Source organism: Kitasatospora sp. NPDC048715, assembly GCF_043198905.1.
Taxonomy (GTDB): Bacteria; Actinomycetota; Actinomycetes; order Streptomycetales; family Streptomycetaceae; genus Kitasatospora; species Kitasatospora lactacystinica.
Genome location: NZ_JBICVH010000018.1, coordinates 112,587 through 170,257, shown reverse-complemented (window position 1 = coordinate 170,257; position 57,671 = coordinate 112,587). Strand labels below are relative to the sequence as shown.

Below are 57,671 nucleotides of genomic sequence, written 5' to 3'. Positions count from 1 at the left end.
GATCGGCGCCGTCGTCGCCTGGTTCCTGCTGCCGCGCCGCTCGGCCGCCCCCGCCGGCCCGGCCCCCGAACAGCGCGGCCAGGAACGCGAGGCCGCGGCCGCGGAGGCCTGACCAGCGGCCGGGCCCACCGTGACTGAGCGACAATGGCCCTGTCGCCCGGGTGCACCCGGGCGACAGGGCCTCGGTCCGGGGCGGGCCCCCGCCGCGGACCCACCGAGGGACACCCCACGGCGCCAGCGCCGCCGGGGAGAGCGAGGGAGAGACAGCGGGGATGAAGACGGACACGCCGACCGCCGACACCGGGCAGCACTGCGCGGAGGTGCGCCGTGGCCGGCCCCGGAGCGAGGCCGCCGAGCAGGCCATCTTCACGGCCGTCGAGGACCTGATGGCCGGCGGCACCGCGCTGTCCGAGCTCACCATCGAGGGCATCGCCGCCGCCGGCGGCGTCGGCAAGGCCACCATCTACCGGCGCTGGTCCAACAAGGAGGCCCTGCTGGTCGACGTGGTCAGCCGGCTGGAGGAGCCGCTGCCGGAGCCCACCGGCGCCGGCGCCCGGGCCGACCTGATCGCCATGGTCGACCACGTCCGCCGGCGCGGCCTGGCCAAGCGCACCCGCTGGGTGCTCAAGGCCGCCCTCGGCCAGATGCAGACCCTGCCCGAGCTGTACTCCGCGTACCGGGAGCGGGTGATCAAGCCGCGCCGGGAGGTCGGGCTCCGCCTGATCCGCCAGGCCGTCGACGAGGGCGTGATCCGCGACGACCTCGACCTGGAACTGCTCAACGACCTCCTGATGGGGCCGATCCTCTACCGCAGCATCCTGTGGGACGACTCCGACCTGGAGGACCCGGACCTGGCCCGCAAGCTGGTCGACTCCGTGCTCGAAGGCCTCGCACCCCGCTGACCCCGCCCGACCCGCGCCCGAACGTGGCCTCGCTCACCAAACCGGGCCGCGCCGGAACCCGCTCAGCGGGACCGACGTCTGTCCCGGCATAGGCTGAGCCGGACAATCGATCAAACCGGCACCGGTCCGGTGAGTGCCCGCCCGACGACGGGCCGGACACCGGAGCGGCGACGGCACGAGCGACGGGAGCCACTTCATGGCGCAGGCGGACAGGACCGAGCGGATCGCGGCCCCCGGGGGCGACTCCGACGGCCCGGCCCCCGCGGTGCGTCGCGGCGGCTTCCTCGGCCTGCGCCACTGGGGCCGGGACGCCCGCGGCAGCGGCACCTGGCGGCGCGGCCTGGTGGTCGCCGCGCTGGCCGTGCTCACCGCCGCGCTGCTCGCCTTCCACGCCGAGGTGCCCAACAGCGTCGGCAACCTCGGCAGCCTGCTGGAGACCTTCCTGCCCTGGCTGGGCCTGGCCGTCCCGGTGCTGCTGGTACCCGCGCTGCTGCGCCGCTCCGCCACCGCGCTGCTGGCCCTGCTGCTGCCCGTCGTGCTCTGGGTCAACCTGTTCGGCGGGCTGCTGTCCGACAAGAGCGGCGGCAAGGGCGACTGGACGGTGGTCAGCCACAACGTCGCCGCCGCCAACACCGACGTGCCGGGCACCGTCCGCACCCTGGTGGACTCCGGCGCCCAGATCGTCGCCCTGCAGGAGCTGGCCGGCCGGCAGCTGCGCTCGTACGAGACCGGGCTCGCCGGCGCCTACCCGTACCACACCGTGGAGGGCACGGTCGGGCTCTGGTCGAAGTACCCGATCGGGGACATCTCCCCGGTGGACCTGAAGATGGGCTGGATCAGGGCCTTCCGGGCCGAGGTCACCACCCCGCAGGGCCCGGTCGCCGTGTACGTGGCGCACCTGCCCTCGGTGCGGCTGAAGGCCGAGGGCGGCTTCACCGTCAACCAGCGGGACCTCAGCGCGCAGGCGCTCGGCAACGCGATCCAGTCCGAGCCGCTGAAGAAGGTCCTGCTGCTCGGCGACCTCAACGGCACCATGAACGACCGCAGCCTGGCGCCGGTCACCTCGCAGATGCGCTCGGCCCAGGGCGCCGCCGGCGACGGCTTCGGCTTCAGCTGGCCGGCCGCCTTCCCGATGGCCCGGATCGACCAGATCATGAGCAAGGGCGGGCTCACGCCGGTGGACTCCCGCACCCTGTCCCGGGACGGCAGCGACCACCTCGCGGTGGCCGCCACCTACCGGTACTCGGCGTAGCGGTCAGCCGCGCCGCCAGCGGTTGGTGATCGGCAGGCGGCGGTCCCGGCCGAAGTTCTTGGCCGAGACCTTCGGGCCCGGCGGGTACTGGCGCCGCTTGTACTCGGCGCTGTCGACCAGCCGGACCACCCGGTCCACCACGGCCGGGTCGAAGCCGTCCGCCACGATCGAGTCCCGGCCCTCGTCGCCCTCGATGTAGCGGGCCAGCACGCCGTCCAGCAGGTCGTAGTCGGGCAGCGAGTCGGTGTCCACCTGGTCCGGCCGCAGCTCGGCGGACGGCGGCTTGGTGATGGTGTGCTCCGGGATCGGCGGCACCTCGCCGCGCCGCACGGCCTCCTCGTTGCGCCAGCGGGCCAGCCGGAACACCAGTGACTTGTAGACGTCCTTGATGGGTCCGTAGGCGCCCACCGAGTCGCCGTACAGCGTCGAGTAGCCGACCGCCAGCTCGCTCTTGTTGCCGGGCGCGAGCACGATGTGCCCCTCCTGGTTGGAGATCGCCATCAGCAGGGTGCCGCGCAGCCGGGACTGGAGGTTCTCCTCGGCGAGGCCGGTCAGCTCGGTCGCCGCCAGGTAGGCGTCGAACATCGGGGCGATGGAGACGGTCCGCAGGGGCAGTCCGGTGCGGCGGGCCAGCTCGGCCGCGTCGTCCCGGGAGTGCTGGGAGGAGTAGCGGCTGGGCATCGAGACGCCGTGCACGTTCCGCGCGCCCACCGCGTCCACCGCGATCGCGGCCACCAGCGCCGAGTCGATGCCGCCGGAGAGGCCGATCAGCACCGACGAGAAGCCGTTCTTGGTCACGTACGCCCGGGTGCCGGAGACCAGCGCGGCCCAGATCTCGGCCTCGTCGGACCGCCGCGGCGCCACCCCGGCGGTGAGCCTCCCGGCGGGCGCGTCCTGCGGTTCGCCGCCCAGCTCGGTGCGGACCAGGTGCAGCCCGTCGCTCAGCAGCAGTCCGTCGGTGTCGTCCCCCGCGGCGGGCGGCAGGTCGAGGTCCAGCACCAGCAGGTGCTCCTCGAACTGCGGGGAGCGGGCCAGGACTTCGCCGCCCGCGCCGACCACGATCGAGTCGCCGTCGAAGACCAGCTCGTCCTGGCCGCCGACCATGTTGACGTACGCCAGGGTGCAGCCCGCCTCGGCCGCCCGGCGGCGCACCAGCTCCAGCCGCTGGTCGTCCTTGTTCCGCTCGTACGGGGAGCCGTTGATCACCAGCAGCAGCCCGGCGCCGGCCTCGCGGGCCGCGGTGACCCGGCCGCCGTCCTGCCAGATGTCCTCGCAGACGGCCAGCGCGACGTCCACCCCGTGCAGCCGCAGCACCGGCAGCTGGTCGCCGGGGACGAACCAGCGGAACTCGTCGAACACGCCGTAGTTGGGCAGGTGGTGCTTGGCGAACCGGGTCACCACCTCGCCCCGGTGCAGCACCGCGGCGCAGTTCTGCGGGGAGCCGGCCGGACGGTTGAAGCGCGGCGAGGCGTGCTCGGAGCGCCCGAGGTAGCCGACCACCACCGGGACCTCGCCCAGCCCCTCCGCGGCCAGGCGGCCGGCCAGCTCGACCAGCGCGGCGCGGGAGGCCTCGATGAAGGAGTGGCGCAGGGCGAGGTCCTCCACCGGGTACCCGGTGAGGGCCATCTCGGGGAAGGCGACCAGCTGCGCGCCGGCCTCCGCGGCCCGCTTGGTCCAGCGCACCACCTCGTCGCCGTTGCGGGCGAGGTCACCGACCCAGGGGTCGATCTGGCTCAGGGCGAGACGGAGATTGGGCATGCCCCGAGTGTAATCGTCCAACTGACGCGATGTCCTGGGCGGGAGCCTGCGGCGGGGGTCGGCGCTGCCGGGCCGGGCGGGGATCGGCCATGATGGGGGCAACCGCTTTACGAGGTCTTTCCACGGCCTCCGGGGCGTAACACGAGCGTAAAGAGCAGAGGTGAGACTGTCCCCATGGGCAAGCAGCAGCAGTTCGTGCTTCGGACGCTCGAAGAGCGTGACATCCGGTTCGTCCGGCTGTGGTTCACCGACGTGCTCGGGTTCCTGAAGTCGGTCGCGGTGGCGCCGGCCGAGCTGGAGCAGGCCTTCGAGGAGGGCATCGGGTTCGACGGCTCGGCGATCGAGGGCTTCGCCCGGGTGTACGAGTCCGACATGATCGCCAAGCCGGACCCGACCACCTTCCAGATCCTGCCGTGGCGCTCGGAGACCCCGGGCACCGCCCGGATGTTCTGCGACATCCTGATGCCGGACGGATCGCCGTCCTACGCCGACCCCCGGTTCGTGCTCAAGCGCACCCTGGAGAAGGCCTCCGAGCAGGGCTTCACCTTCTACACCCACCCGGAGATCGAGTTCTTCCTGCTGAAGAACCTGCCCGGCGACGGCACCCCGCCGATCCCCGCCGACCACTCCGGCTACTTCGACCACACCCCGCGCGGGGTGGGCCACGACTTCCGCCGACAGGCGATCACCATGCTGGAGTCGATGGGCATCTCGGTCGAGTTCTCGCACCACGAGGGCGCCCCCGGCCAGCAGGAGATCGACCTGCGCTACGCCGACGCGTTGTCCACCGCCGACAACATCATGACCTTCCGGCTGGTCATGAAGGAGGTCGCGCTGGAGCAGGGCGTGCACGCGAGCTTCATGCCCAAGCCGTTCTCCGAGCACCCCGGCAGCGGCATGCACACCCACGTCTCGCTGTTCGAGGGCGACCGCAACGCGTTCCACGAGTCCGGCGCCGAGTACCAGCTGTCCAAGGTTGGCCGGTCCTTCATCGCGGGCCTGCTGAAGCACGCCGCGGAGACCGCCGCCGTCACCAACCAGTGGGTGAACTCCTACAAGCGGATCTGGGGCGGCTCCCAGCGCACCGCCGGGGCCGGCGGCGAGGCGCCGTCCTACATCTGCTGGGGCCACAACAACCGCTCGGCGCTGATCCGGGTGCCGATGTACAAGCCGGGCAAGCAGGGCTCCACCCGGATCGAGGTCCGCTCCCTGGACACCGGCTGCAACCCGTACCTCGCCTACGCCGTCACCCTCGCGGCCGGCCTGAAGGGCATCGAGGAGGGCTACGAGCTCCCGCCCGGCGCCGACGACGACGTGTGGGCGCTGTCCGACTCCGAGCGCCGCGCCCTCGGCATCCAGCCGATGCCGCAGAACCTCGGCGAGGCCATCGACCTGATGCAGCGCAGCGAACTCGTCGCCGAGACCCTCGGCGAGCACGTCTTCGACTTCTTCCTGCGCAACAAGCGCCAGGAGTGGGAGGAGTACCGCTCCGAGGTCACGCCGTTCGAGCTGCGGAAGAACCTCCAGGTGCTGTGAGCGGGTGACGGCCGCTCAAACCCCCGTCGGCCCGCTGTCGCCCAGGAGGGCGGCAGCGGGCCCTCCTATGGAGTGGACCTGCGACGGAATCGCCGCACCGGTGGCGGAATGTGATGCTTATGTGACGGAGGGTTGTGGTTCGACCGGCCTGCTCGTCCGTCCATCCTGAAAGAGGATCACATGATCTCCTCCGTCAGTCGTGCCTCCGCCACCCGTCTGCTCCTCCGCCGGACCTGCGTCGCGGGCGCCGCCGTCGCCGCCGTCGCCGGCCAACTGCTGGCCGCCCCGACCATCGCCGACGCCCGTGGATCGGGCACGCCCTCCGGGCCGGAGGCGGGAGTCCAGCACGCACAGCAAGCCCAGCCCGCACAACGCGCGAAGCAGCGGGCCACCACGATCGCCGAGAACCAACTGCCGTTCACCACCCGCTTCGCGGGCGACTTCCGCGGCTCCATCACCCGGATCAGCAACTCGCTGATGACCTGCGACGAGACCAAGGCGCCGCTCGACCCGGAGCAGCCGCCCTGCCTGGACGCCCGCAAGGGCCTCGGCCCCAGGCCGATCAACAACAAGTACGAGATGAAGTACATCAACATCGACCCGGGCTCGGTCGGCCCGCTCGGTGACGCGATCTACTCCGCCAGCTCCGCCGACCTCGGCCTGATCGACGGCTCCCAGGTCAAGTACGCCCGGCTGTACTGGGGCGGCACCCGCGGCATCGACGACGTCGTGCTGCCGGAGAACCAGATCGACGAGGTGTACCTGAAGGTCCCGGGCGAGCCCGAGTACCGCAACATCGCCAACGACCAGCCCTCCATCGGCTACATCACCACCGACGTGGAGAGCAGCTACCAGGCCTCCGCCGACATCACCGACCTGGTCAGGCAGGCCGGCAACGGCACCTACACCGTCGCCAACATGGACTCGGTGGTGAAGCCGCACAGCTGGGGCGGCTGGACGATCGTGGTCGCCTACGAGAACGAGTGCAAGCCCTTCCGGCACGTCCACCTCTGGGACGGCTTCCGGGTCGAGCTGCCCGACAGCCCGCCGCGCGAGTTCGACCTCACCGGGCTGCAGACCCCGGCCGCCGGCCCGGTGGCGGGCAAGCTCGGCTTCGTGGTCTACGACGGCGACCTCAAGTGGACCGGCGACACCCTCGCCATCAAGTCCACCAACGGCCCCCTGGCACTCTTCTCGGACCTCAACCACGCCTCCAACGACGCGTTCAACTCCACCATCGAGGAGCTCACCCCGGCCGACCAGTTCGTCCGCACCCCGTACAACCGCAACAACTTCGGCTACGACTCCAACCGCTGGGACATCTCGCCGTTCCTGCGCAACGGGGACACCGACATCAAGGTGCTGTTCGACACCGACAAGGACGGCTACGACCTCGGCGTCTTCTACGCCTACGTCAACCTGGACGGCTCCACCGAGGGCTGATCCCCCGTCGCACCACGGCGCCGCTGCCGCCCCACCCGCACCGCGCGGGTCGGCAGCGGCGCCGCCGCGTCCCGGCCCCGGTCGGCGCCGCGCAGCAGCCGCTCGCAGGGGCGCTCCACCCAGCGGTACAGCACACCCGCGGCGGCCAGCGAACCGCCGGCCAGCAGCAGCCAGACACCGAACGTCGCAGCCCCCGGCGCCGGACGGCCCTGGACGGACAGCCAGCAGCGGATGCCGATCTCGTGCACCAGGTACCAGGCGAACGACCACTCGCCGAGCCGGACGGCCGTGCGGCCCGCCAGCGGCCGGGGCGGGCACCCGGCGGCGTCGCGCCGGGCGGCGGCCGCCAGCAGGGCCGCGAACAGCGGCGCGGGGAGCAACTGGGAGGCGCTGTACGGGCCGTACCAGAGGGCGTCCGGGACGGCGGCGTGCCAGGGGACCAGCAGCAGGTGCCAGAGCGCCACGGCGGCGGCCGCCGGCAGGAGCCCCGACCGCGCCGACCGCACCCGGGGGAGCGCGCCGTGCCGCACGGCCAGGCCGGTGACCACGCCGAGGACGAACTGCGGGGTCCTGGTCAGCGGCAGGTAGTCCAGCAGCCAGCCGCGCACCGCCGGGTCGGCGGGCAGCAGGGCGCCGGCCGCCCAGAGCACCGGGCCGAGCGCGGTGCACAGGGCCGCGAGCGGCAGCCAGGCGCGCCGGCGCGGGGCCAGCAGGCGCAGCAGCGGCGGGAACAGCAGGTAGAACCAGGCCTCGGCGCCCAGCGACCAGGAGGCCGGGTTGCCGCCATACACGGTGGGCAGCGCCCACGGGTGCACCAGCGCCAGCGACCAGAGCGCGGCCACCACCGGCAGCACCGCGCCGATCGCCGCGTCCGCACCCAGGGACAGCACGGTGGTCAGCAGGTGCAGCGGCCAGATCCGGGCGAAGCGGCGGCGGGCGAAGGTCAGGCCCCCGGCCGGGGTGGGCGAGGCCCCGTACGTCCAGGCCAGCACGAAGCCGGAGAGCACGAAGAAGAACGTCACACCCGAACGGCCGTACCAGGCGAGCGGGCCGAGCACCGGAAGCGTGCCCACCTTGTGGGAGAGGTGGTAGAGCACCACCAGCAGGGCCGCCCAGAAGCGCAGCCCGGTGAGCGAGGGCAGGCGGGCGGGGCCGGTCGTGGGCATCGGCGCTCCGGGGGAGGGGGCGGGGCCGCGGGCAGTGCTGCGGCGCCCGGCTGAACGAGCGCGGCCGGGACGAGGTCACGCCTACGGCGGTCGAGGGGCCGGCCGTGTCCACCCGGCGGGCGCGTCCGGCGGCGGACACCGGGGGCGCGTAGCCTGCTAGGGCCCTGAGGACGCGGGTGCGAGGACGGACGGAGGGGTCGATGGCGGTCGAGGAGCAGCGGGCCGGGAGCCGGGTCAGCCGGCCGGAGAACCGGCTGGTCCGGCGCGGGTTCACCGACCCGGCGCGGGCGGTGCGGCTGCTGGAGGGCCCCGGGCTGGAGGGCCTGGCCGACGACCCGCTGCTGCTGGACGCGCTCGGCGCCACCGCCGACCCCGACCTCGCGCTGCTCGGCCTGGCCCGGCTGCTGGAGGCCGCCGACGAGGCCGACCGGCACACCCTGCGCGACACCCTCACCACCTCCAAGCCGTTGCGCGACCGGCTGCTCGGCGTGCTCGGCGTCTCCACCGCGCTCGGCGACCACCTGGCCCGGCACCCGCACGACTGGCACGTGCTGGTCACCTTCGAACTGCGCGACATGCACCCCGGCCCGGAGGACTTCCGCCGCGCCCTCGCCGAAGGCGTCCGGGACGACGCCCTCGGCCCCGCCAACGCGCTGCGCGTCGCCTACCGCCGCTGCCTGCTCGCCATCGCCGCCCGCGACCTCACCGGCACCACCGACCTCGCGCAGACCGCCGCCGAACTCGCCGACCTGGCCGGTGCCACCCTCCAGACCGCCCTGGACCTCGCCGCCGAGCAGGACCCGGAGGCCGCCGCGGCCTGCCGGCTCGCCGTGATCGGCATGGGCAAGTGCGGCGGCCGCGAGCTCAACTACGTCTCGGACGTGGACGTGGTCTTCGTCGCCGAGCCGCGCGAGGGCGTGGACGAGCCGGAGGCGATCAGGGCCGCGACCCGGCTGGCCGCCGCCCTCACCCGGCTGTGCGCGGACACCACCGGCGAGGGCACGATCTGGCCGGTGGACGCCAACCTGCGCCCCGAGGGGCGCAACGGCCCGCTGGTGCGCACCCTCGCCAGCCACCTCGCCTACTACCAGCGCTGGGCCAAGACCTGGGAGTTCCAGGCGCTGCTCAAGGCCCGCCCGGTCGCCGGGGACGCGGAACTCGGCGCCGCGTACGTCGAGGCGCTCGCCCCGATGGTCTGGCAGGCCGCCGCCCGGGAGAACTTCGTCGCCGACGTGCAGCAGATGCGCCGCCGGGTGGTCGACTCCATCCCGGCCACCGAGCTGGACCGCCAGCTCAAGCTCGGCCCGGGCGGGCTGCGCGACGTCGAGTTCTCCGTGCAGCTGCTCCAGCTGGTGCACGGCCGCACCGACCCGGCGCTGCGCAGCGGCAACACCCTGGAGGCGCTGGCCGCCCTCTCCCGGGGCGGGTACGTGGGCCGGGCGGACGCCGCCTCGCTGGACGCCGCGTACCGCTTCCTGCGCTCGCTGGAGCACCGCATCCAGCTGTACCGGCTGCGCCGCACCCACCTGATGCCCACCGCCGACGAGGACCTGCGCCGGCTGGCCCGCTCGCTGGCGGCGCTGATCAACGACGACACCCGCGCCGACCCGGTGGCCGCGCTGCAGCGCGAGTGGAAGCGGCACGCGATGGAGGTCCGGCGGCTGCACGAGAAGCTGTTCTACCGGCCGCTGCTGGACGCCGTCGCCGAACTGCCGCAGGGCGCCACCGGGCTGAGCCCGGACGCGGCCCGGGCCCGGCTGGAGGCGCTGGGCTACGCGGATCCGGCGGCCGCGCTGCGGCACCTCAGCGCGCTCGCCTCCGGGGTGAGCCGCAAGGCCGCGATCCAGCGGACCCTGCTGCCGGTGCTGCTCGGCTGGTTCGCAGAGTCCGCCGATCCGGACGCCGGGCTGCTCAACTTCCGCCAGGTCTCCGACGCGCTCGGCCGCACGCCCTGGTACCTGCGGCTGCTGCGGGACGAGAGCGCCGCCGCCGAGCAGCTGGCCCGGGTGCTGTCGGCCGGCCGGCTCGCCCCCGACCTGCTGCTGCGCGCCCCCGAGGCGGTGGCCATGCTGGGCGATCCGCGCGGCCTGGAGCCGCGCGGCCGGGCGGCGCTGCAGTCGGAGGTGCTGGCCGCCGTCGGCCGGGCCGGGTCCACCCACGCCGCGGTGGCCGCCGCCCGCTCGGTGCGCCGCCGGGAGCTGTTCCGCACCGCCGCGGCGGACGTGCTCGGGCGGCTCGGGGAGGACCCCGCCGAGGCGCTGGACACCGCGGGGGAGGCGCTCACCGCGCTCAACGCCGCCACCCTGGGCGGCGCGCTGCGCGCCTGCGTCGCCGGGTGGGAGGCCGAGCACGGGGATCTGCCGACCCGGATCTCGGTGATCGCGATGGGCCGCTTCGGCGGCCACGAACTGGGCTACGGCTCGGACGCGGACGTGCTCTTCGTCCACGAGCCGCTGCTGGGCTCGCTGGAGGAGGAGGCGGCCCGGGCCGCCCAGGCGGTCTGCCACGAGCTGCGCACCCAGCTGGGCGCGCCCTCCACCGAGCCGCCGCTGCTGGTCGACGCCGACCTGCGGCCGGAGGGCCGCAGCGGCCCGCTGGTGCGCACCCTGGCCTCGTACGCGGCCTACTACCGGCGCTGGTCGCACGCCTGGGAGAGCCAGGCGCTGCTGCGGGCCGAGCCGGTGGCCGGGGACGAGGAGCTGGGCGCGCGGTTCCGGCAGCTGATCGACCCGCTGCGCTACCCCGGTGGCGGGGTGCCGGAGCGGGACCTGGTGGAGATCCGCCGGATCAAGGCGCGGATCGAGGCCGAGCGGCTGCCGCGCGGGGCCGACCCGACCACCCACACCAAGATCGGCCGGGGCGGGCTGGCGGACGTCGAGTGGACGGTGCAGCTGCTGCAGCTCCGGCACGGGCACGAGCTGCCGGCCCTGCGCACCACCCGGACCAGGGCGGCTCTGGCGGCCGCCGCGCGGGCCGGGCTGGTCGGGTCGGAGGACGCCGAGGTGCTGGACGCGGCCTGGGTGCTGGCCTCCCGGGTGCGGGCGGCGGTGATGCTGGTGCGCGGCCGGCCCGGGGACAGCTTCCCGGGGGAGGCCCGGGAGCTGGCCGGGGTGGCCCGCTACCTCGGGTACGGCTCCGGGCACAGCGGCGAGCTGCTGGACGACTACCGGCGGATCACCCGGCGGGCCCGGGGGGCGGTGGACCGGCTGTTCTACGGCTCCGGCTGACGGGCACGCGAAAGGGGCCCCGTGCGGGACCCCTTCGACGTTCCGGGCGGCCGGCGTGGCGGGCCGGCGCGGCGCCGCTAGCGGCGTGCGCTGCTGACCGCGGGCTCGCTCCACTGCTCGGGCACGGTGACCGGCTGCTCGGCCGCCGTCTCCCGGGCGGGCACCCTGGGGAGTTTGTAGACCCACTCGTGGTACAGCCAGCGGGCGGCGAGGAAGCCCACCGCCAGGCAGAGCTCGCCGCCGACGGCGTCCATCCAGAAGTGGTTGGCGGTGGAGACGATGACCACCAGGGTGGCGGCGGGGTACAGCAGGCCGAGCACCCGGACCCACGTCCGGCGGGCCAGGAAGAAGATCGCCAGGCCGCACCACATCGACCAGCCGATGTGCATCGAGGGCATGGCCGCGTACTGGTTGGAGACGTGCGCGGCGGGCCCGGAGGCCATCGAGCCCCAGGTCCCGTGGACCTTCACGGTGTCGATGAAGCCGCCGTCGGTCATCAGCCGGGGCGGGGCCAGCGGGAAGAAGTAGAAGCCGACCAGGGCGATCCCGGTGGTCACGAACAGCACGGTGCGGGCCGCGACGTAGCGCCCGGGGTGGCTGCGGTAGAGCCAGACCAGCACGCCGATCGTGATCACGAAGTGCAGTGTCGCGTAGTAGTAGTTCATCCCGGTGATGAGCCACCCGACGCTGTCCACGGCGTGGTTGATCGAGCGCTCGACGGCGATGCCGAGGTGCTGTTCCAGGTCCCAGATCCAGCGCGTGTGCTTCTGGGCTATCGCTTCCTGTTCGGGAACCGCGTTGCGCACGATCGAGTAGATCCAGTAGCTGATCCCGATCAGCGCCAGTTCGAACCAGATCCGCGGTCTGGCCGGCGACCGGCGCTGGGCGCCGATGCGGCCGCGCAGGACGGCGGTACGGGACTGTGCGGCACGGGTGGCTCCATCGGGCAGGCGGCCGGGGAGGGCCTTCGCTGCTTCGGAACCGCCACCACTGGCCGCGTCGGCGCGCCCGGCGTCGCCTCGCTGGATCTCGGTCGGTTCCCCCATGGACGGCAAGTCTGCCAGACCGCTCGTAGCCGTCCGCTCATCCTCTGGAAGTGGATTCTTCACCGGCTGTCCCCCTTGAGGGCTAGGGGCCGGCTCCCACCGGGGTAGGGGGTGCTCTGGGGTTCGGTGCGTACCGGTGGGACGGACATACGTCCCATTGTCACGCCCGTCGCTCCGAGGGAGTAATCGGGGTGGTCGGAGACGGTCGCCCACCTGGAAATTTCCCGGCACGAAACGGTTTCAGCATCTTGCTGAAACATATTGCAGGCCGCTAGCTTCCTGGGAAATCGATCGCCCCTTCCCCTAAGGGAGCCCTCAGTGGCCGATGCCCCGCTCCGTCCCCGACGGAGCACCGCCCGACGAACCACCAGCCGCCGCAGACCGCCGGGCCGCACCGCCGTCCTGCTGGCCGCCGCACTGACCGCCGCCACCCTCGGCGGCGCCCCCGCGGCCCTCGCCGCCGCCCCGCCGGCCCCGCCCTCGGACGCCGCGCTGGCGGCCACCGCAGGGCGGCACGACCTCACCCGCGAACAGTTCTACTTCGTCCTGCCCGACCGCTTCGCCAACGGCGACGCCGCCAACGACGGCGGAGGCATCACCGGCGGGCGGCTGGAGAACGGCTTCGACCCCGCCGACAAGGGCTTCTACCACGGCGGCGACCTCGCCGGGCTGATCCAGCGGCTCGACTACATCCAGGACCTCGGCACCACCGCGATCTGGATGGCCCCGATCTTCAAGAACAAGCCCGTGCAGGGCAGCGGGGCCGACGCCTCGGCCGGGTACCACGGCTACTGGATCACCGACTTCACCCAGGTCGACCCGCACTTCGGCACCAACGAGCAGCTCAAGGAGCTGATAGCCAAGGCGCACGCCCGCGGCATCAAGGTCTTCTTCGACGTCATCACCAACCACACCGCCGACGTCGTCGACTACGCCGAGAAGCAGTACGGCTACCGCTCCGCCGGCGCCTACCCGACGCTCGACGCGGACGGGAACCCGGTGGACGAGACCGCCGTCGCCGACGCGGGCGCCCCCTGGCCGCGGACCACCAAGGACTCCTTCCCCTACACCCCGGTCTTCCGCACCCCGGCCGACGCCGGGGCCAAGACCCCGTCCTGGCTCAACGACCCGGCGCTCTACCACAACCGGGGCGACTCGACCTTCGTCGGCGAGTCCGCCACCGAGGGCGACTTCAGCGGCCTGGACGACCTCGACACCCAGAACCCCAAGGTGGTGAAGGGCTTCGAGAAGGTCTACCAGCAGTGGGTCAAGGACGCCGGCGTGGACGGCTTCCGGATCGACACCGTCAAGCACGTCAACATGGCCTTCTGGCAGCAGTGGGCGCCCGCCCTCAAGGACTTCGCCGCCAAGCAGGGCAACAAGAAGTTCTTCATGTTCGGCGAGGTCTACTCCGGGGACCCGGCGGTCACCTCGCCGTACGTCACCAAGGGCAGGCTCCAGGCCACCCTGGACTTCCCGTTCCAGGGCGCGGCCCGCTCCTACGTCTCCCAGGGCGGCTCGGCACGCGGCCTCGCCGACGTCTACGGCCAGGACTACCGCTACACCGGCGCCGACACCGACGCGTACGAGCTGCCGACCTTCCTCGGCAACCACGACATGGGCCGCTTCGGCTCCTTCCTGCTCGCCGACAACCCGGGCGCCGACGACGCCACGCTGCTGAAGAAGGACCGGCTCGGCAACGAGCTGCAGTTCCTCACCCGCGGCCAGCCCGTCGTCTACTACGGCGACGAGCAGGGCTTCACCGGCGCGGGCGGCGACAAGGACGCCCGGCAGGACCTGTTCGCCTCGAAGACGGCCTCCTACAACGGCGACCGGGTGCTCGGTGGCCCCTCCGGCCCGGCCGACCGCTACGGGCAGGGCGGCGAGCTCTACCAGGGCATCGCCGGGCTGGCCCGGCTGCGCCGCGACAACCCGGCACTGGCCGACGGCGCCCAGGTCGAGCGGTACGCCGCCGACGGCGCGGGCGTGTACGCCTTCTCCCGGATCGACGCCGGGCAGCAGGTCGAGTACCTGGTCGCGGTCAACAACGCCGCCGAGGCGAAGACCGTCACCCTGGACACCTTCTCGGCGGGGACGGGCTTCGACCGGATCTACCCGTCCGCGGGGGACCGGATCACCAGCGGCGCCGACCGCAGGGTGACCGTCACCGTGCCGGCGCTGTCCTCCGTCGTGTTCAAGGCGGGCGCCCGGCTCGCGGCCGTCGGCCCGGCTCCGCAGCTCGCGGTGCGGCCGCCGGCGGACGGTTCGAGCGGACTCGTCACGGTCGGTGCGAAGGTCGATGGCGGTGGCTTCGACCGGGTGAGCTTCGCCGCCCAGATCGGCAACGGGCCCTGGCAGACCCTCGGCACGGCCGACAACGGCGTCTACAAGGTCACCCAGGACCTCGGCGCCGTCGCCCCCGGCACGGTGGTCCGCTACAAGGCCGTCGTGCAGGACTCCGGCGGCCACCTGCGCTCCGCCACCGCGAGCTTCACCACCGGCGCCCCCGCACCGAAGCCGGCGCCCACCGCGGGCTCCCGCCCGTACGCCGTCGTCCACTACAACCGGCCGGACGGCGACTACGACGGCTGGAACCTCTACGCCTGGGGCGACCTCGCCGACGGCGAGGCCACCCCGTGGCCGGCCGGGCACGCCTTCACCGGGCGGGACGCGTACGGCGCCTTCGCCTACGTGCGGCTGAAGCCCGGCGCCTCGGACGTCGGGTTCGTCGTGGAGAAGGACGGCGTCAAGGACGTCGACGCCGACCGGCACCTCGACGTCGGCAGCACCGGGGAGGTGTGGCTCAAGCAGGGCGACCCGGCCGTGCGCACCGCCGACCCCGGCCCGGGCAACACCCAGCCCGCGAACACCGCCGTCATCCACTACAACCGGGCCGACGGCGACTACGAAGGCTGGGGACTGCACGACTGGACCGGCGCGGCCACCCCGACCGACTGGGGCAAGCCGCTGGCGCCGGTGCGCCGCGACGCCTTCGGCGCCGTCTTCGAGGTGCCGCTGGCCCCCGGGGCGACCAGCCTCAGCTACATCCTGCACAAGGGCAACGACAAGGACCTGCCCGCCGACCAGTCGCTGGACCTCGCCGTCAACGGCAAGGAGGTCTGGATCCTCGGCGGCCGCGAGGGCTACCTGCTGCCGCAGAACCCGGCCGCCTCCGCGCAGATCGACCTCACCGGGGCCAAGGCCCAGTGGATCGACGCGAGGACCGTCGTCGTCCCGGCGACCTACGGCGCGGGCGACGAGGCCCTGGCCGGCGGCACCAGCGCCCAGCTGGTGTACGACCCGGCCGGCGGCATCAAGGCCGACAAGGGCGTGCTGACCAAGCCCGGCCAGTGGCTGCGGCTCACCCCGGTCAAGGGCGGGCCGACCGACGCCCAGAAGGCGAAGTACCCGCACCTGGCGGGCTACCGGGCCTTCACCGTGGACGCCCGGGACGCCGCCCGCGTCCCGGCCGCGCTGCGCGGCCAGCTGCTGTTCACCGAACACCTGCCCAGCGGCGCCGTCCTGGCCGCCACCGGGGTGCAGATCCCGGGCGTGCTGGACGACCTGTACGCCGGGCGGACCGGCAAGGTGGACTTCGGGCCGGCCCACTACAACGGCAAGGTGGCGCTGTCGCTGTGGGCGCCGACCGCGCAGGAGGTCTCCGTCCAGGTCTTCGACAGCGCCACCGGGGGCACCCCGAAGACGCTGCCGCTGAAGCTCGACGACGAGACCGGGGTGTGGGAAGTCGTCCGTGACAAGCGCGAGTTGGACGGCAAGTACTACCTGTACCAGGTGAAGGTCTGGGCGCCCTCGACCCAGCAGCTGGTGGTCAACACCGTCACCGACCCGTACTCGGTGGCGCTGTCCACCGACTCCCGGCGCAGCCTGGTCGCCGACCTCGACGCCAAGGAGCTCAAGCCCGCGGGCTGGGACGACCACGCCCGCCCGCAGGCCGTCGCGCCCGCGCAGCAGCAGATCCAGGAGCTGCACGTCCGGGACTTCTCGGTGGAGGACCCCACCGTCCCGGCCGCCGAGCGCGGCACCTACCTGGCGTTCACCGAGTCGAACTCGGCCGGCATGCGGCACCTGCGGGAGCTCGCCGATGCCGGGGTGACCACGATCCACCTGCTGCCGACCTTCGACATCGCCACCGTCCGGGAGAACCGGGCCGACCAGAAGCTGCCGGCCTGCGACCTCAAGTCCCTTCCCCCGGACGGTCCGAAGCAGCAGGAGTGCGTGGCGGCCGTCGCCGCCGACGACGCGTACAACTGGGGCTACGACCCGCTGCACTACAACGTGCCGGAGGGCTCCTACGCCACCGACCCCGGGGGGACGGCGCGCACCGTGCAGTTCCGGCAGATGGTGCAGGCGATGCACGCGGCCGGGCTGCGGGTGGTGCTCGACGTGGTCTACAACCACACCGCGGCCGCGGGCCAGGCCGAGCACTCGGTGCTGGACAAGGTGGTCCCCGGCTACTACCAGCGGCTCGACGCCGACGGCAGGGTGACGACGGACAGCTGCTGCGCCGACACCGCGCCCGAGCACGCCATGATGAACCGGCTGGTGGTCGACTCGGTGACGCTGTGGGCGCGCGAGTACAAGGTGGACGGCTTCCGCTTCGACCTGATGGGCCTGGACCCGAAGTCCACCATGCTGGACGTGCAGTCCGCGCTGCGGAGGATGACGCCGGACTCGGACGGCGTGGACGGGAAGAACGTCTTCCTGTACGGCGAGGGCTGGAACTTCGGCGCGGTCGCCGACAACGCCCGGTTCGAGCAGGCCACCCAGGCCAACATGGCCGGCACCGGCATCGCCACCTTCGACGACCGGATCCGGGACGCCGCCCGCGGCGGCAACTTCATGCTGAACTCCGCCCCGCAGCAGGGCTTCGCCTCGGGCCTGTACACCGACCCGAACGGCTCGGCCGGGAACGGCACCCCGGAGGAGCAGAAGGCCCGGCTGCTGCACGGGATGGACCAGCTGAAGGTCGGACTGACCGGCAACCTGGCCGGCTACTCCTTCACCGACAGCTCCGGAAAGCCCGTCACCGGCGCCCAGGTCGACTACAACGGCGCCCCGACCGGGTACGCGGCGAAGCCCGGCGAGGCGGTGGAGTACGTGGACGCCCACGACAACACCGACCTCTTCGACGCCCTCGCGTACAAGCTGCCGACCGGCACCGCGCCCGCCGACCGGGCCCGGATGCAGGCGCTCGCGCTCTCGCTGACCACGCTCACCCAGGGCGCGGGCTTCGCCCAGGCCGGCAGCGACCTGTTGCGCTCCAAGTCGCTCGACTCCAACTCCTACGACTCGGGGGACTGGTTCAACGCGATCCACTGGGACGCCGCGGACGGCAACGGCTGGGGCCGCGGCCTGCCGATGGCGAAGGACAACCAGGAGCAGTGGACGGCCGCGCGGTCCCTGCTGGCGAACCCGAGGCTGACGGTGGGCGCGGCCGACATCCGGGCGGCCTCGGCGCAGTACCAGGAGTTCCTGCGGATCAAGCGGTCCTCGCCGCTGTTCTCGCTGCCGAGCCTGGCCGCCGTCCAGCAGCGGCTCTCCTACCCGCTCTCCGGCACCGCCGGTGAGACGCCCGGGGTGATCACCCTGCACCTGGACGGCACCGGGCTGCCGGGGGCGGAGAAGGGCATCACGGTGGTCTTCAACGCCACCCCCGCGGCGCAGGCGCAGACCGTGCCGGCCCTGCGGGGCACCGGCCAGGCGCTGCACCCCGTCCAGGCGGGCGGGGCGGACCGGGTGGTGCAGCGGTCCGGCTTCGAGGCCGCGACCGGCACCTTCACCGTGCCGGGCCGAACCGTGGCGGTGTTCGTCCAACACTGATTCGTACACTGCGACAACTCCCGGGCTCCGTACCACTGTTCAGGTGGTGCGGGGCCCGGCTCCGGTTCGGGGACGGCAAGGTTCCGTTCCGGACGCACAATGGCCGAAAACCGTTGATGGCACGGCCGGAACTGTGATGTGCCGGGTCTGCCGGGCGCTGGCGGCCGCTCTCCGCGGGGGGAAGCGGCCCTGAGTGCTGGTCACCGACCGTCGGCAGTGATCGAACTTTGTCCGGGGCATGAAAACCGTGTTCACGAGTTCGTCACGGGGTAACACAACTGACGAACCGTCCTGCATACGGTTTCGGTAATGAATCGGCCAATCCGTGGCATGCATCTGTCATTAACCGCTCGGTAGCTGCCACGATTCCCCCGGCTGTAGACGAGGGGGCCCCACCCCCCGGTGCAGCTGTTCCAGTTCAGGTGCAGCGCGTCCCGACCCTGCAAACGAGTTGTGAGCAACGCATCCGCACTCCCGTCGTACCCGGCGGGGGCCCCCACTGCGCCGCAACCGCGGCCCAGGTTTCTCTCCACCGTGCGCGACCCAGCGCCGGTCGGAAAAGGAGTCCGCATGTCCCGTTACGCTCACGCCCGGAAGGCGGCGGTTGTCATGGCCGCCTCCACCGCGCTGCTGGTCACCGGCATACCGGTGATCGCCCAGGCGGCCACGCCGGACGCGCCGGCCGCCGTCGCGGCCCAGCAGGCGAGCCGCGCCCAGCTGATCTCCGCCGCGAACCAGCAGACCGCCTCCCTCGCCCAGACCCTGGGCCTGAGCGGCACCGAGAAGCTGGTCACCAGGGACGTCATCCAGGACGCGGACGGCACCCGCCACCTGCGGTACGAGCGCACCCTCGACGGACTGCCCGTCCTGGGTGGGGACCTGGTGGTGCACCAGGCGCCCACCGGTGCGACCAAGAGCGTTGACCGGGCCAGCACCGCCTCGCTGAGCGGTGTGAGCACCACGCCGAAGCTGGCCGCGCCGGCCGCGCAGAGCGCCGCGCTCGCCGCCGAGTCGGGCACCGCGGTCGACACCGCGCCGCGCCTGGTGGTCTGGGCCGGGGACAACACCCCCCGGCTGGCCTGGGAGACCGTCGTCTCCTCCACCAAGTCGGACGGCACCCCGAGCAAGATGCACGTCGTCACCGACGCCACCAGCGGCCAGGTCATCCAGCAGTGGGACGGCATCGAGACCGGCTCCGGCAAGGGCGTCTTCGTCGGCAACGTCACCATCGGCACGACCCAGTCGGGCTCGACGTTCCAGATGAAGGACACCACCCGCGGTGGGATGTACACCACCAACCTGAACCACGGGTCCTCGGGCACCGGCACGCTGTACAGCAAGGCGACCGACACCTGGGGCGACGGCACCGTCAACAACGGCGAGTCCGCCGCGGTCGACGCCCACTTCGGCGTCGCGGCCACCTGGGACTACTACAAGAACACCTTCGGCCGCAACGGCATCCGCAACGACGGTGTCGGCGCCTACAGCCGCGTCCACTACGGCAACAACTACGTGAACGCGTTCTGGGACGACTCCTGCTTCTGCATGACGTACGGCGACGGCAGCAACAACACCGCGCCGCTCACCGAGCTGGACGTCGCGGGCCACGAGATGAGCCACGGCGTCACCGCGGCCACCGCCAACCTGACCTACTCCGGCGAGTCCGGCGGCCTCAACGAGGCCACCTCGGACATCTTCGGCACCATGGTCGAGTTCTCCGCCAACATCCCCACCGACAACCCCGATTACCTGATCGGTGAGTTGATCAACATCAACGGCGACGGCACCCCGCTGCGCTACATGGACAAGCCGTCCAAGGACGGTGCCTCGGCCGACTACTGGTCCTCCACCGTCGGCAACAAGGACGTCCACTACTCGTCCGGCGTCGCCAACCACTTCTTCTACCTGCTGTCCGAGGGCAGCGGCGCGAAGGTCATCAACGGCGTCAGCTACGACTCGCCGACCCAGGGCAACATCACGGTCACCGGCATCGGCCGGGACAAGGCCGCGGCCGTCTGGTACCGCGCGCTGACCACCTACATGACCTCCAGCACCAACTACGCCGCGGCGCGCGTCGCGACGGAGAAGGCGGCCACCGACCTGTACGGCGCCGGCAGCGCCGAGCTGACCGCGGTCAGCACCGCCTGGGCGGGCGTCAACGTCGGCACCGCGCCCAGCGGCGGCGTCACCGTCACCAACCCGGGCAACCAGTCCACCGCCGTCGGCGGTGCGGTGAACCTCCAGGTCAGCGCCACCGGTGGCACCGCCCCGCTGACCTACACCGCGACCGGCCTGCCCACCGGCCTGTCGATCTCCTCCTCCGGCGCGATCACCGGTACCGCCTCCACCGCGGGCACCTACAACGTGACCGTCACGGCGAAGGACTCGGCCGGCAAGACCGGCAGCACCAGCTTCACCTGGACCGTCTCCACCGGTGGCGGCAGCTGCACCCCGGCGCAGCTGCTGGGCAACGCGGGCTTCGAGACCGGCACCGCCACCCCGTGGACGGCGTCCAGCGGCGTGGTGGACAACAGCTCCTCCCAGGCGGCCCACGGCGGCTCCTGGAAGGCGTGGATGAACGGCTACGGCTCGACCCACTCGGACTCGCTGTCGCAGACGGTGAGCATCCCGTCGGGCTGCAAGGCGACGCTGAGCTTCTGGCTGCACATCGACACCGCCGAGTCGGGCAGCACCGCGTACGACAAGCTGACCGTGTCGGTCAACGGCACCGCGCTGAAGACCTACTCCAACGTGGACGCCGCGGCCGGCTACCAGCAGCGCACCTTCGACCTGTCGGCCTACGCGGGCCAGACGGTCACCGTGAAGTTCGCCGGGACCGAGGACGCCTCGCTCCAGACCAGCTTCGTGATCGACGACACCTCCGTCCAGACCGGCTGACCCCGGGCCGGCTCCTGACGGGCCGGTGAACCAGGACAGGTGAGGGGCCCGGCGGCTACGGCCGCCGGGCCCTTGTCGTGCCGTCCGGGGTTTCGGCCGAGGTCTTGACGGCCCTCGCGGGCGCCTCTAGGTTCGGCGCTGCAAGTTTCCGGCAAGTTGCAGAAACTTCCTGCAGGCTTCACCTCCGGCTGCCCCACCCCAGCCACCCCCTCAGGAGACGACGTGGTCACCACCGCCCCCACCCTCCCCCGGCCCTCGGCCGGAAGGACCCCCAGGCGCGCCCGCGCGGCCGGTGCGCTCGCCGCCTCGGCGGCGCTCGCGCTCTCGCTCGGCACCTCCCTGGGCGCCCCCGCCGCCCAGGCCGCCCCGCCGGCCAACAACGGCAAGGACGTCACCGCCACCCTCTTCGAGTGGCGCTTCGACTCCGTCGCCCAGGCCTGCACCTCCACCCTCGGCCCCAAGGGCTACGGCTTCGTCGAGGTCTCCCCGCCGCAGGAGCACATCCAGGGCGCGCAGTGGTGGACCTCCTACCAGCCGGTCAGCTACAAGATCGCCGGACGGCTCGGCGACCGCACGTCCTTCAAGAACATGGTCGCCGCCTGCCACACGGCCGGCGTCAAGGTGATCGCCGACGCGGTGGTCAACCACATGTCGGCGGGCTCCGGCACCGGCACCGGCGGTACCGCGTACACCAAGTACACCTACCCCGGCACCTACCAGGACCAGGACTTCCACACCTGCCGCCAGCCGATCACCAACTACCAGGACCGCGGCAACGTCCAGAACTGCGAGCTGGAGAACCTCTCCGACCTGAACACCGGCAGCGCGTACGTCCAGACCACCATCGCGCACTACCTGGACGACCTCGCCTCGCTCGGCGTCGACGGCTACCGGATCGACGCCGCCAAGCACATCGCCGCCGCCGACCTCGCGGCGATCAAGGCCAGGATGGCCAACCCCGCGGCCTACTGGGTCCAGGAGGTCATCTACGGCGCCGGCGAGCCGGTCCAGCCCACCGAGTACACCGGCACCGGCGACGTGGACGAGTTCCGGGTCGGCACGGACCTCAAGCGGATGTTCACCACCGACAAGCTCGCCAACCTCAGCGGCTGGGGCGCCTCCTGGGGCTACCTGCCGAACGGGCAGGCGCGCGCCTTCGTCGACAACTGGGACACCGAGCGCAACGGCTCCACCCTCAACTACACCTACGGCAACACCTACACGCTGGCCAACGTCTTCCTGCTGGCCTCGCCGTACGGCGCCCCCGACATCCACTCCGGCTACTCCTTCGCCAACAAGGACGACGGCCCGCCGAACGGCGGCACCGTCAACGCCTGCTACCAGGACGGCTGGAACTGCACCCACGCCTGGCGGCAGATAGCCAACATGGTCGGCTTCCGCAACGCGGTGGCGGGCACCGGAGTGACCGACTGGTGGTCCAACGGCGGCAACGCGATCGCCTTCGGACGCGGCAACAAGGGCTACGTCGCGATCAACCACGAGGGCGGCGCGATCACCCGGACCTTCCAGACCGGGCTGCCGGCCGGCACCTACTGCGACGTCCAGCACGGCGACCCGCAGTCCGGCGGCGGCTGCACCGGCCCGACGTACCAGGTGGGCGCCAACGGGCAGTTCACCGCGACGGTCGGCGCCGGCGACGCGGTCGCGCTGTACGTCCAGTCCGGCGCGAGCGTCTCCGGCGCCTCCTTCAACGTCAACGCGACCACCTCGGTCGGGCAGAACGTCTACGTGGTCGGCGACGCGGCGGCGCTCGGCGCCTGGGACCCGGCGAAGGCCCTGCCGCTCTCCTCGGCCGGCTACCCGGTCTGGTCGCTGGCGCTGTCGCTGCCGGCCGGCACGTCCTTCCAGTACAAGTACGTCCGCAAGGACGCGAGCGGCGCGGTCACCTGGGAGTCCGGCGCCAACCGGACGGCGACGGTGCCCTCGGGCGGGACCGTCGCGCTGAACGACACCTGGCGGCCGTGAGCCGCTGGCCCAGGCCCGCCCCGGATCCCCGTCGGCCCGTTCCGGCGGGGATCTCCCGCGAGGGCGACCGGGAGGCGGGCGGCGCGGCCGTCCGTCACCCCCGCCCGATGTACGGCATGGCCGTCGCCAGCACGGTGGCGAACTGCACATTGGCCTCCAGCGGCAGCCCGGCCATGTGCCGCACGGTGCGCGCCACGTCGGCCACGTCCATGGTCGGCTCGGGGGCGATCCGGCCGTCCGCCTGACGCACGCCCGCGCCCATCGCCGCCGTCATGTCGGTCGCCGCGTTGCCGATGTCGATCTGCCCGCAGGCGATCCGGTACGGGCGGCCGTCCAGCGACAGCGACTTGGTCAGGCCGGTGACGGCGTGCTTGGTCGCGGTGTAGGCGATCGAGTGCGGGCGCGGGACGTGCGCGGAGATCGAACCGTTGTTGATGATCCGGCCGCCCTGCGGGTCCTGCGCCTTCATCTGCCGGAACGCCGCCCGGGCGCAGAGGAAGGCGCCGGTCAGGTTGAGGTCGACGACGGCCCGCCAGTCCTCGACCGACAGCTCCTCCAGCGGGACGGCCGGGCCGAAGGCGCCGGCGTTGTTGAACAGCAGGTCCACCCGGCCGTGACGCCCGGCGGCCGCGGCGAACAGCGCGTCCACCGCCTCCGGGTCCGTGACGTCGGCCGGCACCACGTCGGCCGGGGCGGCGCAGAGCCGGGCGGTCTCCCGCAGCGGTCCGGGCCGCCGGCCGGCCAGCACCGTCCGCCAGCCGTCCGCGGCCAGCTCGACCGCCACGGCGCGGCCGACGCCGCTCCCGGCTCCGGTGACGACGGCGATCCGCTGGTTCATGGCACCCTCCTCGATGACTGTTCCCGGTCGGCCCTGGGCGTGCCCTGGAGATCGTCGCGGACCGGCGACCCGCCGTCACTGGTCAAAGCCACCAAAATCCGGACGGCTCGGCGGGAGCCCGGCGGCCACCCCCGCCATCCGACCCCCGCCGACCGGGGGGAGTGGTGAAGGCCTTTACCCGATCGCGAACAAACATTGGATTTCCGGTGGCCACCGCGCAACCGGGCCACCCGGGCCCACGTCATAAGATCGCAGGAAGGCGCACCCCCGCGAGGGGCGGCGCGCCATCGCTCCGGGGGACGCACCAGCGCTGTGCCCCCGGTCTGTCCGGCCCCACCGGGGGGCCGCCGCCCGGTCAGACGGACCGGGCGCGACATCGGTCGGAGAGTCCTCACCGTGCTTAGGCAGTCGTCCCGTTCCCGCGCCGTTCTGTCCGGCGCCGCCGTGCTCGCCCTGGCCGCCTCGCTCGCGGCCTGCGGGAGTTCCGGCGGTGGGAAGGGGGACAGCGCCAAGAGCGCCACCCCGGCCGGCGGCAGCAGCTCGGCGGGCAGCCCGAGCGCCGGCGGCACCAGCCCGGCCGCGACCGGCACCGCCACCGCGGCCTCCTCCGGCAAGGTGCTGATGCCCACCGGGCCCGCCGCCGCCCTCAACAAGGTCCGGGACACCGGCGCCGGCCCGATCATGATGACCAAGGTGACCGGCGCCAAGTCCGGCGTCACCGGCCAGGTCTGGGTCTGGCTGCCGCCCGAGTACAACGACCCCAAGTTCGCCAAGACCGGCTTCCCGGTGCTGACCCTGTTCGCGGGCGGCCAGAGCAACGGCTACAACACCTGGACCGACAACCAGCTGCCGATCCAGGAGGAGAACGAGCGGCTGGTCAAGGAGGGCAAGTCCCACCCGTTCATCATGATCATGCCGGTGCAGAACTTCAACAGCGACGAGAAGAACGCGCTGGACTGCTCCGACATCCCGGGCCAGCCCAAGATGGCCACCTGGATGGCCGAGGACCTCCCGGACTTCGTCCGCGCCAACTTCCGCACCGTGAAGGGCCGCGACGGCTGGGGCGTGATGGGCGCCTCCACCGGCGGCTTCTGCAGCGCCAAGCTCGCCCTCCAGTACCCGCAGGTCTACAAGGCCGCGGTGCCGATCGACGGCTACTTCATCCCGGACTCGGGGCTGTGGAAGGGCCACGACGCGGAGCGGGCCGCCAACAACCCGGACGTGCTGGTCGCCCAGGGCAAGGCCGACGTGAGCATGCTGGTCACCGCGGGCGGCGCCAACCCGTACGAGACCAAGGTGGTCAAGACCTGGGTGGACAAGGCGGTCCCGCCGGTGAGCCTCCAGTACCACGAGCAGCCCGGCGGCAAGCACCTGACCTCGGACTTCAAGAAGATGATCCCGGACACCCTGGTGTGGCTCTCCGCCCACCTGGCGGGGCCGGCGGCCGACTGAGGGCCTGCCCTTCGGCTGCCCGTGCTGCCCGCACTGCCCGCGCTGCCTGTGCTGCTGCCCGCACTGCCGCACTGCTCTCACCCGTACCGCCGGTGCCGGGACGCGTTCGCGCTCCCGACGCCGGCGGTCCTGCTTTCCGGCGGCTCCGAGGGGGTTGCGCCGCCCGTCCGCAGGCCCGTGACCTGCGCGTCAATCGGACATTGATTCGCTTCTGATCGACTGCGAGCACCTTGGCTGGGGCGGTCCTCCACCGGCCGCCACCACCCGCCGTGCCCCAAGCCGTGAAGAGAGTGCCATGCCGATCCACCTGGTGCCCCAGCCCGTCCCCACCGTGCCCGCGCAGGGCAAGTCCGGAGCCGCCTCGCTGGGCGCGGACGCGTACGGACGGGTCGCGGCCGACGAGCCGGCCGTCCTGCGGTTCTCCGGGCTCCGCCTGGTGCACGCCGCGCTGCGCCGGGACCTCGCCCGGCTGCCCAACGCGCTGCGGCTGCTCCAGCCCGACGAGGACGACAAGGGCGAGGCCCTGCTGCGGCACTGGAACTTCATCACCGCGATGCTCACCTGCCACCACGAGCAGCAGGACACCCGGCTGTGGCCGATCGTGCGCCGCTTCGCGCCCGAGCTGCGGCTGCTGCTCAACTGGCTGGAGGACGACCACCACAACCTGGACCACTCCTTCACCCGGGTCACCACGCTGGTGCGGATCGCCAGCCGGGACACCGGCAGCGCCTGGCCGGTCGCGTACGCGATGGAGGACCTCGCGGCCCGGCTGGAGACCCACCTGCGGATCGAGGAGCGGCAGTTGCTGCCCCGGATGGAGCGGGTGATCGCCGACGGCTCCCGGCTCGGCGGGCTGGGCGAGCTGCTGGATCTGCTGCGCCTGGCCGACGGCCCCGGCACGGCGGACGCGCTGGCCTGGCTCCTGGAGGGCGTGGAGCCCGAACTGGTCGAGCGGCTGCTGGCCGAGTGCGACGACGACGTGGCCCGCAACTGGCCGCACTGGCACGCGACCTACCAGCGCTGCACCTCGCCGCTGTGGGGCCCGCCGGACGCTCCGGCCGCCGGCGCCGGTCTCGGCCTCGACGGCCTGGGGCGCATCGCGGACTGACTCCGGGGCTCTTCGCGGGCCCTTGATCTACGCGCGTGGCATGAGCCGGAGGCAGGGGACGGTGGCATATGCCGAGCCGGTCCCCAGTGCGGGGAAGAGCTCAACTCCCCACTCCCCCTAGGGGATTAGACCCACCGCTCTCGGGGTCGGGCCGCCCCGGCCGCTCCGGGCCGCACCAGGGAAGGCGTCACGCCGACGGCTGATGGCGGGCCGTGCCCGCCGCACTACCGTCGACCGCATGACCACAGCGCGCAGCACACCCGGCCCGCACCGCACCCGCCCCGGGACCCGCCTCCGACGCGGCCCCGCATTCCTCGTCGCCGGCGCCGTCCTGGTGCTCGGCGCCGGACTGACCGCCTGCGAGGGCGGCGTGGCCCTCTGCCTGGACGACCACAAGTGCACCGTCGGCATCAAGACCGACAAGGCCGACGGCACCAAGACCGTCAAGGTCTTCGGCGGCGACAACCCCATGAGGATGACCGTCGGCCACATCGGCGACAACTCGGCCGAGGTGACCGTCGGCGACGACAGGAAGACCGCCACCAAGGACTCCGAGACCTCCGTCGGCGGCGTCAGGATCACCCTGCGCAAGACGAACAAGGACGACCACTACGCCGAAGTGCACATCGAGCGGGACTGACCGCCCCGGCACGACGAAGCGCCCCGGCACGACGAAGCGCTCCCCGGCGCCTACCCCGGCAGGCGGTTGAGCCACTCCATCGGGGCGACCCGGATCGCCGTGTGCGGCGAGCCGTCCCACTCCGCCGGAAGCCCGACCGCCTCCAGTGCGGCGACCACCGCCCGCCCGACCTCCACCGTCCGGCGCTCCGACACCTCGGCCGTCTCCTCCCCGGCGCGGAACCCGCCGTAGCGCAGCATCAGCCCCCGCCCGGCGGCCGCCGCCTCGGTGTCCTGCTGGTGGAAGAAGACGAAGCCGACCGAGTCCGTCCCGGCCTCGCCGCCGATCTCCGCGTAGCCGCAGCCCGCGCAGCAGGTGAAGTCCATCGCCGCGACGATGCCCCGGTCCTCCAGCGCGTCGAAGGCGTCCGCCAGCCGGTCCACGTCGGTGGTCTCCGGCCAGGCCGCCTGCTCGGCCAGCCGCTCGGTCCACAGCGGGGCGAGGATCCGCTCCGCCTCCTCCTGCGTCAGCCCCTGGTCGTCGAGGTGCTCGACCAGGGACTCGGCCATCTCGTCCGGCTCCTGGAAGCCGCACCGGATCAACTCGCGGGCCCGCTCCTGGGCTTCGCGCAGCACGTCGGGGGTGGGAACCGTCTCCTCGGTCATGCCCGCATCCTCGCACCCGCCACCGACAACGCCCGGGCCTGCGGTGCGACGCCCGGGCCTCCGGCACCGCCGTCCCGACACCGCCCTGCTACCGTCCGCCGGTGACTTCTCTGCTGCAACCACCGCTGATCACCCGGCTGCTGGCCGCCGAGCGCATTCTGATCGCCGGAGCCGGCGGCGGCTTCGACGTGTACGCGGGGCTGCCGATCGCCCTCGCCCTGCGGGCCGCGGGCAAGGAGGTGCACCTGGCCAACCTCTCCTTCACCCACCTCTACGGCCTGCCCCTCGACGTCTGGGCGGAGCCCGACGTGGCCCGGATCGGGCCGGACACCGCCGCCCCCGAGGGCTACTTCCCGGAGCGCACCCTGGCCCGCTGGCTGAACCGGCACGGCATGCCCGATACCGTGTGGGCCTTCCCGACGGTGGGCGTGCAGCCGCTGCGCGAGGCCTACCGCGCGCTGGTCGCCCGCCTGGGCGTGGACGCGATCCTGCTGGTCGACGGCGGCACCGACATCCTGATGCGCGGCGACGAGGTCGGACTCGGCACCCCGGAGGAGGACATGGCGAGCCTGGGCGCGGTGGCCGGCCTGTCCGAGGTGCCCGAGCGGCTGGTCGCCTGCCTCGGCTTCGGCATCGACGCCTACCACGGCGTCAACCACTCCCTGGTGCTGGAGAACCTCGCCGCGATCGACCGGGCCGGCGGCTACCTCGGCGCCTTCTCCATCCCGCGCGACAGCCGGGAGGGCGTGCTCTACCTGGACGCCGTCGAGCACGCCAGGGCCGCCTTCCCGGACCACCCCAGCATCGTCAACGGCTCGGTGGCGGCGGCGCTGCGCGGCGAGTTCGGCGACGTCCGCTTCACCGAGCGGACCAAGGACGAGCAGCTCTTCGTCAATCCGCTGATGACGCTCTACTTCGGCGTCACGGTCGAGGCGCTGGCCGCCGAGAACCGGTACCTGGACCGGCTGGAGCACACCGTGGTGACCCGCCAGATCGCCACCGTGATCGCCGAGTTCCAGGACGAGCTGCCCCGCCAGCGGCCGCCCCGGCAGTTCCCGCACTGACCCGGAGCGCGGGCGCCGACGCGGAACGCCGGTCAGAACGCGGCGAGCCGGAACTCCAGGTTCCCGAACCGCACCTGGTCGCCCGGGCCGACCCGTACGCCGCCCGCTATCCGGCGCCCGTTCACATGGGTGCCGTTGGTCGAGCCGAGGTCGTACAGCACCCAGCTGCCCTGCTCGTGCCGCAGTTCGGCGTGGTGCCGGGACACCGAGGCGTCGTGCAGCCGCAGTCCCGAACCGGGGATCCGGCCGATCGTCAACTGCCCGGCCCCAGCCTGCGGCAGGCTCAGCCCCGGCAGCCGCTCGGTGCGCCAGGCCCGGCCCAGCCGGTCGCCGAAGGCGGACGCCCGCCCGACCGTGCGCAGCACGAAGCGCTCGACCGGCCCGCCGGTGGGCAGCCCGGCCACCGCCGCGTCCAACTCGCCGCGGCTGGTGGCCTGCAGGACGATGTCCATCCGGCCGAGGAAGGTGTCGTGCGAGAGTCGCCCGCTGCCCGCGCCGTCCCGCAGCACCCCGAGCGCCTGGTCCCGCTCGGCGTCGGAGGGTCGGACCGCGCCGGTCGGACCGGCCGCGCCGGTGGGGAGCTCAGGAGTCGTCATGGCCAAATTGTCGGCGCGGCCGACTCAGGCTGTCCAGATCACGCCGTGCACGGGCGCGGGGTTCGTACGTCACGGCAGTCCAGACGCCCTTTCCGGCCGGGCGGTTCCGCGTGTTCCGGGCCGCCCGGGGCGGGGTGCTCCGGCCGTGCCGCCCGGCCAGTTCCGGGGCGCCGTACGGGCCGTCAGTCCTTGCGGGCGGCGGCCAGGATCTTCTCCGTGGTGTGCAGGAACCGGGAGGTGACCGTGCCCCGGTAGGCCTTGCCGAACATGTCCTTGGTGACCCACTTGCCGTCCCGGAGGTGGATCACCACGTACGCGGCCCCCGGGTCGGCGCCGAGCACCTCGACGTCGCCCTTCGGCGAGCGGTACGGGAAGGTGAATCCGCCCGGCAGCGGCTCGGAGAGGAAGGCGACGACCAGCCGGACGTCCGGTGTCACCTCGACGCCCCGGAAGGGCTCGGCGGCGAGCAGGCCGGCCACCTCGTCCACCGTCCGCAGCAGCGCCGGCACGGGGTACCCGAGCGCCTGCTCCAGGTGCTCCTCGATCCGCGCGGTCAGCGCCGCGCGGTCCGGCTCGTCGGTGCTGAAGAAGACGTTGCCGCTCTGGATGTAGGAGCGGACGTTGCCCAGGCCGAGCTCGGTGAACAGCGCCCGCAGCCGCTCCATCCGCACCGTCCGGCCGCCGACGTTGACGGCCCGCAGGAAGGCGATGTACGTGGTCGTGGTGGTCACCCGGCCAGTGTGGCACCGGCCACCGACAGCGGCCCGGCGCCCCCGGTCCGCAGGACCGCCCCGCCCGGCCGCCCGCTGGCGCGTCCCGCGTGCTGTCGCGTGCCGCCCGCTGTCCTGCCCGCCCGCCTTCGGGTCCCGGCCCCCGCCCGTCCGGTCGTCCGCGCACGGCGGCCGTCGGTGCCGGGTGCCAGACTGGCGCCATGGCTACCTGGCAGGATTTCGAGCACGAGGCCCCCGATCTGGCGCCCCTGGTCCGGGCCCGGTTCGAGGCGAACAAGCACCACGTCATGGCGACGCTGCGCAAGGACGGATCGCCCCGGGTCAGCGGCACGGAGGTCGAATTCGTCGGCGCCGACCTGTGGATCGGGTCGATGTACGGCGCGGTCAAGGCGCGTGACCTCCAGCGCGACGCCCGCTTCGCACTGCACGCGCACCCGGGGGACGAGACCATGGCCGGCGGGGACTCCAAGGTCTCCGGCAGGGCGGTGGAGGTCACCGACGAGACCGAACTCGCCGCCTTCGCCGCCGATCTGCCCGAGGCGCCGCCCGGCCCGTTCCACGCGTTCCGGCTGGAGCTCGACCAGGTGGTGCACACCTCCGTGGAGGGCGACCACCTGCTCGTGCACAACTGGCACCCGGGTCGGCCGGTGGAGCGGATCCAGGTCCACTGACCGGCCGATCCGGCCGCAAGGCCCCTACGGCAGGACGGACTTGAGGGCCTCGGGGGTGCGGGCCACGACGGCGTGCCCGTCGTCCGCGGTGATGATCGGGCGCTGGATCAGGATCGGGTGCTCGGCCATCGCCGCGATCCAGCGGTCGCGCTCACCCGCCTCCCGGGGCCAGCCCTTCATCCCCAGGTCCTTCGCGACCTGTTCGTCGGTGCGGGTGATGTCCCACGGCTCCAGGCCCAGACGCTCCAGCACCTGTACCAGCTCGGCCGCGGTGGGCGGCTGCTCCAGGTAGCGCCGCACGGTGTACTCGACTCCGGCGCCGTCCAGCTCGCCGAGCGCGGACCGGCACTTGCCGCACCGCGGGTTGATCCAGATCTCCATGCCGGTCACCCTACCGAGCCGTCCGCGCCCGCCCCGCCGCGCCGCGCGCATCGGCCCGCCCCGCCCCGCCGCGCGATTCCGGTGGGTACGGGAACTCCGCCGCGCCCGACGGCGGTTGACCGGACAGGAAGCGTGATCTCGGGAGGGGAGCACCGGATGGACGGCGCGGCGATCATCGAACAGCTGATGACCACGGAGGTCAGGACCGATCCGTACCCGCTGTACGCCAGGGCCCGCGAGCTGGGCCCGGTGGTCCCGGCCGGGGACGGCATGTTCGTGGTGAGCGGCTACGCGGCGGTCAACAAGGTGCTGCGCACGCCCGCCTTCGGGGTGGCGACCGCCGAGATGATGGCCGGACTGGCCCCCGAGTACGCCGTGCACTCCTCGCTGGCCCTGTTCGGCCGCTCGATCCTCCAGCGCAACGCCCCCGACCAGCCCCGGGTCCGCTCGCTGATCGCCTCGGTGTTCACCGCCCGCCGGGTCGCCGCGCTGCGCCCGGCCGTGGAGACGGCGGTCGACCGGCTGCTGGACGGCATGGCCGAGCAGGGCGCCGACGGCTCGCCGGTGGACTTCATGGACGCCTTCGCCTTCCGGCTGCCGGTCGGGGTGATCTGCGAGCTGCTCGGCGTCCCCGAGCAGGACCGCTACCGCTTCCGCGACCTCGCCTCCGACCTGACCGTCGCGCTGGAGATCATCCAGGACCTGGACGAGCTGGCCGCCGCCGACGAGGCCGCCGACGAGCTGGCCCGCTACTTCACCGAGCTGGCCGCCGAGCGACTGGCCCGGCCGCAGGACGACCTGGTCACCGACCTGGCCCGGATCGCCGCCGCGGACGACGAGCGGCTCTCCGCCGAGGAGCTGCTGGCCAACCTGGTGCTGCTGCTGGTGGCCGGCTTCGAGACCACCACCAACCTGCTCGGCAACGGCCTGGCCCTGCTGTTCCGCCACTCCGAGGCGGCCGCCGGGCTGCGCAGCGGCGCGATCACCCCGGCCGGGTTCACCGACGAGGTGCTGCGCTTCGACTCCCCGGTGCAGGCCACCGGCCGGGTCGCGCTGGAGGAGGGCCTGAGTGTCGAGGGCCTGCCGATCCCGCCCGGCCACGCGGTGACCCTGCTGATCGGCTCGGCCAACCACGACCCGGCCCGGTACGAGCGCCCCGAGGTGTTCGACCCGACCCGCACCGACAGCCAGCCGCTCAGCTTCGGCGGCGGCACCCACTTCTGCCTGGGCTCCCAGCTGGCCCGGCTGGAGGCCGAGGTCGCGGTGCCCGCCCTGCTCGACCGCTTCCCCCGGCTCGCCCCGGGCGGCGTCCCGACCCGGCGCGACCGCCTGGTGCTGCGCGGCTACGAGACCCTGCCGGTGACCGTCCGGTGACCGTCCGGTGACGCGCGGTCCCCGGGGTCGGGGATTTGGCTCCTCCGGCCCCGGGGACCGGGACGTTCGGCCGTTCGTGGCTGGGCCGTTCGTGGGAGAGCATGGAGGGACGAAAGCGGCCAATCCGGACCGATCACCCGGAACGGCCACCTGCCAGGAGGTCCCACCGTGCGCACAGCACCCCGCCCGCCGCGCCCCGCGGCGCTGGAACCCAGGGTTCCGCGCTGGGTGCCCTGGCTGCCGGTGCTCCTGCTGGTGCTGGACCTGGTCGCCGAGGCCGTCGTCCCGGACGCCGTCGCCGCCGGCTTCCTGCTCACCGCACTGCCCGTGGTGGCCGCCTTCAGCTACGGCCCGGTGCTGACCGCCGTCACGACGGCCGGCTCCCTGGCGCTCCAGCTCGGCCTGGCGCTGCGCGCGGACCACGTCAACGAGCAGCACCACGTCTGGGTCTACATCGCCACCCTGCTCTCCGGCGTCATGGGCACCGCGCTGTCCTGGCAGCGCACCCGGCAGAACCGCAACCTGCTCCAGGCCCGTACGGTCGCCGAGACCCTGCAGCGCACGGTGCTGCGTCCGGTGCCCGAGCGGGCCGGCGGGCTGCGGGTGGCCGGCCTCTACCGCCCGGCCCAGGCCGACGTGCTGGTCGGCGGCGACCTGTACGAGGTCTGCGACACCCGCTTCGGCGTGCGGGTGCTGCTCGGTGACGTCCGGGGCAAGGGCCTGGGCGCGGTCCGCACCGTCGCCGACGTCCTAGGCGCGTTCCGGGCGGCCGCGTACGACACCCCCGGGCTGGTCGAACTCGCCGACCAGCTGGACCGCGCGGTGCTGCGCGACGCCGCCGACCGCGGCGACGACGAGCTGTTCGTCACCGCCGTCCTGCTCCAGTACCGGCCCGGCTCGGACTGCGTGGAGATCGTCAACCGCGGTCACACCACCCCGCTGCTCCTCGGCGGGGGCGGCATCACCCCGGTGTCCTGCGCCGACGAGCTCCCGCTCGGCCTCGGCCACCTCGGCCCCGCCGACGAGCGCAGCAAGGCGGTCGCCGTGGCGCTGCCCCCGGGCCACACCGTCCTGCTCTACACCGACGGCGTCAGCGAGGCCCGCGACACCGCCGGCGCCTTCTACCCGCTGGCCCCCCGCCTCGCCGCCCTCGGCACCACCGCCCCCGACCGGGTGGTCTCCTTCCTGGCCCAGGACGTCCACCGGTACGCCGGCCTGCTCGCCGACGACCTCGCCGTCCTCGCCCTCACTCCGGACGTCCCGTAGGCCCGGACCACTCCCAGAGGTTCGCGAACAGCTCCGCCTGCTCCCGGGCGTCGTCCAGGGCGTGGTGCGTGTGCGGCAGGTCCGGCAGCAGCTCCGGCGGCATCGACCGCTTGCCGATCCCGGCGAACGGCACCCCGGCCCGCGCCGCGTACAGCGTCTTCAGATCCAGGCAGCCGGAGTGCCCGAACGGGCTGGAGCCGGTGAACCGCACCAGGTACCAGTGGAGGAACTGCCAGTCGTACACCGCCGGGTAGCCCACCATCACCGGCCGGTACCGCTGCCCGCCCGGCCCGCGCCGCACCCCCTCCACCCAGCGGCCGAACTCCCGCATCGCCGCCGCCGGATCGGCCCCGTCCGCCTGCAGCGCCGCCCGGTCCAGCCCCGACACCGCCAGCGCCTCCGGGACGTACTCCGCGCTGATCGGCCGCAGCTCCCGGTAGAACGCCGCCGCCCCCGCCGGCGGCCGCCGGAACCCCTCCCCGTCGTGCCGGCCGGCCACCACGGCCCCGAAGCTCAGCATCGAGTACGGCCCCGGGATCGGCCCGTCCGACTCCACGTCCACCGACACGTACACCGTCGGGGTGACCTTCTCCCTGCGTCCCATGGCCCCCATCCAACTCGGCCCGGCAACCGCTTTTCCGGCCCTCGTCCTTCCTGTCGCCCGTCGCCCGTCGTTCTTCCCGCCACCCGTCGCCCCGGTCACCCGGACGGGCCCGCCGGGGATGCCCCCGGGCGCGGGAGTGCGCAGGCTGCTGGCAACGACCGGGCCCGACCGGGCCCGGGGTGGACGGCCCCTGGGGCGTGTCTGACAATTGCCGCCGGGTGCGGCACGGGAGGACGAGATCGACAGGACACGGACGGCGGACCACGCCGGGGGAGCGGGCGCGACGCTGCTCGCCCGCTGCGCCCTGCTGACGGTCGCGGGGGCCGTCGGGGTGCTGCTCTTCGCGCTGGGGGAGGGCGGGCTGCTGGTGCTCGGGGCCGGGCTGCTCGGACTGGTCGTCTGGGCCGCCGGCGTCTGGTGGTTCCTGGCCTACCGGGGCGCGGTCCGGGTGTTCGGGCTGCTCGTCGCGATCGCGGCGCCGGTCGCGGTGCTGGTGTTCTTCGCCCACCACCGGCTGTGGCTGACGGCCCTGCTCCTCGTCCTGGTCTGGGGCATCGCGCTGGCCCTCGCCCGTGCCGCGCTGCGCCGCGCCCGCCCGGAGCCGCCGATGCGGGGGCGTGCCGCGACCCGGCCGCTGCGACCGGTCCTGATCATGAACCCGAAGTCCGGCGACGGGAAGGTCGGCCGCTTCGGGCTCGTCGAGCGGGCGGAGGGACTCGGCGCCCGGGTGGTCCTGCTCGACCCCGCCGCCCCCGCCGACGTCGCCGAGCTGGCCCGCACGGCCGTGGCCGAGGGCGCGGACCTGCTCGGCGTGGCGGGCGGCGACGGCACCCAGGCGCTGGTCGCGGCGGTCGCCGCCGAGCACGGCCTGCCGTTCCTGGTGATCTCCGCCGGCACCCGCAACCACTTCGCCATGGACCTCGGCCTCGACCGCGACGACCCCTCCCGCTGCCTGGACGCGCTGACCGACGGCGAGGAACTGCGGGTCGACCTCGGCGAGGTCGCGGGCCGGGCCTTCGTCAACACCGTCTCCTTCGGGGTGTACGCCGACGTCGTGGAGCGCCCCGAGTACCGCGACGCCAAGGCCGGCACCGCGCTCGGTCTGCTGCCGGACCTGCTGGTCGGCGAGGGCGTACGGCGGGTCGACGTGAGGGCCGACGCCACCGCGCTCACCGCCCAGCAGGCGCTGCTGGTCAGCAACAACCCGTACGGCTCGACGGACGACCTCGGCATCGGCGGCCGCCGACCCCGGCTCGACAGCGGCCTGCTCGGTGTCCTGGGCATCCGGGTGGAGGGCGCGGCACAGGCCGCGGACCTGGCCGTGCGCGGCACGCAGTCCACCGGGCTGACCGCGCTGACCGCGCGGCGGGTGGAGGTGACCGCGGAGGAGGACGAGATCCCGGTGGCGGTCGACGGCGAGACGCTGCGGATGCCCGTCCCGGTCGTGTGCACGCTGCGCCCGCGGGCCCTGCGGGTCCTGGTGCCGCGCGACCGCCCCGGCGTCCCCGCCCCCGTGCCGTCCGTGAACTGGCGCCGGCTGGCCGCCCTCGCGTTCGGCCGCTCCGACCCGACTGCGGAGGGGCCGACCCGTGACTGACCACCCGGACCACGACGCCACCCCTCCCGTCCCGCCGCCCGTCCCGCCGCCCGTCCCGCCTCCCGTACCGCCTCCCGTCCCGCCGTCCGTACTCACCGACCTGCGGGCGCTCGACGGAGCCGTCTACGCGGCCGTCGCCGCCACCTCCACCCCGACGCTCGACTCCGCGCTGCGCCGGCTCTCCAGGGCCGCCGACCACTCGAAGATCTCGTTGGCCGTCTCCGCCCTGCTCGCCCTGCGGCCCGGCCGCCCCCGGCAGGCGGCGGTGGCCGGGGTCGGCGCGGTGGCGCTGGCCTCGGTGGCGGCGAACCTGGTCGGCAAACAGCTGGTCCACCGCCCCCGGCCCGACCGGGAGCTGGCGAGGGTGACCGTCGGCCGGCAGGTGGCGATGCCGGAGTCGGCCTCCTTCCCGTCCGGGCACACGGCCTCGGCGACGGCCTTCGCCACCGCCGTCGGCGTGCTGCTGCCACCGCTGGCGCTGCCGCTCGGCGCGCTGGCGACCGCGGTCGGCTACTCCCGGGTCCACACCGGCGTGCACTACCCGGGGGATGTCGCGGCGGGCGCGCTGCTCGGCTTCGCGGCCGCCGTGGCGTCCCTGGCCGTCGTCCGGACCGTGCCGCCGAGCCTCCCGGAGTGAGCGGGCTTCCGGGCCTGCACCGGGCAATTGAACGTGTGTGCGCTATCTTCTGCCGTGAGCATTTTCCCCCGGCAACGATCAGGTTCCTCGGGCCGCCGCAAGTCCGCCAAGGGCGGCCGTCTCGCGGTCCTGGACGGATTGCGCATCCTGGCCGCGCTGATGGTGGTCTTCCACCACTACGTCGGCTACGGCGGCGGTACCAAGCCCGAGGACAGTGCCTGGGGCAAGCCGGTCGATCAGGTGTTCCACCGCGCTTCCTTTCTCGGCGCCTATCTGTGGACCGGCATCTGCCTGTTCTTCGTGATCAGCGGCTTCGTGATCTGCATGAGCAGCTGGGGCCGTCCGGTGGGCGACTTCGTCCGCTCCCGGGTCATCCGGCTCTACCCCGCGTACTGGTTCGCCGTCCTGCTCACCACCGCGGTCGTCACGGTGTGGCCGCTCGTGCGCCAGCCGCTCCCCTCGGAGCAGGTGCTCGCCAACCTGACGATGTTCCAGGAGGGCCTGGGCATCAAGGACGTCGACGCCGTCTACTGGACGCTCTGGATCGAGCTGCGTTTCTACCTGCTGTTCGCCATCGTGGTCTGGCGGGGCGTGACCTACCGGCGGATCGTGGCCTTCTGCTCGATCTGGACGGTCGCCGGCATCGTAGCGGCGAGCACCAAGTGGCCGGTCCTCGACTTCTTCGCGATGTCTCAGGTCTCCTCGTTCTTCGTCGCCGGCCTCGCGCTCTACCTGGTCCACCGGTACGGTCCCAACCTCATGCTCTTCGGCATCGTCGGGATCAGCTGGATCCTCTCGGTGCTCTACACCATCCAGCACCAGAAGGACGTGAACCCCTACCTCGGCCGCGTCGACCTGCCGACCTGGCCCGCCGTCCTGCTGACCAGCCTCTCCTACCTCGTCATGATCGTGGTCGCCCTGGGCTGGGGCTCCCGGATCCAGTGGCGCTGGCTCACCTTCGCCGGCGCCCTCACCTACCCCCTCTACCTGCTCCACGAGACCATGGGCTGGACCGCCCTGCGCGCCCTCCACGAGCGCGACGTCAAGCCCTGGACGGCGGTCGCCGTCGTCACCGCCGGCATGCTCGTCGCCTCCTGGCTGGCCCACCGCCTCATCGAGAAGCCCCTGACACCCCGTCTCAAGACGGGCATGACCAGGAGCATCGACGAGCTCCGCGCCGCCGAACCCCTCCCCCCGCAGCCCGCCCCGGCCCGGACCCCGGGCGCCCTGGAAACCGTCACCACCCCCTGGGCCACCGCCTTCACCCCCAGGGACACCCACCCGCCGCAGCAGCACACCCCCGACTCCTACTGACCTCGCCCCACCCCCGCGCCCGGAAACAGCACGCGCCGGGCGGCCGGCCCGACCTCCGTCGAACCGCCCGCCCGGCGCGTCCTGCCAGCCCCGCGGCCCTCTACAGGTCGTAGTTCTGATCGAACATGCCCCTGACCTGCGGAAATGCGGGTCCCGCAGGAGATCATTTCACAACCAGTTCACACACGGCGCCCTTGAGGATGAGACACAGTGAGAAGCGCTGAGCGGCGCCGAGTAGGCCGCCAGTGCCGTCCAAGTCGGTCGCTACGCAGTGCCACCGACTGGCGGCGCGAGGATGGTGTCGCCCTCGGATAGTGCTGTGACCAGAAACGTTCACCGGGTTGGTGGGTTGGCTTCGGGGTGCCTGGCACCGGTTGGAGGGCCGTAACATCCACCCGGTGTTTGGGGGTTCGGTTGTCGCTGAGCCGTCGCAGATGGTCGCAACCTTTGCCACAGGCCGTCACCGAATGGTCTACTTGGCCGACCCTCCGGTGAATCGATCAAGGGGTGGTGTTGGTGAATCAGCGGCCAACGCGGCGGTCAGACGGCTCTTCGCGGCCGTGCAGGCGGTTGAAGGGTCGAGGTTCTTTTGTCGCCGGCGCCAGCTGACGGAGGGCGCCGCAGCCGACGCGGCTTCGCCTACCAGGACGCGATCACTCTTCTCGATTGCCTCGATATGCACGAGGGTATGTGGGCCAGGGTCTCTTGGGAGGATCTAGAGGACATCGTCTGCACTGACGGCGACGCTCCCGTTTATCGCCAGGTGAAGACCATTGAAGAGGCCGGGAAGCGCCACAGCATCGCTGATGTCTGTCGCCCGGACATTGCCAAGAAGCCTGAAAGCAGTCATCTGGGCAAGTTATTCCTTGGCAAGCCCCTCCCGGATGACACCCGCTTCACCTTCATTGTCAACGAGAGTCCTCAATCAGACCTTCACTCGTTCGTCGTCGAGCGGGGACAGGCGCGCGGTGTTATCCCTCCGCTGATCACCGCCGACATTGTCAACAGGCTCAAGGGAGTCGCTCTACCGGACGGCCGCGATATCGGCTGGTGCGTGGACCGCCTGGAGGTCCTTGTGGAGGGCCGCACAATCGATCAGGTTGAAGACAGGGCACTACGCCGGCTCGGGCCGATAGTAGGCAAGAGCTTGGGACAGCCGCCTCTCATCACTGAGGTCGAGGAGGTCTTGGTCTGGCTGGGGGTTCGGATCGCGCGTGACGCGTTAGCGCCTCGGCCGCGCGCAGTGGACGCTGCGGAATTCCATCAGATGCTCCAGGAAGCCATCGCCAAGGCCACGGGTCGGCGGCCCGATGGCAGTACTGCCCCTTTGGCCACGCTGACGGACAAGCTCGCGCTTACGGGCATCGTTGGTTCCCTCGATCTGCCACGACCGCTGGCTGGCTGGCAGCCCGAGCGGCTCGGCGTGCACGCGGCGATCGCCGATCCGTTGCAAACGACTGCGACGGGCTTCGTGCTCCCGGAATACATCGCCCGCCGCCACGACCACGAGCTGCGGGACCTGCTGACGGATGCGGCGTCCGGAGAGGAGCCCGTGCTGCTCGTTCTGAGCGGGCACAGCTGCACTGGCAAGACCCGCACTGCATACGAGGCGGTCGCGGCCTGCCTCGCCGACTGGGAGTTGGCGTATCCGAAGGATGCCGACAGTCTGTGCCGACTGCTAGCCGCCGACGTCCTTGGCCCGCGCACCGTGCTGTGGCTCAACGAGGCCCAGGAACTGCTCGGCGGCCATGGCGGTGAGGCCGCCGCTGCCGCACTGCGCCGACGGTTGGAACGGCCGGGGCCGTTGGTGGTTATCGCCACCCTTTGGCCAGGCCATCGACACGAACTGACTGATCGTCCGGTTGGCGTCCGGGACCGCCACCCCCAGGCCAGAGCACTGCTCGCGGCGGCGCGCGTGATCACCGTTCCTACGGTTTTCGACGGCTCGGTGTTGAGGCGGTTGCACGAGACGGATGACGGGTCGCTGGCCGTCGCCGCGCGAACCGCTCCGGACGGTTCCATCACCCAGACCCTGGCGGGCGGCCCAGCCCTGGTCCAGTGGTACGAGCAGGCGGACGGAGCTCAGGACTGCTACGGCAAGGCCGTTGTCTCGGCCGCGATGGATGCGCGCCGACTTGGTCACACCTCCCCGCTCCCGCTCGCGCTGCTGGAAATGGCCGCGCCTGGCTACCTGACGGACGCCCAGCGCGCCGCCGCGCCAGCAGGCTGGTTCGAGACCGCCATGGTCTTCGCCCGGACCAGGATCAAAGACGTGGTGGCGGCGCTTGGCGATGTCGCCCATGACCACGGGATGGGGGCCCAGCCAGGAGTGTGTCGGCTCGCGGACTATCTCGACCACTACTCCCGGACGGCTCGGCACGCGTTCTTCCCACCCACCTCGTTCTGGCAGGCCGTTGAGTACCACGCGGCGACCGCTGCTGATCTATATGAACTGGCCCGCTCCGCAGAGCACAGGGGCCGCTTGCGTCTGGCCGCCACGTTGCTGCGTCGCGCGGCTGATGGCGGGCACGGGCCAGCCTGGACGGCGATCGTGTCGATGATGGCGTACCGAGACCTGACCGATGAAGCCGAGGTGCTGGCGCGATCCGTCCTCCAAAAGGGAGACCCGGAGCCGATTCTGACCCTTGCCTGGACGCTGAATGAATTCGGCCACCCCGATGAGACCGAACGGCTGGTCCGCGAGGCAGTGACAACTGGGCATGCCTCCGCGCTTACCTCCCTAGCTACGGTGCTGTCTAACGGTCCGGAAGCAGAAGAGTCGCTGACAAAGGCCGTGGCACTTGGAAGTCCCGAAGCTCCCTTTATCCTGGCTGAGTTGCGCCGGAACGAGGGTGACCTCGCGGAGTACGAACGGCTCCTGTGGTCGGGTGCGCTGGCAGGCGACCGGGATGCCAGAGGCGAACTGGTGTCGCTCAAGTGTCAGGCCGACGAATGGGAAGAGGCCGAACGTCTGGCCCGATCGTTCGCGGAAGGCAGCGACGGGTCCGAACTGGCCATGATGGCGATGCAACGGATCGATGACCGGACCGAGGCCGAACGGCTGGCTTGGGCGGTCGTCGAGCTGGCCGACCGGAACGTCCTCGACACAGGAGCACAGCGCTGGCAGGGTGGGACATTCGCGGCCGCCATGACACTTGTGGGACACGCGGACGACGAGGCCGGGGCGGAGACCGTTCTGAATCGTCTGGCAGAGTTTAGGAACCCGCAGACCTGGGCGGTGGCGGCCTGGCACCTGGAGGGGCGCAACCCGGGCTGGGCTGAGGCTCTGTACCGACGTGCGGCAGAGCGGGGAGACCTATACGCGCTGGAGCGGCTAGCCATGATGGAACGTCACCGCAACGCAGTCGGTGCCGAGCGCACGCACCGGGCCGCGGTCGATGCTGGCTGTGGCGTTGGCCCGCTTGCTGCTCTCTGGGAGGCCGAGGGCAGAGCGGAGGTGGCCGAGCAGGCTCGCTGCTACGGCCTGGAGGTTGATGGTTCGATCGCCGAGCCCTGGCTGTTCTAGCCACTGCGGCCCGGTGCCAGTGAGTGGGCCCGTCATTGGTTCCTGTCGCCACATGGCGCAGGCCGTCCGTGGAATTGGCTGCCGGAGGGCCTGGTATGAGTTCGATCTCCGTGTGCTCATTTCACACTGATTTCACATCGTGAGTCGACTACGGTCCTTCGGCGGGCATTTCCGCAGGTCAGAGGGTGCCCTGCAGGTCGCAGGTCTGATCGAGTATGTCTCCGACCTGCGGAAACATGGGTCGCATGGAAGATCATTTCACAACCAGTGCACACGCGGCGGCTGCTCCTGTCGGCTGCTACGCAGGGTTGCCGGGGGGCATGGTCGCTCGTGCGGACGGGGCTCAATGTCCACGGCGAGGAGGGCGCTGGCGCATCTGGCGCCGCACGGGCGGCAGAGGAGCTGGCGTTGTGGGTGCTGCTGCTGGGTCCGCCCACGGCACCGGCTGGGTGTCCCCGGCCCACCCTCCGAGCTGTAGCTGTTTCTGGTAGGAGCCGCGGTAGCCGATGTGGTGGAGGATCATCAGGGTCGCGTAGTGCAGGGAGAGCCGCCAGACTTCGGCCGCCAGTCCTTCGTGTGCATAAAGGTCGTCGGCGAGGACTTTGGGGTGGACCAGCCGGTTCCGGATGCGGGTGACAGCTGTGGGGCCGTCGATTCGGCGGTCTGTCGCGTACTTGGCCAGGGCGGGGAGGGCGACCGGGTCGATCGAGGTTGGCTCGCCGGCGGAGGTCAATAGATAGCGCAGTTTGTCCTCGGCGGGGCAGTTCTTGAAATCCTCCCGCGTCATCAGATTTCCCAGGACCAGTTTGGTCCAGGCGAGGTTCTCCAGTACGGGTGCGGCGGAGAGGATTCGCTGTTCGACGAAGCCTGTGGCCACCGCTTCGGTGGCCATCTGCATCTGAAAGCGCGTGGTTCCTTTGAGGGAGGGATCGGTGAATGCCCGTAGGGCGCGGGTGACGAGTTCGGCGCAGTCATCGGGACTGTTGCGGTTGAGCCATCCCGATCCGATGGTCTGGGCCCGGTCGACGAGAGGGGAGAACCACTGTTCCCAGACGATCTCCCCGTTCGTGTCGTAGCCGATGGGGAGCGTGGGGACGACTTTGCGGCCGAACCCGAACGACAGGCTGACTCGGAGGCATTCCAGTACTTCTCGTCCCTCGGTGAGTGAGAACTCCTCACCGTTGGTGCGCGTGAGTTCCATGACGTGCGTCAGGACGGAGGTGAGCTGATCGGCGGCGGTCCGCAGGGCGTCCGAGAGGTCGGGGCGCTGGTCGATGGCCACCGTCCATCCGTCGACGTCGAGGGACCACCGCCCCCTCCAGGGAGATGTACGCTCGCCGTTTCTCTCCCCGAGGAGCGCGTTGCCTTCGGACAGCGGCAGGTTCACCCACTGCGCCACCAGCCGTTCCAGGAGGATGCCCTGGTCTCCCAGGTGGGTGGAGTTGATCCATCCGGCATTGTTGCGGCGGGTGTTGGCGGTGAACGTGATGGCCGGCGTGCGGCCTACGGTCGTGATCTCGGAGCCGTTGTCGTCAAGCCCCCAGTAGTCCTCCTCGTCGTGCGGTTCGACCGCCCACTCCAGGCTGGGCCTGATTCCGAAGGTGAGTTCGACCCTGCCCTGCCGAGGACCATGCTTGAACCCGGTGAGTTCACCGTCGTACAGGACTATCGATTCCCCTGGAGCGTTCCATCCGTGGGGAGGGGTGAGAGGGCGATGGGAGGTGATCTGCTTGTCGGGGCTCATCTGTGGGCGTCCCTCCGTCCAATGGGGATGCCGCCCAAGTGGACAGCCGACCAGGATATCGGAGCGTGGTCGGGTGCGGCGAAGTCGGTTCCGGGGACGACGGCCACGTTGGCGGCGGAGGTGATGGTGCGTCCGGCGTGGGTGGTGCCGTAGGTGCCGGTGACGTCGGCGAGGAGGAAGGCCCCCCGGGAGGGCAGCTGGCAACGGTGAGCCCCCGCAGGTGCCATTGATGGCCTCGGCGGTGGCGAGGCGGCGGCGGTCGAGTTCGGCGCGGGCCTCTGTCGGCATGTGGATTCGCGGGCCCGCGTCAAGGACAGATCGGAGCACTACGAGGTGGCGTCGTTCCGGCCCGTAGCGCCGGGTCGACTGGGTACCCGCGGAGGGGGCTGACGGAGGTCCGGTTTGACCGGGCGGAGCCGCAGGAGGCCGCAGCTGTGGTCGTCCGGCACGCCGGCGGAGCGGTCACCGTGTTCACGTCCGCCGCGTGGGAGGGGCCAGCAGTTGCGCGAAGGGTTCACTGTGCGGTTGTCCGGCAGCAGTGGCGACAGGATGTGACGCATTCGATCCGGGTCAGCTGTTGATCAGTCAGTTCAAGTTTCCTGATTGGGAGTTGGATGTCGCCTTTCAGTGGTGGGAAGTAACGTGCGCGCCATGGCAGGAGTCTCTGCCGAATCACCCGACAGTGATATGAACGGAACGGCCACATCAGAATGACTCCAGACCTCTTCAGCGCGACCAGCCAACCGGCCACCGCCCCGAGCACGCCCACTCTCGGGGCGCAGCGGAGCAGGTGGATGCAGCAGGCGTCATCCGTACCGGACCTCCAGTGCGGGAAGGACGAGATGTTCCCGCTCACCCTTGAGCTCGTTCGCCGGATCGGCGATGGTGAGGCCACGGATCTCGACACGCGGCCGCAGCTGTCGAGTGTGGAGTCGTCGAGGTCCTGGCGGCGGTACTCGTACGCGCTGCGTCCGATGGGGTTGATCCAGAATCGAAAAGGATTCCTCAAACTGACTTCCGAGGGCTCCGAACTGCTCGCGGACGAGTCGCGCTCACGTCTGGCCTCGTTGATGGCCGAGCGGATCCGGCTGTTCGCCGAGGTGCTCGGGCTCCTCGTGCGCGAGCCACTGACAGTCGAAGAGGCCAATGCCGAGTTGATCGAGTCGTACAACCTCGGCTGGACGAGCGTCGCCAACACGCGCGTCCGCATGACCTGGCTCGAAGTCCTGGGGCTGACCGAATGGCTGGGAGAGCGGAAGCAGAGCGCGACCGCTGAAGGACGGTCGCTATTCGCCACCTGGGAAGTCGTGACGCCTCCGGCCCTGGCCTTGCACGACTCGGGCGAAGCGGTCGACATTCCCGAAGCCCCGGGGGAGATTGCCGCACTCCTCGCGCACCTGGCCGCGACCGACGGCGCCCAGGAGGCCAGGAACACCTACAACATCTGGGTTCCGAGCCCGAAGGAGGACCCCAACAAGATCGAGAACCTGCGGACGTGCATTGCGGCAGCAGAGGACCAGATGGAGAAGGACGCACTGCTGGGCTTCATCGCGGACCGGTTCGGCCTGAAGCGCAGCAGCGTCGACAGCATGCTGCCGTTCATGCGGGCCGCCGGGCTGCTTCTGGAGGTCCGCCGCGGGGTGTTCACAGCAACGCCGGCCGCCAAGGCGTGGCTGCGGTCGGGATCGGACATCGACTTCATCCGGATCCTTCACGCGAACATGAAGTTCGTCGGCGAGCTGATCCGTGTGGCGAAGGACAATGTTCCGAGGAACGACGTGTACCGGGAAGGCATCACGTACGGCTTGAACAAGGACAAGGTGCGGTGGCTTACGGCCTTCATGGTCGAATCGGGCCTGCTCATCGAGACGTCCTGGTCCTCGGTCCAGGCCACGGATACCGGGCTGCGCCTCATCGAGACACTCCCCCTCGCCCAACCGCACCTGCTGGAGGCCGCCGCGGAGCTGGAGTTGTCGTCGGAGCTGACGCAAAGCACGTCGGGCGCGCCGGGCGAACCGGACGAGCTCTCGCTCATCGTGGAATCACTGACGCGCAGCTCCGTCGACCCGGGCGCCGACGGCGCGGCACCCGGTGCGGCGTTCGAGGTGTATATCGAGAGCGCGTTCAGGCATATGGGCTTCCGCGCCCAGCGCATCAGCGGTTCCGGTGACACCGACATCCTCGTGCAGTGGTACGACGGCAACGGGTCGTTGCGGACCGCGATCGTGGACGGAAAGTCGACGTCATCCGGTCGGGTCACGCACAACAACGTGAGCGACGTGGCAATCGACACACACAAGGAGAAGCGTTCCGCGGAGTACGTCGCTATCATCGGCCCCGCCTTCAGCGGCGACACGATCAAGAACATGGCCAAGCGGAAGCAGTGGGCGCTCATCACCGCCGACGAGTTGGGCCAGGTCGTCAGCTCCGCCGAGGCGCTCGGCCTTCGGCCGGCGGATGTCGGGATGCTGTTCGAAGCGCCGGACGGGCTGTCCAGGCTTGCTGGGCTCATCGACACCCGGCAGCGCGAGCTCGACATCCTGTCCCTCGTCATCTCCCGACTCAAGACCGAGTCGGAGATGGAGGAGGCCGTTTCGGCACGCGACGTCTCGCTGATCGAGCGCAGGTCGCCGTTGGCGCCGAACATCGACGAACTGCTGGACACGTTCAGGCTGTTCGACCGCCTCGACCTGGACATCGTGCGGAGCATTGAGGACGTGCAGGATCCGCGATATGCGACCTACCGGATCGGTGACGCGCGATCGGCGGCGAAGCGCCTTCGCGCCATCGCGACTTCGATCGAGAGGGGCCTCTAGCTAGTTAGAGGCGAAGAACAGAATGCCGAGCCTGGGCGATGAGGAGGGCGACGTCAGGCCAGGCGGCGCCGGGCCAGGCTCCGGCAAGCCCGCAGATTCCCACTCCGTCGCATGGTTGGCACGCCCGTCCGACGCAACCTCCCTTTCCGGGCGGGCTCTTGGTGTCCTGCTGATAGCATCAACGGCTAACCGGGCACCTTCCGGCGCATCAATCGCAGGAGGCACTGTGCTGCACCAGCCGGTCCAGTCCACCAATGTCCTGTCCGTCGGCTACGACGACTGCTCCAGCACCCTGCAGATCGCCTTCCACAGCGGATCCCTTTACGAGTACATGCGTGTGCCCGCGGAGGTGTACACCGCACTGCTGGCCGCCGCGAGCAAAGGCGGGTTTGTGGCCCGGTATATCAAGGGGCGCTACCCGACCCGCAAGCTTGCGGGCTGATCCCGTCCCTTTGAGTCCCACCCGTTCCTGGCCAAGTCGAGGCGTGTGTGCAGATTTGTGATGTGTCGGTCGAGGGTTTCCGCTGCCTCGCGGAGATCAAGCAGGTGCCGGTCTTGCGGCAGACTGTACTGACCGGCCAGAACGAGGGCGGGAAGACGGCACTGTTGGACGCCCTCGCGTTCTTGTTGGAGGGCACAGCACTCAGTGAGCGTGACCTGACCTACCTCGGCGAGGGCGAGGCCGAGGACGCCGACGCGCCAGCGCGCGTGGCACAGGCGGTGGTCGAGGGCTCCTTCGCGCTGCGTCCCCAGGAGCAGGAAGTCCTGGGCCTGCCCGAGCATGTGCGGATCAGGCGCCGCTACCGGCCGGAGGCGGGCTCGTTCCTGGAGGTGCGGCGCCGCGTGTGCGAGGAGGCGGCGCTACAGGACCTTGCGTCACTCAAGCTTCCTACCTTGAAGGCGACCGCGAACTCCTACGGCGTACTCCCGGTCGGCCCGGCCACCGCGCGCGACAGCTGGGAGCAGCCGCTGCGGCAGCTTGCCGACACCATGCCGCAGGTCGACGCGTGGGTAGCAGCGGACTCTTCCGTGGAGGCCGCGCTGCCGTCGCTCGTCTACTTCCGCGGCGATGCGGTCCAGGCGCCTGAGACGGTGATCCATACATTGCTGGGGTCTCGCCTGCGGGAATACAGCCGAGCCGATGACGCCGCCAAGCGGGTCGAGGAGCTTGAGGAGTACCTCGCGAACTCGCTAACTGCGGACATCGACCGTATCCGGGAGCACATCGCGGACCGCTGCGAACTGCCGTCAGTCGAGCTAGACCCGAAGGTGCAGGTTAAGCCCGCCCTGACTGGCGTGGAACTGACCATTGTGGACGCGGGCGGACGTCGCATCCCGCTGTCCTCGGCCGGAACGGGCCGTTCCCGCCGTATCTCCCTGGCTCTCTGGGAGAGCAGCAATGAGCTGACCCAGAACGACGACGGCACCACGAGCGACGTCGTGTTTGTCTACGACGAGCCGGACACCCATCTGGACTACACCCGCCAGCGGCGGATCATGTCGCTCATCCAGGGGCAGTCGGCGCAGCCGAACGCCCGGGTGATCGTGGCCACCCACTCGCTCAACCTGATCGACGGGGTTGACATCTCCTCCGTGGTGCACCTGCGCACCCATCAAGGACGAGTCTGCGTGGAGGTCCTCGATGAAGGCGGCGCCGACGTGGACGTGCGCCGCCACCTATCGACCATCGCGACGACACTCGGGTTCCGCAACAGCGTCCTGCTGCACGAGCGGTTCTTCGTCGCCGTGGAGGGCGTATCGGAGACGTCCGCGTTCCCGATCCTGTTCCGCAAGCACGCCGGCGTACCTATCCAGTCCGCAGGCGTGTGTCTGATGGCCGGCGGCAGCAACGAGGGCGCGCTGCGCTTCGCGCAGTTCCTGGCCGACCACCGTCGGGCCGTGGCATTCGTGGTCGACAAGGACAGCCGCACGAACCAGAAGCAGGTCTTCCGGGACGACAAGCTCAAGCAGTATGGCTTCATTCCCGACGAGCACTGCTTCTACCTGGGCGCGCCCAACGAACTGGAGGACGTGTTCCAGAACGCGGACTGGGCTGACACGGCCAACGCCCTGTGGCCCCGAACCGACGGCTCGGGGCCCTGGCAGCCCGGCGAGGTGGCCGAGCTGCGGTCGGGCAAGAAGTTCAGCTCCGCGCTGCTGGACATGTTCAAGACCGGCTCCCTGGAGGGGCCTCAGTCCAAGGAGGACTTGATGGTCGGGATCGCCGCGCACCTGCCCAAGGAGCGCATTCCCAAGGACCTCACCAAGCTCTTCGACGATCTGGTCATCCGCGCCCGGAACGCGGGGCCGCATCTGTGGTGACTGCCGCGGACGCGGCCTGCCGGGCCGCCCGCCGCGCCTGCATGCGGCGAAGCCGCTGCTCGGTCGTCGGCTCCGCCCAAGTGTGCTGACCGACCGAGGCCACCCACTGAGTGCCGTGGTGGCCTCGGGCGTCGCCGCACCACCGACAGCCGTTCGGATCGGGTGGTAGGACTCTGTTCGTGCGTATCACCCGTGCGCCGCCCATGAGACACCGTCCGTGTGTATTGGGGCACCTTTGCTGGGAGTAGTTACCCCGGAGCGTCATGTTCAAAGAGTCCCACACACCACCGACAAGCGGATTTATGCAGTCCGAATAGCCACGCTGCTGACCGCGCGCTACTTCAGTCCCATGTTGGCCACCTGAGCCCTCGGACTGGGCGGCCGGGGGAAGACGCTGGGCCGCATCCTGTGCACACCGCTCGCTGCCCGGGCGCGCACCGGCGTGCGGATCGCCGCCAGCGGGGCCACTGCCTTCGCCCTCGCCGCGACGCCTGGTCTCGCCGCCCTGCTGATCACCCTGCCCATACTGGCCGGCGCCGTCGGGGCAACCGGAACTCCTCCAAGCCACCGCTGGGGTACCGCTTGCTACCGGACGACTGAGCGCCCTCCTGGGAGGCTCTGGCCACCCTGGTCGCTGCCCTCGCCCCATGGGCAGGCGTAGTCCTGATCGGCCCGCTCAGCACTTGGTCTCAACTGTTCGTCCTGTCTGCCGTCGTCTCCGTGGCCGCCGCAGGGCTTGCTGTTGCCTGAGCCGACTGATTCTCGACGGACTTTGCCTGTCGAGGTCCGGCTTACTCCCTGCCTCCTCGGATGTCCTCTTGATCGGCGGGAACTGGCGAGCGTGGGTGACGCCTTGCCTGCGGGAGAGACAGTGCTGGCAAGAGGTCGAACCTGTTGAGTCTCCGGCCCCCGGGCGGTGACTACTGAAAGTAGCGATACGGCGTACTGCCCAGTGATGGCAAGGGCAACAGGGTGGTCATCGCGAGTTCGATCTACATGTGTTCATTTCACACTCATTTCACATCGCGAGCCCAGGGGTGTCGCAGTCGACCCCTCTCCAGGCGTTTCCGCAGGTCAGAACCTTGTCTGACCTGCGGAAACGTTGAGAGATAAAACTGCGTTTCCGCAGGTCAGAGGGACCCTACAGGTCGTAGTAGAGCTCGAACTCGTGCGGGTGGGGGCGCAGGGCGATCGGGGCGATCTCGTTGGTGCGCTTGTAGTCGATCCAGGTCTCGATGAGGTCCGGGGTGAAGACGTTGCCGGCGAGGAGGTACTCGTGGTCGGCTTCCAAGGCTTCTAGGACGGCGGGGAGGGAGGAGGGCACCTGGGGGACGTTGGCGTGCTCCTCGGGGGCCAGCTCGTAGAGGTCCTTGTCGACCGGCTCCAGCGGCTCGATCTTGTTGCGGATGCCGTCGAGGCCGGCCATCAGCATGGCGGCGAAGGCCAGGTAGGGGTTGGAGGCCGGGTCCGGCGCGCGGAACTCGATGCGCTTGGCCTTGGCGTTGGAGCCGGTGATCGGGATGCGGATCGCGGCCGAGCGGTTGCGCTGCGAGTAGACCAGGTTGACCGGCGCCTCGAAGCCCGGCACCAGGCGGTGGTAGGAGTTCACCGAGGGGTTGGTGAAGGCCAGCAGCGAGGGGGCGTGCCGCAGCAGCCCGCCGATGTAGTAGCGGGCGGTGTCGGAGAGCCCGGCGTAGCCCTGCTCGTCGTAGAAGAGCGGGGTGCCCTCGCTCCACAGCGACTGGTGGACGTGCATGCCCGAGCCGTTGTCGCCGAAGATCGGCTTCGGCATGAAGGTGGCGGTCTTGCCGTTCCGCCAGGCGACGTTCTTGATGATGTACTTGAACAGCATCAGGTCGTCGGCGGCGTGCAGCAGGGTGTTGAACTTGTAGTTGATCTCGGCCTGGCCGGCCGTGCCGACCTCGTGGTGCTGGCGCTCGACCTCCAGTCCGGCCTTGGCGAGCTCCAGCGACATCTCGGCGCGCAGGTCGGCGAAGTGGTCGACCGGCGGGACGGGGAAGTACCCGCCCTTGTACTTGACCTTGTAGCCGCGTACGTCGCCCTCGGCGGCGCCGCTGTTCCAGGCACCGGCCTCCGAGTCGATGTGGTAGAAGGACGCGTTGGCGCTGGTGTCGAAGCGGACCGAGTCGAAGACGTAGAACTCGGCCTCGGGCCCGAAGAACGCGGTGTCGGCGATGCCGGAGGAGGCGAGGTAGGCCTCGGCCTTCCTGGCGACGTTGCGCGGGTCGCGGCTGTACGCCTCGCCGGTGACCGGGTCCTGGATGAAGAAGTTGATGTTGAGGTGCTTCTCGGCCCGGAAGGGGTCGAGGCGGGCCGTGGCGAGGTCCGGCACGAGGGCCATGTCGGACTCGTGGATGGCCTGGAAGCCGCGGATCGACGAGCCGTCGAACATCAGGATCTCGGACGGGTCGAAGGTCGCCGCAGGTACGGAGAAGTGCTGCAGGACGCCCGGCAGGTCACAGAAGCGGACGTCGACGAACTTCACGTCGTTGTCCTGGATGAACTGCTTCACTTCGGCGGCGTTGTTGAACATCCATCCTCCTCGGCGTGCGAATTGGGCTCACCATAGGAATGGGTCGTTTCCACTCGGTGACCCGCTCGTTTCCTAGATGTTAACCACGGCTGCCGGGCGGCTGGCAAAGATGTACGGGACGGTACAAATCACCCTGCCCGGCTGGGCGCCCTCCCGCAAGTGGTCTGGACCACTTGGAAAGGTGCCGGAACGAGGATTCACCCGGTCGGGGGTGATGCCCCGACCGGAGGGGAGCCGGTGGCGGCGTACGCCGTCAGCCCGGTTAGTGTGGATTCGTGGACACCAGAGAAGCGTTGGGATCGTGGATCGACGGCCCCCGGGCGGCCGCCGAGAAGATGGGTGCCGACTTCGGCCACCGCGGCGAGCGCCTCGGGCTGCCCAAGGAGGGCCCCGGCTCGATCGCCGGCCCCGGCCGCCGGATCGGCGCCCTGTTCGTGGACGGCTGGCTGGTCGCCCTGATCTCGTACGGGCTGATCGCCCGCGGCGACCAGGCCGAGGCCAACCTGTGGACCAGCCCGCTGTTCTTCCTGGTCGCGTCCCTGCTGCTGGCCACCACCGGCACGACGGTCGGCAAGCGGCTGTTCGGCCTCCGGGTGGTCCGGCTGGACGGCCGCCGCGCGACCATCCCGCAGGTCCTGCTGCGCACCCTGTTGCTCTGCCTGGTGGTGCCGCCGCTGGTCTGGGACCGCGACACCCGCGGCCTGCACGACAAGGCGGTCGGCACCGTCGAGGTCCGGATCTAGCCTCCGGTCGGGGTCGGGATCCAGCCTCCGGCCGAGATCCGGCCCCCGGCCCCGGCCCTGGTCGAGGCCGGGATGCACCCCCGACGCCGTACGAACGTCGGAACGGCCCCGCCGCGGAGCTTCCGCGGCGGGGCCGTTCTCGTGTCGTCAGGGGCGGGGGAGGGTCAGCGGGCCTGGCCGCCCTTGGGCATCCGGGCGCCCTTCGGCATCGGACCCTTGGGGATCGGCGCCTTGGAGAGCAGGTCGCCCAGCGCGCGCAGGCGGTCGTTGGTCTCGGTGACCTGGGCGGCGGTGATGGCGCGGGGCAGGCGCATCAGGTGGATCTGGAGCTTCTTCAGCGGGATCTCGCCCTCGCCGTTGCCCACCACGATGTCGTGCACCGGCACGTCGCCGACCACACGGGCCATCTTCTTCTTCTCGGAGGCCAGCAGCTGGCGGACCCGGTTCGGGTTGCCCTCCCCGATCAGCGCGATGCCGGCCCGGCCCACGGCGCGGTAGACCGCGTCCTGGTTACGGGTGACCGCCACCGGGGTGCTGTTGGAGCTCCAGCCGCGCCGGATGTTGTTCAGCACCGCGGCGACTGCCCCCGGCTGCCCCTCCATCTGACCGAACGCGGCGCGCTCGGCCCGGCGCCCGAAGACGATCGCCATGGCCAGCACGGCCACGATGAAGCCCAGGATGCCCAGGTAGACGGGATGCTCGATCGCGAAGCCGATGGCGAGGAACACGCCGAAGGTCAGCAGGCCGACGCCGGCGATGATCAGGCCGATCTTGGTGTCGACCTTCTTGGTCATGGTGTACGCCAGGCGGATCTGCTTCAGTCGCCCGGGGTTCTCGGATGTTTCCCTCGCCATAACGCTCATGGTACGTGGCACGGGTACGGGATATCCAAGCCCGGGTACCCGTTCGCCCCAACCGTGACCCGTGTGCCCGCACGCCGTCGCACAGAGCGACGCCGGGGGCCCTGCGACGTCGAAGCGTTATCGCCGATGGCGACGCCGATCCGTTGCCGCCGGAGCACTGCCGCCGACGCCGATGCGTCATCGCCGGAGCACTGCCGCCGACGCCGATGCGTCACCGCCGGAGCACTACCGCCGGACCGGCCGCGGCTGTGCCGTCCGGGCCGCCGCGTCGTCGTGCCTGCGGTCCGCCGCGTACCGGCGGTTCTCGCACACCGCCGCCCACGCGTTGCGGCGCGCGTGCCGCTGGCCGGGAGCGAGCAGGACGCTCTCGGCGAACCGCAGCGCCACCCCCACCGACCGGATCCGCATCTGAACCCGCATGCCGAACAGCTCCTCTCGTGGCTGAGAAGAATCGAACGCTCACCAGGCGTCCAGAGTCCCCACCCCGTGTTACCAGCCCGTGACCAGCCAGTCAAAGCGTGGTGAAAACCGGAAGGGCGGAGCCGAAGCTCCGCCCTTCCCGTGGCTCGAACCGATCGGTGGACCGGGAGGCCGCCGTCGGACCGCCGTCACACGCGTGATCGGACCGCGATCAGACCGCGGCCTGCGCGCGCCGCTCCAGCGCCTGCCGGTACAGCCGGCCGGCCCGGTACGAGGAACGCACCAGCGGGCCCGACATGACGCCGGCGAAGCCCAGCTCCTCGGCCTCCTCCTGGAGCTCGACGAACTCCTGCGGCTTCACCCAGCGCTCGACCGGGTGGTGGCGCAGCGAGGGGCGCAGGTACTGGGTGATGGTGATCAGCTCGCAGCCGGCGCCGACCAGGTCGGCCAGCGCCTGGCTGACCTCCTCGCGGGTCTCGCCCATGCCCAGGATCAGGTTGGACTTGGTCACCAGTCCGGCCGCACGCGCCTGGGTGATGACGTCCAGCGAGCGCTCGTAGCGGAACGCCGGGCGGATCCGCTTGAAGATCCGCGGCACGGTCTCGACGTTGTGCGCGAGCACCTCGGGGCGGGAGGAGAAGACCTCGGCCAGCTGCTCGGGCACCGCGTTGAAGTCGGGGATGAGCAGCTCGACGCCGGTGCGGCCGGCCTCGCGGGCGGCGGTCATCGCGTGCACCTGGCGCACGGTCTCGGCGTACAGCCAGGCGCCGCCGTCCTCCAGGTCGTCACGGGCGACGCCGGTGATGGTGGCGTAGTTGAGGTCCATCGTGACGATGGACTCGGCGACCCGGCGCGGCTCGTCGCGGTCGAACTCGGCGGGCTTGCCGGTGTCGATCTGGCAGAAGTCGCAGCGGCGGGTGCACTGGTCACCGCCGATGAGGAAGGTCGCCTCGCGGTCCTCCCAGCACTCGAAGATGTTGGGGCAGCCGGCCTCCTGGCAGACCGTGTGCAGCCCCTCCTTCTTCACCAGCGACTGGAGGGCGTTGTACTCCGGGCCCATCTTCGCGCGGGTCTTGATCCACTCGGGCTTCCGCTCGATGGGGGTCTCGCTGTTGCGGACCTCCAGGCGGAGCAGCTTCCTGCCGTCGGGCGCGACAGCGGACACGTGCGACTCCTAGAACTAGACGGGGTACCCCCAGGGTACGCCTGTGGTTGTACGGCCTTCGCCGGGCCTGCCGCCCTGCAATCGCAGGGCAACATGGCTACCGGTCGGTAGATTCCCAGCGGCCGCTGGCAGTTTCGGCGGCCGTCGGCGGAAGGTGCGTCGGCGCTGCCCGGCGGGTCAGTGGCCGAGGACCGGTTCCGGCAGCTCGGCGAGGACGTCCGCCAGGTGTCGTTCGACCACCGGGGCGGCCTCGGCGGCGGACAGTCCGCGCCGCAGCTCGCCGGTGAGCGAGGCGACGCCCGCGTCCCTGATGCCGCACGGCACGATCTTGTCGAACCAGGTCATGTCCGGGTCGCAGTTGAGCGCGAAACCGTGCATGGTCACCCCGCGGGCGACCCGCACGCCGATCGCGGCGAGCTTGCGGTCGTCACCGCGCTGGCCGGCGTTGGAGGGCGCGTACTCGGGGCCGGCCAGGCGCGGGTCGATGCCCAGCGGCAGGCCCATCCGCAGGGTCAGCCTGCCGATGTCCACCACCTGCGCCGGATCCACCACGGCGTCCGGGATGGACTCGCCCAGCACCCAGACGCCGCTGCGGCCCTCGACCCGGGTGGACCCGATGCCGAACTCGCCGGCGGTGCGGATCAGCGCCTCCTCCAGCCGGCGGACGTAGGCGATGACGTCGATCGGGTCGGGCAGCTTGACGATCGGGTAGCCGACCAGCTGGCCGGGGCCGTGCCAGGTGATCTCGCCGCCCCGGTTGACCTCGACCACCGGGGTGCCGTCCAGCGGCAGGTCGGCGGGGTTGGTGCGCTTGCCCATGGTGTACACCGACTGGTGCTCCAGGAGCAGCACGGTGTCGGGGATCTCGTCCGCGACCCGCAGCGCGTGCAGCCGCTGCTGCTCCTCCCAGGCCTCCTGGTAGGGCACGGTGCGCTCACCTATGCCCATGCGAACAAAACGCACGTTCTCGCTCACCGTTGCCGCTCCTTGCCGGGCGTTCGAGACCAACCTCGCCACTGTACGCCCAGCCCGGTCGAACCCCCTCGGCCGCCCATGAGCAGCGGACCTGCCGGGGTCGGTCGCCCGGCCCGGGGTCGGTCGCCCGGCCCGGGGGCGGCGGTCGGCCCGGGGGCGGCGGTCGGCAGCGGCCCGGCCCCGGGACAGCGGTCGGCAGCGGTCGGCCTCAGCCGCCCGCGAGCAGCTGCAGCCGCAGCGCGAGCTGGAGCTCCAGCGACCGCTCCGGCTGGTTCCAGTCCCGCCCGAGCAGCGCCTCGACCCGGTCCAGCCGCTGGACCACGGTGTTCACGTGGACGTGCAGCTCGTCCTTGGCCCGGGTCAGGCTGCCGCCGCAGTCGAAGTAGGCGCGCAGGGTGCGGACCAGCTCGGTGCCGCGCCGGGCGTCGTACGCCAGGAGCGGGCCGAGCGTCGCGCCGACGAAGCCGTCCACGTCGTGGCCGTCGCCGAGCAGCACGCCGAGGAAGCCGAGCGCCCGGGCCGAGGCGCCCTCCCCGGCGCGGCCGAGCACCCGCAGCGCCCGGAGGCAGCGCACGCCCTCGCCGTAGGAGGCGGCCAGCGCGGCCGGCCCGGCGGCCGGCCGGCCGGCGCCGACGGTGACCGGGAACCCGGCCAGCCGGGCCAGCCGTTCGGCGGCCTGCCGGGCGGTCTCCTCGGGGTCGTCGGTGCCGCCGCTCTCGACTGGCGCCAGCAGCACCACCGTCTCGGCGTGCTCGGCGCTGACGCCCCGGGAGCCGAACAGGTAGCGCCGGGCCGCACCGGCCAGCCGTGCCCGGTCGTCGGCCTTCCCGTCGGCGGGCTCCGCGACCAGCACCAGGTGCGGCCGGGCGAGGTCGACGCCGAGCCGGCGGCCGCGCGCGGTGAGCCCGCCCGGGTCCCGCTCGGGGGCGGTCAGCAGGTCGGTGAGCAGTTCGCCGCGGACCCGGTTCTCGGTTTCGGCGACCGAGCGGCGCAGCAGCAGGAGCAGCGCGGTGACGACGCTGGCCCGCTCGAACAGCCGCCGGTCGGCGTCGTCGAGGTCGGGCCGGCCGCGCAGCACCATGGTGCCGAGTGCGTCGTGTCCGGCCAGCACCGCGCAGACCCACTGCTCGCCGTGCCGTACGGACCGGCCCTCGGCGCGGGAGGCGGCGACCGCCTCGGCCAGTTCGGCGGCGGGTGCGGAGCGGCCGGCCAGCGGTTCGCCCTCGGCGTCCAGGACCGCTATCTCCCCGCCCAGCAGGGCGGCCACGGCGGCGGCGACGTCCGGCACCTCGGCGCCGCGCAGCACCAGGTCGGTGAGCCGGTCGTGCGCCTGCTCGGCGCGCTGTACGGCGGAGGAGTGGGCCCGGACCAGCTCGTTGGCTGCGTTCAGCTCGGCGAGTGCGGCCCGGGTGTCGGCCAGCGACTTGGCGGTGTCCAGGGCGATCGCGGCGTGCGCGGCCAGCGAGCAGAGCAGCGCGACCTCGTCGGGGGAGAAGGCGCGCGGCGTGCGGTCGGCGGCGAACAGGACACCGATGACCTGACCGCCGAGCAGCAGCGGCACCCCGATGATCGCCACCAGGCCCTCGTCCAGCACACCGGCGTCGATCGTGCCGGTGTGGTGGAAGCGTTCGTCGGTGCGGTAGTCGGGGGTGGCGTACGGGCGGGCGGTCTGGGCGACCAGCCCGCCCAGGCCGTCGCCGAGGCTGAGCCGCAGGGTCTGGAACAGGACGGAGACCGAGCCGTCGGTGACCCGCATGTAGGTGTCGCCGGCGCCCTCGTCCGGCAGGGTCAGGTACGCGGTGTCGGTGCCGAGCAGCATCCGGGCCCGGCGGACGATCGCCTGGAGCACGGCGTCCAGGTCCCGGGAGGCGGCGAGGTCCCCGGCGGTGTCGAACAGGGCCGTCAACTCGGCTTCGCGCCGCCGGTGTTGACGCAGGGTGCGGTGGACGCGCAGGGCCTGCCAGGTGGCGTCGTCGATCTCGGCGAGGACGGCGGCCGGCGCCCCGCGGCGGCGGGCGTCGGCCAGCACGTCGGCGAAGTCCTCGGTGGCGGCTCCGGAGGCGAGCAGGTCGAGCAGCCGCCGCAGCGCGGGCGCGGCGTTTTCGTGAGGGTGGTTCATGGTGCGTGCTGCCAATCGGCGTCGGTTCCGTCGGTTCCGAGAAACCGTGATCGTATCGGCTCGCTCCTCAGGCGACGGCGGGCTTTTCGGCCGAGGCGGTGCCCGGCTCCCGGCCGTCCCGGCCGTCCCGGCCGTCCCGGTTGTCCCGTCCCTCGACGTCCATGAGGTCCTGCCCCCTGGTCTCCCGGCCGCACAGCACTGCCAGCACGGTGATCGCCGCCGCGATGGCGACGTACACCGCGATGGGCGTGGAGCTGCCGTAGTCCTTGAGCAGCGCGGTGGCGATCAGCGGCGCCGGGGCGCCGGCCGCCACCGAGGAGAACTGGGCGCCGATCGAGGCGCCCGAGTACCGCATCCGGGTCGCGAACAGCTCGGAGAAGAAGGCCGCCTGGGGCGCGTACATGGCGCTGTGGAAGACCAGGCCGACGGTCACGGCGGTGACCAGCGAGCCG

Annotated in this window: 41 protein-coding genes (2 of these 41 cut by a window edge); 24 read left to right on the top strand and 17 right to left on the bottom strand. The window is 71.6% G+C overall.

Annotation, left to right across the window (positions count from 1 at the left end; all coding sequences use genetic code 11):
- The 3 genes from ACGFSC_RS30825 to ACGFSC_RS30815 all read left to right on the top strand — a co-directional run.
- Nucleotides 1-112 carry the 3' end of an MFS transporter gene (locus ACGFSC_RS30825; RefSeq protein ID WP_359896936.1) on the top strand. The gene continues 1,487 nt to the left of window position 1, outside the view, so only the last 112 of its 1,599 coding nucleotides appear in the window; the start codon falls outside the window, past its left edge; the stop codon is at nt 110-112.
- A gap of 160 nt (nt 113-272) precedes the next feature.
- On the top strand, nt 273-902 hold the full coding sequence (locus ACGFSC_RS30820) for a TetR/AcrR family transcriptional regulator (protein WP_359896938.1): 630 nt from the start codon (nt 273-275) through the stop codon (nt 900-902).
- Nucleotides 903-1,098: 196 nt separating this feature from the next.
- Nucleotides 1,099-2,154, top strand: a complete 1,056-nt coding sequence (locus ACGFSC_RS30815; RefSeq protein ID WP_359896940.1) for an endonuclease/exonuclease/phosphatase family protein — start codon at nt 1,099-1,101, stop codon at nt 2,152-2,154.
- A 3-nt stretch (nt 2,155-2,157) separates the two neighbouring features.
- Here ACGFSC_RS30815 and ACGFSC_RS30810 read toward each other — a convergent pair whose 3' ends face one another.
- Nucleotides 2,158-3,912 carry an NAD+ synthase gene (locus ACGFSC_RS30810; RefSeq protein ID WP_359896942.1) on the bottom strand — a complete coding sequence of 585 codons (1,755 nt, stop codon included), beginning with the start codon at nt 3,910-3,912 and terminating at the stop codon, nt 2,158-2,160.
- A gap of 174 nt (nt 3,913-4,086) precedes the next feature.
- Between ACGFSC_RS30810 and glnA (ACGFSC_RS30805) the strand changes: the two genes are divergently transcribed.
- Both glnA (ACGFSC_RS30805) and ACGFSC_RS30800 read left to right on the top strand, forming a co-directional pair.
- Nucleotides 4,087-5,448: a type I glutamate--ammonia ligase gene (gene glnA, locus ACGFSC_RS30805; RefSeq protein ID WP_359896944.1), complete on the top strand. Its 1,362-nt coding sequence runs from the start codon at nt 4,087-4,089 to the stop codon at nt 5,446-5,448.
- Between the two features lie 180 nt (nt 5,449-5,628).
- Entirely contained in the window at nt 5,629-6,891 is a 1,263-nt protein-coding gene (locus ACGFSC_RS30800) for a hypothetical protein (RefSeq protein ID WP_359896946.1), read from the top strand.
- Here the strand turns inward: ACGFSC_RS30800 and ACGFSC_RS30795 are convergent.
- Complete coding sequence (locus ACGFSC_RS30795) at nt 6,858-8,057, bottom strand: acyltransferase (RefSeq protein ID WP_359896948.1); 1,200 nt, start codon at nt 8,055-8,057, stop codon at nt 6,858-6,860. The genes ACGFSC_RS30800 and ACGFSC_RS30795 overlap by 34 nt on opposite strands.
- A 200-nt stretch (nt 8,058-8,257) precedes the next feature.
- Between ACGFSC_RS30795 and ACGFSC_RS30790 the strand changes: the two genes are divergently transcribed.
- Nucleotides 8,258-11,284, top strand: a complete 3,027-nt coding sequence (locus ACGFSC_RS30790; protein ID WP_359896949.1) for a bifunctional [glutamine synthetase] adenylyltransferase/[glutamine synthetase]-adenylyl-L-tyrosine phosphorylase — start codon at nt 8,258-8,260, stop codon at nt 11,282-11,284.
- Nucleotides 11,285-11,361: 77 nt separating this feature from the next.
- Here ACGFSC_RS30790 and ACGFSC_RS30785 read toward each other — a convergent pair whose 3' ends face one another.
- Complete coding sequence (locus tag ACGFSC_RS30785) at nt 11,362-12,330, bottom strand: phosphatase PAP2 family protein (RefSeq protein ID WP_359896951.1); 969 nt, start codon at nt 12,328-12,330, stop codon at nt 11,362-11,364.
- Nucleotides 12,331-12,648: 318 nt separating this feature from the next.
- On the opposite strand from ACGFSC_RS30785, the gene pulA reads away from it, so the two are divergent.
- From pulA to ACGFSC_RS30770, 3 genes are all read left to right on the top strand, one after another.
- Complete coding sequence (gene pulA, locus ACGFSC_RS30780; RefSeq protein ID WP_359896953.1) at nt 12,649-18,171, top strand: pullulanase-type alpha-1,6-glucosidase; 5,523 nt, start codon at nt 12,649-12,651, stop codon at nt 18,169-18,171.
- A gap of 570 nt (nt 18,172-18,741) precedes the next feature.
- A complete protein-coding gene (locus tag ACGFSC_RS30775) occupies nt 18,742-21,069 on the top strand; it encodes a M4 family metallopeptidase (RefSeq protein ID WP_359896955.1) in 2,328 nt (775 codons plus the stop codon).
- A gap of 222 nt (nt 21,070-21,291) precedes the next feature.
- The gene (locus ACGFSC_RS30770; RefSeq protein WP_392864235.1) at nt 21,292-23,055 is read left to right on the top strand and encodes a carbohydrate-binding module family 20 domain-containing protein; all 1,764 of its coding nucleotides are present in this window, start codon (nt 21,292-21,294) and stop codon (nt 23,053-23,055) included.
- Nucleotides 23,056-23,149: 94 nt separating this feature from the next.
- Here ACGFSC_RS30770 and ACGFSC_RS30765 read toward each other — a convergent pair whose 3' ends face one another.
- Nucleotides 23,150-23,893: an SDR family oxidoreductase gene (locus tag ACGFSC_RS30765; protein ID WP_359896956.1), complete on the bottom strand. Its 744-nt coding sequence runs from the start codon at nt 23,891-23,893 to the stop codon at nt 23,150-23,152.
- A gap of 396 nt (nt 23,894-24,289) precedes the next feature.
- Between ACGFSC_RS30765 and ACGFSC_RS30760 the strand changes: the two genes are divergently transcribed.
- The 3 genes from ACGFSC_RS30760 (at nt 24,290) to ACGFSC_RS30750 (ending at nt 27,093) form a co-directional block, all read left to right on the top strand.
- A complete protein-coding gene (locus ACGFSC_RS30760; protein ID WP_359896958.1) occupies nt 24,290-25,345 on the top strand; it encodes an alpha/beta hydrolase-fold protein in 1,056 nt (351 codons plus the stop codon).
- 295 nt (nt 25,346-25,640) lie between these two features.
- Complete coding sequence (locus ACGFSC_RS30755; protein ID WP_359896960.1) at nt 25,641-26,453, top strand: hemerythrin domain-containing protein; 813 nt, start codon at nt 25,641-25,643, stop codon at nt 26,451-26,453.
- Nucleotides 26,454-26,691: 238 nt separating this feature from the next.
- Nucleotides 26,692-27,093 carry a hypothetical protein gene (locus ACGFSC_RS30750; RefSeq protein WP_359896962.1) on the top strand — a complete coding sequence of 134 codons (402 nt, stop codon included), beginning with the start codon at nt 26,692-26,694 and terminating at the stop codon, nt 27,091-27,093.
- Nucleotides 27,094-27,143: 50 nt separating this feature from the next.
- Here ACGFSC_RS30750 and ACGFSC_RS30745 read toward each other — a convergent pair whose 3' ends face one another.
- A complete protein-coding gene (locus tag ACGFSC_RS30745; protein ID WP_359896964.1) occupies nt 27,144-27,737 on the bottom strand; it encodes a DUF6891 domain-containing protein in 594 nt (197 codons plus the stop codon).
- 101 nt (nt 27,738-27,838) lie between these two features.
- Here ACGFSC_RS30745 and ACGFSC_RS30740 point away from each other — a divergent pair, with 101 nt between their 5' ends.
- On the top strand, nt 27,839-28,801 hold the full coding sequence (locus ACGFSC_RS30740) for a DUF1152 domain-containing protein (protein ID WP_359896965.1): 963 nt from the start codon (nt 27,839-27,841) through the stop codon (nt 28,799-28,801).
- A gap of 32 nt (nt 28,802-28,833) precedes the next feature.
- On the opposite strand, the gene ACGFSC_RS30735 is transcribed toward ACGFSC_RS30740, so the two are convergent.
- Nucleotides 28,834-29,397, bottom strand: coding sequence for a DUF1707 and FHA domain-containing protein (locus tag ACGFSC_RS30735; RefSeq protein WP_359896967.1), 564 nt, complete (start codon nt 29,395-29,397; stop codon nt 28,834-28,836).
- Between the two features lie 182 nt (nt 29,398-29,579).
- Nucleotides 29,580-30,128 carry a DUF1697 domain-containing protein gene (locus ACGFSC_RS30730; RefSeq protein ID WP_359896969.1) on the bottom strand — a complete coding sequence of 183 codons (549 nt, stop codon included), beginning with the start codon at nt 30,126-30,128 and terminating at the stop codon, nt 29,580-29,582.
- A gap of 200 nt (nt 30,129-30,328) precedes the next feature.
- Between ACGFSC_RS30730 and ACGFSC_RS30725 the strand changes: the two genes are divergently transcribed.
- Entirely contained in the window at nt 30,329-30,799 is a 471-nt protein-coding gene (locus ACGFSC_RS30725) for a pyridoxamine 5'-phosphate oxidase family protein (protein WP_359896970.1), read from the top strand.
- Between the two features lie 24 nt (nt 30,800-30,823).
- On the opposite strand, the gene ACGFSC_RS30720 is transcribed toward ACGFSC_RS30725, so the two are convergent.
- Entirely contained in the window at nt 30,824-31,180 is a 357-nt protein-coding gene (locus ACGFSC_RS30720) for an arsenate reductase family protein (RefSeq protein ID WP_359896971.1), read from the bottom strand.
- A gap of 132 nt (nt 31,181-31,312) precedes the next feature.
- Between ACGFSC_RS30720 and ACGFSC_RS30715 the strand changes: the two genes are divergently transcribed.
- Together ACGFSC_RS30715 and ACGFSC_RS30710 are read left to right on the top strand one after the other, a co-directional pair.
- On the top strand, nt 31,313-32,554 hold the full coding sequence (locus ACGFSC_RS30715; protein ID WP_359896973.1) for a cytochrome P450: 1,242 nt from the start codon (nt 31,313-31,315) through the stop codon (nt 32,552-32,554).
- Nucleotides 32,555-32,722: 168 nt separating this feature from the next.
- A complete protein-coding gene (locus ACGFSC_RS30710) occupies nt 32,723-33,820 on the top strand; it encodes a PP2C family protein-serine/threonine phosphatase (protein WP_359896975.1) in 1,098 nt (365 codons plus the stop codon).
- Here ACGFSC_RS30710 and ACGFSC_RS30705 read toward each other — a convergent pair.
- The gene (locus ACGFSC_RS30705; protein ID WP_359896978.1) at nt 33,801-34,424 is read right to left on the bottom strand and encodes an exonuclease; all 624 of its coding nucleotides are present in this window, start codon (nt 34,422-34,424) and stop codon (nt 33,801-33,803) included. The two genes, ACGFSC_RS30710 and ACGFSC_RS30705, sit on opposite strands and share 20 nt — an antisense overlap.
- A gap of 238 nt (nt 34,425-34,662) precedes the next feature.
- Here ACGFSC_RS30705 and ACGFSC_RS30700 point away from each other — a divergent pair, with 238 nt between their 5' ends.
- The 4 genes from ACGFSC_RS30700 (at nt 34,663) to ACGFSC_RS30685 (ending at nt 41,498) form a co-directional block, all read left to right on the top strand.
- Nucleotides 34,663-36,021 carry a diacylglycerol kinase family protein gene (locus ACGFSC_RS30700; RefSeq protein ID WP_359897132.1) on the top strand — a complete coding sequence of 453 codons (1,359 nt, stop codon included), beginning with the start codon at nt 34,663-34,665 and terminating at the stop codon, nt 36,019-36,021.
- Nucleotides 36,014-36,658: a phosphatase PAP2 family protein gene (locus ACGFSC_RS30695; protein WP_392864228.1), complete on the top strand. Its 645-nt coding sequence runs from the start codon at nt 36,014-36,016 to the stop codon at nt 36,656-36,658. Before ACGFSC_RS30700 ends, ACGFSC_RS30695 begins: the two co-directional genes overlap by 8 nt.
- A 54-nt stretch (nt 36,659-36,712) precedes the next feature.
- Nucleotides 36,713-37,972: an acyltransferase gene (locus ACGFSC_RS30690; protein ID WP_359896979.1), complete on the top strand. Its 1,260-nt coding sequence runs from the start codon at nt 36,713-36,715 to the stop codon at nt 37,970-37,972.
- A 589-nt stretch (nt 37,973-38,561) separates the two neighbouring features.
- The gene (locus tag ACGFSC_RS30685; protein WP_359896980.1) at nt 38,562-41,498 is read left to right on the top strand and encodes a dsDNA nuclease domain-containing protein; all 2,937 of its coding nucleotides are present in this window, start codon (nt 38,562-38,564) and stop codon (nt 41,496-41,498) included.
- 343 nt (nt 41,499-41,841) lie between these two features.
- Here ACGFSC_RS30685 and ACGFSC_RS30680 read toward each other — a convergent pair whose 3' ends face one another.
- Complete coding sequence (locus ACGFSC_RS30680) at nt 41,842-43,242, bottom strand: hypothetical protein (RefSeq protein WP_359896981.1); 1,401 nt, start codon at nt 43,240-43,242, stop codon at nt 41,842-41,844.
- An 842-nt stretch (nt 43,243-44,084) separates the two neighbouring features.
- On the opposite strand from ACGFSC_RS30680, the gene ACGFSC_RS30675 reads away from it, so the two are divergent.
- The 3 genes from ACGFSC_RS30675 to ACGFSC_RS30665 all read left to right on the top strand — a co-directional run bounded on the left by ACGFSC_RS30675 (nt 44,085) and on the right by ACGFSC_RS30665 (nt 48,380).
- Entirely contained in the window at nt 44,085-46,058 is a 1,974-nt protein-coding gene (locus ACGFSC_RS30675) for a restriction endonuclease (protein WP_359896983.1), read from the top strand.
- 226 nt (nt 46,059-46,284) lie between these two features.
- Nucleotides 46,285-46,500, top strand: coding sequence for a KTSC domain-containing protein (locus ACGFSC_RS30670; RefSeq protein ID WP_359896985.1), 216 nt, complete (start codon nt 46,285-46,287; stop codon nt 46,498-46,500).
- A gap of 62 nt (nt 46,501-46,562) precedes the next feature.
- Nucleotides 46,563-48,380 (top strand): AAA family ATPase, encoded by a 1,818-nt coding sequence (locus ACGFSC_RS30665; protein WP_359896987.1) that lies wholly within the window; start codon nt 46,563-46,565, stop codon nt 48,378-48,380.
- Between the two features lie 1,141 nt (nt 48,381-49,521).
- Here ACGFSC_RS30665 and glnA (ACGFSC_RS30660) read toward each other — a convergent pair.
- Complete coding sequence (gene glnA, locus ACGFSC_RS30660; protein WP_359896989.1) at nt 49,522-50,934, bottom strand: type I glutamate--ammonia ligase; 1,413 nt, start codon at nt 50,932-50,934, stop codon at nt 49,522-49,524.
- A gap of 275 nt (nt 50,935-51,209) precedes the next feature.
- On the opposite strand from glnA (ACGFSC_RS30660), the gene ACGFSC_RS30655 reads away from it, so the two are divergent.
- A complete protein-coding gene (locus ACGFSC_RS30655) occupies nt 51,210-51,677 on the top strand; it encodes an RDD family protein (RefSeq protein ID WP_359896991.1) in 468 nt (155 codons plus the stop codon).
- 164 nt (nt 51,678-51,841) lie between these two features.
- Here ACGFSC_RS30655 and ACGFSC_RS30650 read toward each other — a convergent pair whose 3' ends face one another.
- From ACGFSC_RS30650 to ACGFSC_RS30625, 6 genes are all read right to left on the bottom strand, one after another.
- The gene (locus ACGFSC_RS30650) at nt 51,842-52,540 is read right to left on the bottom strand and encodes a DUF4191 domain-containing protein (protein ID WP_380352414.1); all 699 of its coding nucleotides are present in this window, start codon (nt 52,538-52,540) and stop codon (nt 51,842-51,844) included.
- A 225-nt stretch (nt 52,541-52,765) separates the two neighbouring features.
- The gene (locus ACGFSC_RS30645) at nt 52,766-52,960 is read right to left on the bottom strand and encodes a hypothetical protein (RefSeq protein ID WP_359896994.1); all 195 of its coding nucleotides are present in this window, start codon (nt 52,958-52,960) and stop codon (nt 52,766-52,768) included.
- Between the two features lie 211 nt (nt 52,961-53,171).
- The gene (lipA, locus tag ACGFSC_RS30640) at nt 53,172-54,125 is read right to left on the bottom strand and encodes a lipoyl synthase (protein ID WP_359896996.1); all 954 of its coding nucleotides are present in this window, start codon (nt 54,123-54,125) and stop codon (nt 53,172-53,174) included.
- Between the two features lie 177 nt (nt 54,126-54,302).
- On the bottom strand, nt 54,303-55,073 hold the full coding sequence (lipB, locus tag ACGFSC_RS30635; RefSeq protein ID WP_380352416.1) for a lipoyl(octanoyl) transferase LipB: 771 nt from the start codon (nt 55,071-55,073) through the stop codon (nt 54,303-54,305).
- Nucleotides 55,074-55,308: 235 nt separating this feature from the next.
- Complete coding sequence (locus ACGFSC_RS30630) at nt 55,309-57,219, bottom strand: GAF domain-containing protein (RefSeq protein WP_359896998.1); 1,911 nt, start codon at nt 57,217-57,219, stop codon at nt 55,309-55,311.
- A gap of 67 nt (nt 57,220-57,286) precedes the next feature.
- Nucleotides 57,287-57,671, bottom strand: the final stretch of a protein-coding gene (locus ACGFSC_RS30625) for an MFS transporter (protein WP_359897000.1). Its footprint extends 1,025 nt past the window's final position; 385 of the gene's 1,410 nt are visible here — the last part of the coding sequence; its start codon lies off the right edge, out of view; its stop codon occupies nt 57,287-57,289.

Bases quoted from the DNA above. Each gene is read 5' to 3' on its own strand.
- ACGFSC_RS30820 (WP_359896938.1), top strand. From the start codon at position 273: ATGAAGACGGACACGCCGACCGCCGACACCGGGCAGCACTGCGCGGAG.
- ACGFSC_RS30815 (WP_359896940.1), top strand. From the start codon at position 1,099: ATGGCGCAGGCGGACAGGACCGAGCGGATCGCGGCCCCCGGGGGCGAC.
- ACGFSC_RS30810 (WP_359896942.1), bottom strand. From the start codon at position 3,912: ATGCCCAATCTCCGTCTCGCCCTGAGCCAGATCGACCCCTGGGTCGGT.
- glnA (WP_359896944.1), top strand. From the start codon at position 4,087: ATGGGCAAGCAGCAGCAGTTCGTGCTTCGGACGCTCGAAGAGCGTGAC.
- ACGFSC_RS30800 (WP_359896946.1), top strand. From the start codon at position 5,629: ATGATCTCCTCCGTCAGTCGTGCCTCCGCCACCCGTCTGCTCCTCCGC.
- ACGFSC_RS30795 (WP_359896948.1), bottom strand. From the start codon at position 8,057: ATGCCCACGACCGGCCCCGCCCGCCTGCCCTCGCTCACCGGGCTGCGC.
- ACGFSC_RS30790 (WP_359896949.1), top strand. From the start codon at position 8,258: ATGGCGGTCGAGGAGCAGCGGGCCGGGAGCCGGGTCAGCCGGCCGGAG.
- ACGFSC_RS30785 (WP_359896951.1), bottom strand. From the start codon at position 12,330: ATGGGGGAACCGACCGAGATCCAGCGAGGCGACGCCGGGCGCGCCGAC.
- ACGFSC_RS30775 (WP_359896955.1), top strand. From the start codon at position 18,742: ATGTCCCGTTACGCTCACGCCCGGAAGGCGGCGGTTGTCATGGCCGCC.
- ACGFSC_RS30765 (WP_359896956.1), bottom strand. From the start codon at position 23,893: ATGAACCAGCGGATCGCCGTCGTCACCGGAGCCGGGAGCGGCGTCGGC.
- ACGFSC_RS30755 (WP_359896960.1), top strand. From the start codon at position 25,641: ATGCCGATCCACCTGGTGCCCCAGCCCGTCCCCACCGTGCCCGCGCAG.
- ACGFSC_RS30750 (WP_359896962.1), top strand. From the start codon at position 26,692: ATGACCACAGCGCGCAGCACACCCGGCCCGCACCGCACCCGCCCCGGG.
- ACGFSC_RS30745 (WP_359896964.1), bottom strand. From the start codon at position 27,737: ATGACCGAGGAGACGGTTCCCACCCCCGACGTGCTGCGCGAAGCCCAG.
- ACGFSC_RS30735 (WP_359896967.1), bottom strand. From the start codon at position 29,397: ATGACGACTCCTGAGCTCCCCACCGGCGCGGCCGGTCCGACCGGCGCG.
- ACGFSC_RS30725 (WP_359896970.1), top strand. From the start codon at position 30,329: ATGGCTACCTGGCAGGATTTCGAGCACGAGGCCCCCGATCTGGCGCCC.
- ACGFSC_RS30720 (WP_359896971.1), bottom strand. From the start codon at position 31,180: ATGGAGATCTGGATCAACCCGCGGTGCGGCAAGTGCCGGTCCGCGCTC.
- ACGFSC_RS30705 (WP_359896978.1), bottom strand. From the start codon at position 34,424: ATGGGACGCAGGGAGAAGGTCACCCCGACGGTGTACGTGTCGGTGGAC.
- ACGFSC_RS30680 (WP_359896981.1), bottom strand. From the start codon at position 43,242: ATGAGCCCCGACAAGCAGATCACCTCCCATCGCCCTCTCACCCCTCCC.
- ACGFSC_RS30675 (WP_359896983.1), top strand. From the start codon at position 44,085: ATGTTCCCGCTCACCCTTGAGCTCGTTCGCCGGATCGGCGATGGTGAG.
- glnA (WP_359896989.1), bottom strand. From the start codon at position 50,934: ATGTTCAACAACGCCGCCGAAGTGAAGCAGTTCATCCAGGACAACGAC.
- ACGFSC_RS30650 (WP_380352414.1), bottom strand. From the start codon at position 52,540: ATGAGCGTTATGGCGAGGGAAACATCCGAGAACCCCGGGCGACTGAAG.
- ACGFSC_RS30645 (WP_359896994.1), bottom strand. From the start codon at position 52,960: ATGCGGGTTCAGATGCGGATCCGGTCGGTGGGGGTGGCGCTGCGGTTC.
- lipB (WP_380352416.1), bottom strand. From the start codon at position 55,073: ATGGGCATAGGTGAGCGCACCGTGCCCTACCAGGAGGCCTGGGAGGAG.
- ACGFSC_RS30630 (WP_359896998.1), bottom strand. From the start codon at position 57,219: ATGAACCACCCTCACGAAAACGCCGCGCCCGCGCTGCGGCGGCTGCTC.